The organism is Streptomyces sp. NPDC041191 (assembly GCF_055591945.1).
In genome coordinates, this window is record NZ_JBVIZC010000006.1 from 1 (window position 1) to 54646 (window position 54646).

At 73.0% G+C, this 54646-nt stretch carries 57 protein-coding genes (1 of these 57 cut by a window edge); 26 read left to right on the forward strand and 31 right to left on the reverse strand.

The window, feature by feature from the left end; all coding sequences use genetic code 11:
- Positions 1–535 precede the first annotated feature (535 nt).
- A complete protein-coding gene (locus ACZ6AQ_RS13365; RefSeq protein WP_468759843.1) occupies positions 536–1690 on the forward strand; it encodes an adenosine deaminase in 1155 nt (384 codons plus the stop codon).
- Positions 1691–1878: 188 nt separating this feature from the next.
- Entirely contained in the window at positions 1879–2256 is a 378-nt protein-coding gene (locus ACZ6AQ_RS13370) for a hypothetical protein (protein ID WP_388697578.1), read from the forward strand.
- A 112-nt stretch (positions 2257–2368) separates the two neighbouring features.
- Here the strand turns inward: ACZ6AQ_RS13370 and ACZ6AQ_RS13375 are convergent, their stop codons facing one another.
- The 5 genes from ACZ6AQ_RS13375 to afsQ1 form a co-directional block, all read right to left on the reverse strand.
- On the reverse strand, positions 2369–2569 hold the full coding sequence (locus ACZ6AQ_RS13375) for a PspC domain-containing protein (RefSeq protein ID WP_388697577.1): 201 nt from the start codon (positions 2567–2569) through the stop codon (positions 2369–2371).
- Positions 2570–2658: 89 nt separating this feature from the next.
- Complete coding sequence (locus ACZ6AQ_RS13380) at positions 2659–3243, reverse strand: VanZ family protein (RefSeq protein ID WP_468759844.1); 585 nt, start codon at positions 3241–3243, stop codon at positions 2659–2661.
- A 61-nt stretch (positions 3244–3304) separates the two neighbouring features.
- Positions 3305–3958, reverse strand: coding sequence for a hypothetical protein (locus ACZ6AQ_RS13385; RefSeq protein ID WP_468759845.1), 654 nt, complete (start codon positions 3956–3958; stop codon positions 3305–3307).
- Complete coding sequence (locus ACZ6AQ_RS13390) at positions 3955–5481, reverse strand: ATP-binding protein (protein ID WP_468759846.1); 1527 nt, start codon at positions 5479–5481, stop codon at positions 3955–3957. The genes ACZ6AQ_RS13385 and ACZ6AQ_RS13390 overlap by 4 nt, the downstream gene beginning before the upstream one ends.
- The gene (gene afsQ1, locus ACZ6AQ_RS13395) at positions 5478–6155 is read right to left on the reverse strand and encodes a two-component system response regulator AfsQ1 (RefSeq protein WP_017239746.1); all 678 of its coding nucleotides are present in this window, start codon (positions 6153–6155) and stop codon (positions 5478–5480) included. Before afsQ1 ends, ACZ6AQ_RS13390 begins: the two co-directional genes overlap by 4 nt.
- Positions 6156–6326: 171 nt before the next feature.
- Between afsQ1 and ACZ6AQ_RS13400 the strand changes: the two genes are divergently transcribed.
- On the forward strand, positions 6327–7073 hold the full coding sequence (locus tag ACZ6AQ_RS13400) for a SigE family RNA polymerase sigma factor (protein ID WP_468759847.1): 747 nt from the start codon (positions 6327–6329) through the stop codon (positions 7071–7073).
- A 174-nt stretch (positions 7074–7247) separates the two neighbouring features.
- On the opposite strand, the gene ACZ6AQ_RS13405 is transcribed toward ACZ6AQ_RS13400, so the two are convergent.
- Positions 7248–7880 carry a uridine kinase family protein gene (locus tag ACZ6AQ_RS13405; protein ID WP_468759849.1) on the reverse strand — a complete coding sequence of 211 codons (633 nt, stop codon included), beginning with the start codon at positions 7878–7880 and terminating at the stop codon, positions 7248–7250.
- A gap of 117 nt (positions 7881–7997) precedes the next feature.
- Between ACZ6AQ_RS13405 and ACZ6AQ_RS13410 the strand changes: the two genes are divergently transcribed.
- On the forward strand, positions 7998–8396 hold the full coding sequence (locus ACZ6AQ_RS13410; protein ID WP_468759851.1) for a hypothetical protein: 399 nt from the start codon (positions 7998–8000) through the stop codon (positions 8394–8396).
- 61 nt (positions 8397–8457) lie between these two features.
- Here ACZ6AQ_RS13410 and ACZ6AQ_RS13415 read toward each other — a convergent pair whose 3' ends face one another.
- From ACZ6AQ_RS13415 to deoC, 3 genes are read right to left on the reverse strand one after another with little or no spacing between them, the layout of a single operon-like run.
- A complete protein-coding gene (locus tag ACZ6AQ_RS13415) occupies positions 8458–9378 on the reverse strand; it encodes an aldehyde dehydrogenase family protein (protein WP_468759852.1) in 921 nt (306 codons plus the stop codon).
- Entirely contained in the window at positions 9371–10807 is a 1437-nt protein-coding gene (locus ACZ6AQ_RS13420) for an aldehyde dehydrogenase family protein (RefSeq protein ID WP_468759853.1), read from the reverse strand. The genes ACZ6AQ_RS13415 and ACZ6AQ_RS13420 overlap by 8 nt, the downstream gene beginning before the upstream one ends.
- A 5-nt stretch (positions 10808–10812) precedes the next feature.
- Complete coding sequence (gene deoC / locus ACZ6AQ_RS13425; RefSeq protein WP_388699766.1) at positions 10813–11772, reverse strand: deoxyribose-phosphate aldolase; 960 nt, start codon at positions 11770–11772, stop codon at positions 10813–10815.
- 207 nt (positions 11773–11979) lie between these two features.
- Between deoC and ACZ6AQ_RS13430 the strand changes: the two genes are divergently transcribed.
- Positions 11980–12651: a PH domain-containing protein gene (locus ACZ6AQ_RS13430; RefSeq protein ID WP_468759854.1), complete on the forward strand. Its 672-nt coding sequence runs from the start codon at positions 11980–11982 to the stop codon at positions 12649–12651.
- A gap of 77 nt (positions 12652–12728) precedes the next feature.
- Here the strand turns inward: ACZ6AQ_RS13430 and ACZ6AQ_RS13435 are convergent, their stop codons facing one another.
- The 3 genes from ACZ6AQ_RS13435 to ACZ6AQ_RS13445 all read right to left on the reverse strand — a co-directional run bounded on the left by ACZ6AQ_RS13435 (position 12729) and on the right by ACZ6AQ_RS13445 (position 16002).
- Positions 12729–14390, reverse strand: coding sequence for a phospho-sugar mutase (locus tag ACZ6AQ_RS13435; RefSeq protein WP_468759855.1), 1662 nt, complete (start codon positions 14388–14390; stop codon positions 12729–12731).
- A gap of 94 nt (positions 14391–14484) precedes the next feature.
- Positions 14485–15288 (reverse strand): purine-nucleoside phosphorylase, encoded by an 804-nt coding sequence (locus ACZ6AQ_RS13440; RefSeq protein WP_467386095.1) that lies wholly within the window; start codon positions 15286–15288, stop codon positions 14485–14487.
- Positions 15289–15564: 276 nt separating this feature from the next.
- A complete protein-coding gene (locus ACZ6AQ_RS13445) occupies positions 15565–16002 on the reverse strand; it encodes a gamma-glutamylcyclotransferase family protein (RefSeq protein WP_388699749.1) in 438 nt (145 codons plus the stop codon).
- Positions 16003–16199: 197 nt separating this feature from the next.
- Between ACZ6AQ_RS13445 and ACZ6AQ_RS13450 the strand changes: the two genes are divergently transcribed.
- Together ACZ6AQ_RS13450 and ACZ6AQ_RS13455 are read left to right on the forward strand one after the other, a co-directional pair.
- On the forward strand, positions 16200–17639 hold the full coding sequence (locus ACZ6AQ_RS13450; protein WP_468759856.1) for an NAD(P)H-quinone dehydrogenase: 1440 nt from the start codon (positions 16200–16202) through the stop codon (positions 17637–17639).
- Between the two features lie 223 nt (positions 17640–17862).
- Complete coding sequence (locus ACZ6AQ_RS13455; protein WP_468760229.1) at positions 17863–18786, forward strand: DeoR/GlpR family DNA-binding transcription regulator; 924 nt, start codon at positions 17863–17865, stop codon at positions 18784–18786.
- An 83-nt stretch (positions 18787–18869) separates the two neighbouring features.
- Here the strand turns inward: ACZ6AQ_RS13455 and ACZ6AQ_RS13460 are convergent, their stop codons facing one another.
- Both ACZ6AQ_RS13460 and ACZ6AQ_RS13465 read right to left on the reverse strand, forming a co-directional pair.
- Positions 18870–19415 carry a TetR/AcrR family transcriptional regulator gene (locus ACZ6AQ_RS13460; protein WP_468759858.1) on the reverse strand — a complete coding sequence of 182 codons (546 nt, stop codon included), beginning with the start codon at positions 19413–19415 and terminating at the stop codon, positions 18870–18872.
- 74 nt (positions 19416–19489) lie between these two features.
- Positions 19490–21244 (reverse strand): acetyl/propionyl/methylcrotonyl-CoA carboxylase subunit alpha, encoded by a 1755-nt coding sequence (locus ACZ6AQ_RS13465; RefSeq protein ID WP_468759859.1) that lies wholly within the window; start codon positions 21242–21244, stop codon positions 19490–19492.
- Positions 21245–21614: 370 nt separating this feature from the next.
- Between ACZ6AQ_RS13465 and ACZ6AQ_RS13470 the strand changes: the two genes are divergently transcribed.
- Positions 21615–22106 carry a hypothetical protein gene (locus tag ACZ6AQ_RS13470; RefSeq protein WP_468759861.1) on the forward strand — a complete coding sequence of 164 codons (492 nt, stop codon included), beginning with the start codon at positions 21615–21617 and terminating at the stop codon, positions 22104–22106.
- An 82-nt stretch (positions 22107–22188) separates the two neighbouring features.
- Here ACZ6AQ_RS13470 and ACZ6AQ_RS13475 read toward each other — a convergent pair whose 3' ends face one another.
- The 4 genes from ACZ6AQ_RS13475 to ACZ6AQ_RS13490 all read right to left on the reverse strand — a co-directional run bounded on the left by ACZ6AQ_RS13475 (position 22189) and on the right by ACZ6AQ_RS13490 (position 24988).
- Positions 22189–22794: a nucleoside triphosphate pyrophosphatase gene (locus ACZ6AQ_RS13475; RefSeq protein WP_468759863.1), complete on the reverse strand. Its 606-nt coding sequence runs from the start codon at positions 22792–22794 to the stop codon at positions 22189–22191.
- A 62-nt stretch (positions 22795–22856) separates the two neighbouring features.
- Positions 22857–22985, reverse strand: coding sequence for a morphogenic membrane protein MmpB (mmpB, locus tag ACZ6AQ_RS13480; protein ID WP_388699732.1), 129 nt, complete (start codon positions 22983–22985; stop codon positions 22857–22859).
- Positions 22986–23147: 162 nt separating this feature from the next.
- Positions 23148–23360, reverse strand: coding sequence for an acyl-CoA carboxylase subunit epsilon (locus tag ACZ6AQ_RS13485; RefSeq protein ID WP_388699724.1), 213 nt, complete (start codon positions 23358–23360; stop codon positions 23148–23150).
- Positions 23361–23386: 26 nt separating this feature from the next.
- Positions 23387–24988, reverse strand: a complete 1602-nt coding sequence (locus tag ACZ6AQ_RS13490; protein WP_468759865.1) for an acyl-CoA carboxylase subunit beta — start codon at positions 24986–24988, stop codon at positions 23387–23389.
- Positions 24989–25122: 134 nt separating this feature from the next.
- On the opposite strand from ACZ6AQ_RS13490, the gene ACZ6AQ_RS13495 reads away from it, so the two are divergent.
- The 5 genes from ACZ6AQ_RS13495 (at position 25123) to hutH (ending at position 31400) form a co-directional block, all read left to right on the forward strand.
- Complete coding sequence (locus tag ACZ6AQ_RS13495) at positions 25123–25977, forward strand: biotin--[acetyl-CoA-carboxylase] ligase (RefSeq protein ID WP_388699719.1); 855 nt, start codon at positions 25123–25125, stop codon at positions 25975–25977.
- A gap of 230 nt (positions 25978–26207) precedes the next feature.
- Complete coding sequence (locus ACZ6AQ_RS13500) at positions 26208–27350, forward strand: adenylate/guanylate cyclase domain-containing protein (RefSeq protein WP_388699716.1); 1143 nt, start codon at positions 26208–26210, stop codon at positions 27348–27350.
- A 68-nt stretch (positions 27351–27418) separates the two neighbouring features.
- Positions 27419–28207, forward strand: a complete 789-nt coding sequence (locus ACZ6AQ_RS13505) for an enoyl-CoA hydratase/isomerase family protein (protein WP_388699715.1) — start codon at positions 27419–27421, stop codon at positions 28205–28207.
- A gap of 92 nt (positions 28208–28299) precedes the next feature.
- Positions 28300–29499 carry a GGDEF domain-containing protein gene (locus ACZ6AQ_RS13510; RefSeq protein ID WP_468759866.1) on the forward strand — a complete coding sequence of 400 codons (1200 nt, stop codon included), beginning with the start codon at positions 28300–28302 and terminating at the stop codon, positions 29497–29499.
- Between the two features lie 359 nt (positions 29500–29858).
- Entirely contained in the window at positions 29859–31400 is a 1542-nt protein-coding gene (hutH, locus tag ACZ6AQ_RS13515) for a histidine ammonia-lyase (protein WP_388699780.1), read from the forward strand.
- Positions 31401–31550: 150 nt separating this feature from the next.
- On the opposite strand, the gene ACZ6AQ_RS13520 is transcribed toward hutH, so the two are convergent.
- A complete protein-coding gene (locus ACZ6AQ_RS13520; RefSeq protein ID WP_388699710.1) occupies positions 31551–31820 on the reverse strand; it encodes a hypothetical protein in 270 nt (89 codons plus the stop codon).
- Positions 31821–31931: 111 nt separating this feature from the next.
- Between ACZ6AQ_RS13520 and ACZ6AQ_RS13525 the strand changes: the two genes are divergently transcribed.
- Both ACZ6AQ_RS13525 and ACZ6AQ_RS13530 read left to right on the forward strand, forming a co-directional pair.
- Positions 31932–32273, forward strand: coding sequence for a hypothetical protein (locus ACZ6AQ_RS13525; protein WP_468759868.1), 342 nt, complete (start codon positions 31932–31934; stop codon positions 32271–32273).
- Between the two features lie 181 nt (positions 32274–32454).
- Entirely contained in the window at positions 32455–33723 is a 1269-nt protein-coding gene (locus tag ACZ6AQ_RS13530; protein WP_388699706.1) for a L,D-transpeptidase, read from the forward strand.
- A gap of 71 nt (positions 33724–33794) precedes the next feature.
- Here ACZ6AQ_RS13530 and ACZ6AQ_RS13535 read toward each other — a convergent pair whose 3' ends face one another.
- Positions 33795–34676, reverse strand: a complete 882-nt coding sequence (locus tag ACZ6AQ_RS13535) for a helix-turn-helix domain-containing protein (RefSeq protein WP_468759870.1) — start codon at positions 34674–34676, stop codon at positions 33795–33797.
- Between the two features lie 129 nt (positions 34677–34805).
- On the opposite strand from ACZ6AQ_RS13535, the gene ACZ6AQ_RS13540 reads away from it, so the two are divergent.
- Complete coding sequence (locus ACZ6AQ_RS13540) at positions 34806–35858, forward strand: NAD(P)-dependent alcohol dehydrogenase (RefSeq protein WP_468759871.1); 1053 nt, start codon at positions 34806–34808, stop codon at positions 35856–35858.
- Positions 35859–35995: 137 nt separating this feature from the next.
- Complete coding sequence (locus ACZ6AQ_RS13545) at positions 35996–36346, forward strand: DUF1330 domain-containing protein (RefSeq protein WP_468759872.1); 351 nt, start codon at positions 35996–35998, stop codon at positions 36344–36346.
- A 26-nt stretch (positions 36347–36372) separates the two neighbouring features.
- Here the strand turns inward: ACZ6AQ_RS13545 and ACZ6AQ_RS13550 are convergent, their stop codons facing one another.
- The 4 genes from ACZ6AQ_RS13550 to ACZ6AQ_RS13565 all read right to left on the reverse strand — a co-directional run bounded on the left by ACZ6AQ_RS13550 (position 36373) and on the right by ACZ6AQ_RS13565 (position 40821).
- Entirely contained in the window at positions 36373–37617 is a 1245-nt protein-coding gene (locus tag ACZ6AQ_RS13550; RefSeq protein WP_468759874.1) for an HNH endonuclease, read from the reverse strand.
- Between the two features lie 40 nt (positions 37618–37657).
- Positions 37658–38713, reverse strand: coding sequence for a Shedu anti-phage system protein SduA domain-containing protein (locus ACZ6AQ_RS13555; protein WP_468759875.1), 1056 nt, complete (start codon positions 38711–38713; stop codon positions 37658–37660).
- Positions 38714–38981: 268 nt separating this feature from the next.
- The gene (gene msrA / locus ACZ6AQ_RS13560; RefSeq protein WP_468759877.1) at positions 38982–39641 is read right to left on the reverse strand and encodes a peptide-methionine (S)-S-oxide reductase MsrA; all 660 of its coding nucleotides are present in this window, start codon (positions 39639–39641) and stop codon (positions 38982–38984) included.
- A 73-nt stretch (positions 39642–39714) separates the two neighbouring features.
- Positions 39715–40821, reverse strand: a complete 1107-nt coding sequence (locus ACZ6AQ_RS13565) for a hypothetical protein (RefSeq protein WP_468759878.1) — start codon at positions 40819–40821, stop codon at positions 39715–39717.
- A gap of 72 nt (positions 40822–40893) precedes the next feature.
- On the opposite strand from ACZ6AQ_RS13565, the gene ACZ6AQ_RS13570 reads away from it, so the two are divergent.
- Positions 40894–42048 (forward strand): cystathionine gamma-synthase, encoded by a 1155-nt coding sequence (locus ACZ6AQ_RS13570; protein WP_468759879.1) that lies wholly within the window; start codon positions 40894–40896, stop codon positions 42046–42048.
- A gap of 70 nt (positions 42049–42118) precedes the next feature.
- Here the strand turns inward: ACZ6AQ_RS13570 and ACZ6AQ_RS13575 are convergent, their stop codons facing one another.
- The 4 genes from ACZ6AQ_RS13575 to ACZ6AQ_RS13590 form a co-directional block, all read right to left on the reverse strand.
- Positions 42119–42310, reverse strand: coding sequence for a DUF1059 domain-containing protein (locus tag ACZ6AQ_RS13575; RefSeq protein WP_468759881.1), 192 nt, complete (start codon positions 42308–42310; stop codon positions 42119–42121).
- A 230-nt stretch (positions 42311–42540) separates the two neighbouring features.
- Positions 42541–42789, reverse strand: a complete 249-nt coding sequence (locus tag ACZ6AQ_RS13580; protein WP_468759882.1) for a hypothetical protein — start codon at positions 42787–42789, stop codon at positions 42541–42543.
- Between the two features lie 34 nt (positions 42790–42823).
- Positions 42824–43270 carry an RNA polymerase gene (locus ACZ6AQ_RS13585; protein WP_468759883.1) on the reverse strand — a complete coding sequence of 149 codons (447 nt, stop codon included), beginning with the start codon at positions 43268–43270 and terminating at the stop codon, positions 42824–42826.
- A 31-nt stretch (positions 43271–43301) separates the two neighbouring features.
- Positions 43302–43841, reverse strand: a complete 540-nt coding sequence (locus tag ACZ6AQ_RS13590) for a MarR family winged helix-turn-helix transcriptional regulator (protein WP_468759885.1) — start codon at positions 43839–43841, stop codon at positions 43302–43304.
- 262 nt (positions 43842–44103) lie between these two features.
- Here ACZ6AQ_RS13590 and ilvA point away from each other — a divergent pair, with 262 nt between their 5' ends.
- The 3 genes from ilvA (at position 44104) to ACZ6AQ_RS13605 (ending at position 47358) form a co-directional block, all read left to right on the forward strand.
- Positions 44104–45333, forward strand: a complete 1230-nt coding sequence (ilvA, locus tag ACZ6AQ_RS13595; RefSeq protein ID WP_388699679.1) for a threonine ammonia-lyase — start codon at positions 44104–44106, stop codon at positions 45331–45333.
- Between the two features lie 115 nt (positions 45334–45448).
- Complete coding sequence (locus ACZ6AQ_RS13600) at positions 45449–46504, forward strand: ATP-binding cassette domain-containing protein (RefSeq protein WP_468759886.1); 1056 nt, start codon at positions 45449–45451, stop codon at positions 46502–46504.
- Complete coding sequence (locus tag ACZ6AQ_RS13605) at positions 46501–47358, forward strand: ABC transporter permease (protein ID WP_468759888.1); 858 nt, start codon at positions 46501–46503, stop codon at positions 47356–47358. The genes ACZ6AQ_RS13600 and ACZ6AQ_RS13605 overlap by 4 nt, the downstream gene beginning before the upstream one ends.
- 163 nt (positions 47359–47521) lie before the next feature.
- On the opposite strand, the gene greA is transcribed toward ACZ6AQ_RS13605, so the two are convergent.
- Both greA and ACZ6AQ_RS13615 read right to left on the reverse strand, forming a co-directional pair.
- A complete protein-coding gene (gene greA / locus ACZ6AQ_RS13610) occupies positions 47522–48019 on the reverse strand; it encodes a transcription elongation factor GreA (protein ID WP_388699670.1) in 498 nt (165 codons plus the stop codon).
- Positions 48020–48209: 190 nt separating this feature from the next.
- A complete protein-coding gene (locus ACZ6AQ_RS13615; RefSeq protein ID WP_468759889.1) occupies positions 48210–48611 on the reverse strand; it encodes a DUF4307 domain-containing protein in 402 nt (133 codons plus the stop codon).
- A 107-nt stretch (positions 48612–48718) separates the two neighbouring features.
- Between ACZ6AQ_RS13615 and mca the strand changes: the two genes are divergently transcribed.
- Positions 48719–49600, forward strand: a complete 882-nt coding sequence (gene mca, locus ACZ6AQ_RS13620) for a mycothiol conjugate amidase Mca (protein ID WP_388699777.1) — start codon at positions 48719–48721, stop codon at positions 49598–49600.
- Positions 49593–49835: a hypothetical protein gene (locus ACZ6AQ_RS13625; protein ID WP_468759891.1), complete on the forward strand. Its 243-nt coding sequence runs from the start codon at positions 49593–49595 to the stop codon at positions 49833–49835. Before mca ends, ACZ6AQ_RS13625 begins: the two co-directional genes overlap by 8 nt.
- Positions 49836–50168: 333 nt before the next feature.
- Here the strand turns inward: ACZ6AQ_RS13625 and ACZ6AQ_RS13630 are convergent, their stop codons facing one another.
- Positions 50169–50735, reverse strand: a complete 567-nt coding sequence (locus ACZ6AQ_RS13630) for a Uma2 family endonuclease (RefSeq protein ID WP_468759893.1) — start codon at positions 50733–50735, stop codon at positions 50169–50171.
- Positions 50736–50931: 196 nt separating this feature from the next.
- Here ACZ6AQ_RS13630 and ACZ6AQ_RS13635 point away from each other — a divergent pair, with 196 nt between their 5' ends.
- The 3 genes from ACZ6AQ_RS13635 to ACZ6AQ_RS13645 form a co-directional block, all read left to right on the forward strand.
- Positions 50932–52959 carry a thioredoxin domain-containing protein gene (locus ACZ6AQ_RS13635; protein ID WP_468759895.1) on the forward strand — a complete coding sequence of 676 codons (2028 nt, stop codon included), beginning with the start codon at positions 50932–50934 and terminating at the stop codon, positions 52957–52959.
- A 748-nt stretch (positions 52960–53707) separates the two neighbouring features.
- A complete protein-coding gene (locus ACZ6AQ_RS13640) occupies positions 53708–53941 on the forward strand; it encodes a chaplin (RefSeq protein WP_388693241.1) in 234 nt (77 codons plus the stop codon).
- Positions 53942–54182: 241 nt separating this feature from the next.
- Positions 54183–54646, forward strand: the 5' end (the start) of a protein-coding gene (locus ACZ6AQ_RS13645) for a glycoside hydrolase family 26 protein (protein WP_468759897.1). 877 nt of this gene lie beyond the right edge of the window; 464 of the gene's 1341 nt are visible here — the first part of the coding sequence; it begins with the start codon at positions 54183–54185; the stop codon falls past the right edge of the window.

Consider the following 54646-nt stretch of genomic DNA (forward strand, 5'->3'; position numbering starts at 1 on the left):
CGCGATCTCGGTGCCGTCGGCCGAGACGACACGGCCCTCGACTCCGGCCGACTGCTCTCGCGCTGGTGCCATGTTTCTCTCTCCGGTTCACGTAGGGGCCGTACCGCTGTGGTGTGCGCTACTGCCCGTAGGACCCCCGCAGCGCAGAAAACTCATCGGTGCGCCGGGCGTTCGGTGCCGAGGCCCTCCCCCCTCGGAGAGGGCCGACCCCCTCACGCTCACGCAGGATCGGGGGCACGGGGCGGCAGCGGCAACTGGGACGATCCGGTTGTGACTGGTGCGATGACGGCGTCGCAGCCGTCCTGGACAGCCCCGTTCACGGACCGAGCCCGCGTTCCCGTCCGTCAGAGGTCATTCACGGAACGGCATTCAGGGCGTGCCGCGGCGGCGGCGTCGGCACGGGGTCGGCGCGGGGTCGGCGCGGGCCGGGACCGCGGGTCGGGGGCCGGCGCGGGCCGGGGCCCGCTGAGGGGAAACCGTCGCGGGCCCGGCGCCGCGAGGCGCTCTCTACGCGCGTAGGGGCTAGAGTGCCGCAATGACGAGCCAGAACCCCAACGTCCCCACCGCGGACCAGATCCGCCGTGCCCCGAAGGTGCTGCTCCACGACCACCTCGACGGCGGACTGCGCCCCGGCACGATCATCGAACTCGCCCGGGAGCAGGGCTACGAGCAGCTTCCGGAGACGGAACCGGACAAGCTCGGCGCCTGGTTCCGGGAAGCCGCCGACTCCGGCTCCCTGGAGCGGTACCTGGAGACCTTCGCGCACACCTGCGCCGTCATGCAGACCCGGGAGGCCCTCTTCCGCGTCGCCGCCGAGTGCGCCGTCGACCTCGCCGAGGACGGCGTGGTCTACGCGGAGGTGCGGTACGCCCCCGAGCAGCACCTGGAGGGCGGCCTCACCCTCGAAGAGGTCGTGGAGGCCGTCAACGACGGGTTCCGCGAGGGCGAGCGGCGGGCCAGGGCCGACGGGCACCGCATCCGGGTCGGCGCCCTGCTCACCGCCATGCGGCACGCCGCCCGCTCCCTGGAGATCGCCGAACTCGCCAACGCGCACCGGGACTCCGGCGTCGTCGGCTTCGACATCGCGGGCGCCGAGGCCGGCTACCCGCCCACCCGCCACCTCGACGCCTTCGAGTACCTCAAGCGGGAGAACAACCACTTCACGATCCACGCCGGGGAGGCGTTCGGGCTCCCCTCCATCTGGCAGGCGCTCCAGTGGTGCGGGGCCGACCGCCTGGGCCACGGCGTCCGGATCATCGACGACATCGAGGTCGCCGACGACGGCTCGGTGCGCCTCGGCCGCCTCGCCGCCTACGTCCGCGACAAGCGCGTCCCCCTGGAGATGTGCCCCTCCTCCAACCTCCAGACCGGTGCCGCCGCCTCGATCGCGGAGCACCCCATCGGCCTGCTCCGCACCCTGCACTTCCGCGCCACGGTCAACACCGACAACCGCCTCATGAGCGGGACCAGCATGAGCCGCGAATTCGAGCTGCTGACCGAGGCGTTCGATTACACGCTCGACGACATGCAATGGTTTTCCGTCAACGCGATGAAGTCGGCGTTCATTCCTTTCGATGAAAGACTCGCCATGATCAACGAGGTCATCAAGCCCGGCTATGCCGAGCTGAAGTCCGAATGGCTGTTCCAGGGGTCCACTCCGACCAGCGGTTCTTCCCGTACGGGAGGCTGAACGGGGCTCCGTGGAGGGGGCGGGAGCGGCCGGGTCGGCACGGCACCCGGCCGCTTTCCGGTGTTTGCGGGGGTGTCGCGCGGTGGTTAGGTTGCTAAGCCGCTCTGCATTCCCGATTCCCCGGATTTCCCCTCCCGGCTTTTCCGGCCCGCCCGGAAGCCCCCGGATTCCCCAAGGAAGTTTTACAGATGAAGCAGTCCGCCAAGAAGCTCGGTGTCGTCGCCCTCGGTGCCGCTTTCGCCGCTGCCGCCGCCGGCACGGCCTCCGCCGCCCCGGTCGCGCCCGCCGTTCCCGACGCGCTCGGCCTGGTCACCCAGTCCGTTCCGCTGGGAGACGGCCTCACCGAGCTCCCCGACGGTGCCGCCGAGTCCCTCGGTGCCGGGCAGGGCGCCCTCGGCCAGGGCCTGGACCAGGGTGTGAAGACCCTCCCGGCCGCCGCCGGCCAGGCCACCGGGAACCTCCCGCTCGACACCGCCGCCGGCGGCCTCGGCGCCACCCCCCTCGGGGGGCTCCTCGGCGGCCTCCCGCTCGCCGGTCTCCCGCTGAACGGCCTGCCCCTCGGCTGACCCGGCCCGTAGGGGTACCCGTACGAGCCCGTACGGGACCCCTGCGGCACGGAAGAGGGGCGCGCACCCGGGTTCCGCCCCGGGTGCGCGCCCCTTCGCGCGTGCGCGCCGCCTACCAGGCGGTGCTCGGCGTCTTCTCCCCCGGCAGCAGCACCCACAGCGCCAGGTACAGCAGGAACTGCGGGCCCGGCAGCAGGCACGAGACCAGGAAGATCACGCGCATCGTCGTCGCGGAGGTGCCGAAGCGCCGTGCCAGCGCCGCGCACACACCGCCGATCACGCGTCCGTCACGGGGGCGGATCAGTGCGGCCATGGTGGGCTCCTTCGAAGTCGGTCCGGAAACCGCTCCTGCGGCTCCCGACCCCTCCATACTGCCGCCGGAAAAGGGGACGAAGCGTCCGTCTACCGGGCGATCGGGACCCTGGTAATCGTCGGGGTCGCACCCTGAGAACCCTCGTCCCGGAGCAGGGCGGACCCCCGGCCCCGCACGGTCCCTCCGGAGGAGCCCCTACGGCCCGCCTCCTCCGCCCTGCGGCGCAGCCGGGACCGTCCGGCCGGGACCAGCAGGAGGTGCGCCAGCGCCACCCCGGCCGTGTTCAGGAGCACCGAGTCCACGTCCACGACCTGGCCCGGCACCGCCGTCTGCAACAGCTCCACCGCGAGCGACACCAGCGCCCCGGCGGCGGTCGTCCGCGCCAGCGAGGCCCAGCCGGAGACGCGGAGCCGTCCGTCGGCCATCGGGAGCAGCACCCCGAGCGGGGCGAGGAGCACCAGGCCCTCCCCGATCAGCCGGGCCGCCTCGGCGCCGCCGAGCGCGAGATCGGCCCGCAGGCCGTCCAGCGGGACCGTGTTCGGCGGGGTCACCCAGGCCACGTCGCGCGGCCGCAGGGCGACCCAGGCGACGAGCAGCAGATGCGCGAGGAGGAGGACGGACCCCACCACGCGGACGACCACGGCGGCACTGCCGCCCGAACCTTGACGCTGCACGCACCCCAAGACGTGTCCGCGAGCGGAATCGGTTCCGCCGGACGGCGCCCCGGCTCCCGGCTCAGCCCGTCCCGGGCGCCGTCCCCGCGGCCGAGGTGGGCTCCGTGGCCGCCGGGGCCGGGACCGGAGCCGTCGGCGGGGCGGACTCGGGGCGCTCGCGCAGCCCCGTCGTGCAGCGGTAGCGCTTCGGGGCGTACGGGCCCGGACCGCCGAGCAGGACCGTGTGGCCGCCCGCGCCCGCCGAGCTCTCCCCGAAGGAGCAGACGAGCTGCGACAGCGCGGTCGGCGCCAGGTCCTCCGGCTGCCGGCTCAGCCGCAGCGTGCCCGCCGGGTCGCCCAGCCGTCCGCCGCCCACCGTCAGCGGGCCGCGCACCGCGGTCGTGAAGCCGGCCCGCCGCTCGCCCTCCGAGGGCTCCGCGAGCGACTGCGCCAGCAGCTCGCGGGCCGTCCGCACCGGATCGGCGTCCGTCTTCTCCTCGGGCAGCGACGACCGGCGCTCCACCGCCTCCAGTTGCGAGCCGCACACCAGGAACACCCGGACCGGCACGCCCCGCGCCGGGACGTCCGCGGCCGGACTGCACGGCACCCGGGACGGGGCCGGGCCCGCCTCCACCGGGACCGACGTCGTCCTGATCCCGCAGCCGGCGACGAGCACGGCGAGCACGGCCGCCAGGGCACCCGCACCGGCCGTACGCCCCAAGGCACGGCGCCTCACGCTTCCTCCTCGCCCTGACCACTGCGGGTCCGTACCTCGCGGGTGATCCCCGAGGCGTCCAGCGGCAGCCGCAGCTCGAACACCGCGCCGTCGACCGTCCCGTCCTCCCCGGCCGAGTTCGAGGCCGTGATCGAGCCGCCGTGGATCAGCGCGTTCTCCATGGCGATCGACAGGCCGAGCCCGCTGCCGTCGGACCGGGGCCGGGACGCGCTCGCCTTGTAGAAGCGGTCGAAGACGTGCGGCAGCACCTCCTCGGGGATGCCGGGACCGTGATCGCGCACCGCGATGACCAGCTCCTCGTCCTCCGTGCGCACCGAGACCCGCACCGGCGAACCGCCGTGCTTCAGCGCGTTCCCGATCAGGTTCGCCAGGATCACGTCGAGCCGGCGCGGATCGAGCGGCACCACGATCCCGCGCTCCGCGTCCAGGTCCACCGCGTCCAGCCACGCCCGCGCGTCGATGCACGCGGTGATCTGGTCCGCGATGTCCACGTCGTCCAGGACGAGCCGGGCGGTGCCCGCGTCGAAGCGGGTCACCTCCATCAGGTTCTCCACCAGGTCGTTGAGGCGCCGGGTCTCGCTGACGACCAGCGCCACCGCCGGGGCGATCATCGGGTCCAGGGAGTCCTGCTCGTCCTCCAGGACCTCCGTGACGGCCGTCAGCGCGGTCAGCGGGGTGCGCAGCTCGTGCGACATGTCGGCCACGAAGCGCCGGCTGGACTCCTCCCGCGCGCTCATGTCCGCGACCTTCTTCTGGAGGGACTCGGCCGCGCTGTTGAACGTACGGGACAGGTCGGCCAGTTCGTCCGTCCCGGAGACCTGCAGCCGGGTGTCCAGCTTGCCCTCCCCGAGCTGCCGGGCCGCCACGCCGAGCCGGTGCACCGGCCGCAGCACGGTCGTCGCCGCGACCTGCGCGAGCAGCACCGAACCGGCCACCGCGAGCGCGGTGGCGATCCCGAGCGACCAGGCCAGCGAGTTCAGGTCGGCCTTCTCCGCCGCCAGCGACTTGAACACGTAGCCGGTGGGCCCGCCGCCGTCGATCCGCGCCCCGCCGACGAGGTACGGCGTCCCGTTCCGCTCCGTGCGCTGCCAGAACAGGTGGTACGGGTACCGGTTGGCGTCCGTCACCGGCCGCCGGGTGTCCACGGCCTCCCGCAGCGGACGCGGCACGTCGGCCAGGGTGAAGTCGTCCGGGTCCGAGGCGCCCACGATCGGCTTGCCCTCGTCCCGCTCGCCGAGCAGCAGCACCTGGTAGCCGGCGCTGCCGCCCGCCATCTGCTCCGCGGCCCGCCGCAGTTCGTCCGGCGAGGGCCGCAGGGGCATCGCCGCCACCCGGTTCTGCATCTCCTGCCGGAAGTCGTTGAGCGCCCCGTCCTGGGTGCGGGTGAGCACCGCCTCGCGGTTGAGCCAGTACGCGATCCCGGAGGCGGCGACGGCCGCGGTGAGCGCGACGAGGGCGAAGACGACGACGAGCCGCAGCCGCAGGCTGGAGAGGCGCAGCCGCGCGAGCACCCCCCTGCTCACGCAGGGACGTCCAGCCGGTAGCCGACACCGCGCACGGTACGGATCAGGGTCGGCGAGGACGGCACGTCCTCCACCTTGGCGCGCAGCCGCTGCACACAGGCGTCGACGAGCCGCGAGTCGCCCAGGTAGTCGTGCTCCCACACGAGCCGCAGCAACTGCTGCCGGGAGAGCGCCTGTCCGGGCCGGCGGCTCAGCTCCAGGAGCAGCCGCAGCTCGGTCGGGGTGAGCTGGAGGTCCTCGCCGTTCTTGGTGACCGTCATCGCGGACCGGTCGATGACGAGCGAGCCGTACGTCGCGGAGTCCGTCGACTCCCGCTCGCCGCGCCGCAGCACGGCCCGGATGCGGGCGTCCAGGACCCGGCCCTGCACGGGCTTCACCACGTAGTCGTCGGCCCCCGACTCCAGGCCCACGACCACGTCGATGTCGTCGCTGCGCGCGGTCAGCAGGATGATCGGCAGCTGGTCGGTCCTGCGGATGCGCCGGCACACCTCGAATCCGTCGATGCCGGGCAGCATGACGTCGAGCACGACCAGGTCCGGCCGCTGCTCGCGCAGCAGCTGGAGGCCGTCCTCGCCCGTGGCGGCGGTGGCCACCCGGTGTCCCTGCCGGGACAGGGACAGTTCGAGGGCCGTGCGGATGGCGTCGTCGTCCTCGATCAGCAACAGAAAAGGCACGGGCAGCATTCTGTCTCATTCGGCCGTCCGAGTTCGACCGGCCGGAGGCGCGCCCCCGCCGCGGGGGCCTGTGACACGGCTGTGACAGTCGGCGGACAGCGCCATGAAGTCCCGGCGGCAAGCTTCTTGGCACACGGACCGAAACACACTCCAGCCGACGGGGGGCGCGAGATGAACGCACTGCACAGCACCACCTCCAGCGCAGTTGTCACGCGTCTCCACGACGTCGTACGGAGTACGGAGAAGTCCGGCGCGAACACCGGGGGCACCTCCCCGCTCGGGGGAGGACGGGGGTGCGTCCGCGGCGTCGGACGTCAGCGCAAGGCGCCGTACATGGTGGCCGTCGCTGACGGGGGAGCGGTGTACGGGGAGGCCACAGGGGAGCGCTCCGGGTGCGCGGAGGCCGAGTTCACGGCCTACGTCCAGGAGCGCCGGGCCTCCCTGTACGCCACCGCCTACCACCTCACCGGTGACCGTTTCGAGGCCGAGGACCTGCTCCAGAGCGCGCTGTTCTCCACGTACCGCGCCTGGGACCGGATCAGCGACAAGGCCGCGGTCGGCGGGTACCTCCGCCGCACCATGACCAATCTGCACATCAGCGCCTGGCGCCGGCGCAAGCTCAGCGAGTACCCCACCGAGGAGCTGCCGGAGACGGCCGGCGAGACGGACGCGATGCGGGGCACGGAGCTGCGCGCGGTCCTGTGGCAGGCGCTGGTCCGGCTGCCGGAGCTCCAGCGCACGATGCTGGTGCTGCGGTACTACGAGGGCCGGACCGATCCGGAGATCGCGGAGATCCTGGACATCAGTGTCGGCACGGTGAAGTCGAGCATCTGGCGCTCGCTGCGGCGACTGCGCGAGGACGAGGTGCTGAGCTTCGGCCGTGACGAGGAGGAGTCCTTCGGCGAGCTGGTGGCCTGAAGGCGGGGGGAAACGGGGGAAGGACCCGCGGGGGCCCACGGGGGAAACGGGGCTCACGGGGGAGCACGGGGGGACCGTACGGGGGTACGGGGAAAGGAAGCGGGTCGTACGGGCCGGGGGGCCCGCACGACCCGCTTCCGTCGTGTCCGGGGGTCGTGTCCGGGGTCCGGCCCGCTACGGGCGGGCGGCCGGGGCGCGGTGGCGGCCCGCCGCCGCGGCGGCCAGCCGGCCCAGGGCCTCCGGTTTGGCGCAGGGGTGGGCGCCCAGCTCCGTCTGGCGGGCCACGATCGCCCGCTCGGCCCGCATCAGGCGCCAGCCGCGGCGCAGCAGGAACGGCACCGACTTGCGGCCCTCCCTGAGGTCCCGGGCGAGACGGCGGCGGAACGTCGTCGAGGGGCGGCCGCGCAGGCAGATGGCGTCGGCCAGGACGCCGAGGTCGCGGCAGCGGGCCACGATCTCGGCCGCGAAGATCCCCTCCGCCACGAACAGCGGCGTCCGCCCGATGTCCAGGCCCTCCCGGCCCGTCCGGGAGCTGGTGGCGATGTCGTACACGGGGACGTCGGTCCGCCCCGTGCGGCACAGTTCGACGACGGAGGCGACGGCGGCGTCCGCGTCCCAGGACTGCGGCGAGTCCCAGTCGATGTCCGTACTGCCGTCGACGAGCGGGAGCGACGGGTCGTCGTGCTCCTTGTAGAAGTCGTCGAGGCGCAGGACCGGGAGGCCGGTGGCGGCGGCGAGGGACGACTTGCCGGAGCCGGAGGGGCCCGCGAGCAGGACGACCCGTATCGGGATCGGTTGGGAACTCACGGAACACCAGTGTGAGGCATTCCCCCGTGCAGGGGACCCCGGGGAGGAGCGTTGGTATCGGGCATCACACCTCCACTACTGTCGGTAGCCGCCCGAACACCCCGTGGAAGGAACGTCATGGCGCGTCACGCAGCACCCCGCACCTCCCGTCGCAGCGCTCTGCTCAAGGCCGGACTCACCGTCACGGCGGCGGGTGCCGCGCTGGCCGGCGCGGGGGTCGGGGCCCAGGCCGCCGCCCCCCTGCCGCTGCCCGTCGACTCGCTGACCAGGACGGACGCGGGCGCGGCCGGGGCGGGCGCGCTCTCCGGCGTCGGCCACGGCGTCGGCCCGCTGACCCGGCTCCAGCTCGACCCGCTGGCCAACACGGGCGTCGACCCGCTCGACAACGGAGTCGGCACCCAGGTCGCCGACTTCAAGCCGGTCGGCACGAACCTGGTCACCGACCACCTCACGAGGGGCGGGGCCGTGGCGGACCTGCCGGTGGTCGGCGGCCTGACGCAGGGACTGCTCCCGTAGCGGGGGCGCGGACGCGCGAAGGGCCCCCGGGAACCGTCCCGGGGGCCCTTCGCCGCGCGGTCTAGTACGAGGAGCCGGAGGCGCCCAGGCTGCCCGTCGGGTGCCAGACCGTCTTCGTCTCCAGGAAGGCGGTCATGCGGTCCGTGCCCGGGGACTCCGTGAAGTCCTCGGTGCGGCGGCGCAGGACGCGCTTCAGGTTGTCCGCCGCCGCGATCTCCAGCTCGCGGGCCAGGCCGTCGTCGGCCGCGCCCGTCAGGTCGATGGCGTTGACGTCCTGGTGGGCCGCCAGGTGCGGGCCCATCTCGGACGCCCTGCCGGAGAGGATGTTGACCACGCCGCCGGGCAGGTCGGAGGTGGCCAGGACCTCGCCCAGCGAGAGCGCCGGGAGCGGGGCCCTCTCGCTGGCGACGACGACGGCCGTGTTGCCCGTCGCGATCACCGGGGCGATCACCGAGACCAGGCCCAGGAAGGACGAGTCCTGCGGGGCGAGGACCGTGACGACGCCGGTCGGCTCGGGGGTGGAGAGGTTGAAGTACGGACCCGCGACCGGGTTGGCGCCGCCCGTGACCTGGGCGATCTTGTCGGTCCAGCCCGCGTACCAGACCCAGCGGTCGATCGCGGCCTCGACGACCTCGGCCGCCTTGTTCTTGGACAGGCCCTCCGCGTGCGCGACCTCGTGCACGAACTGGCCCTTGCGGCCCTCCAGCATCTCGGCGACGCGGTAGAGGATCTGGCCCCGGTTGTACGCGGTCGCGCCCGCCCAGCCGCCGAACGCCTTGCGGGCGGCGACGACCGCGTCACGGGCGTCCTTGCGGGAGGAGAGGGGCGCGTTCGCCAGCCACTTGCCCTTCGAGTCCGTCACCTCGTACACCCGGCCGCTCTCGGAACGCGGGAACTTGCCCCCGACGTACAGCTTGTAGGTCTTGAAGACGCTCAGACGCCCCGCGGCGGAGCCGCCGATCGAACCCTTGCCGTCAGACATCGAGGTAGGCCTCCAGACCGTGACGGCCGCCCTCGCGGCCGAAGCCCGACTCCTTGTAGCCGCCGAAGGGCGAGGTCGGGTCGAACTTGTTGAACGTGTTGGCCCAGACGACACCGGCGCGGAGCTTGTTCGCCACCGCGAGGATGCGGGAGCCCTTCTCCGTCCAGATGCCCGCCGACAGGCCGTACTGGCTGTTGTTGGCCTTCGCCACGGCCTCGTCGGGCGTGCGGAAGGTCAGCACCGACAGGACCGGGCCGAAGATCTCGTCGCGGGCGACGGTGTGCGCCTGGGTGACGTTCGTGAAGAGCGTCGGGGCGAACCAGTAGCCGGCGGACGGGAGGTCGCAGGCGGCGGTCCAGCGCTCGGCGCCCTCCGCCTCGCCCTGCTCGACCAGGGTGGTGATGCGGGCCAGCTGCTCGGCGGAGTTGATGGCGCCGATGTCGGTGTTCTTGTCCAGCGGGTCGCCGAGGCGGAGCGTGGACAGACGGCGCTTGAGCGCGTCGAGCACCTCGTCGTGGACCGACTCCTGGACCAGGAGGCGCGAGCCCGCGCAGCAGACCTGGCCCTGGTTGAAGAAGATGCCGTTGACGATGCCCTCGACGGCCTGGTCGACCGGGGCGTCGTCGAAGACGATGTTGGCGCCCTTGCCGCCCAGCTCCAGGGTCAGCTTCTTGTCCGTGCCCGCGACCGAGCGCGCGATGGCCTTGCCGACGGCGGTCGAACCGGTGAAGGCGACCTTGTTCACGTCCGGGTGCTCGACGAGCGCGGCGCCGGCGTCCCCGTACCCGGGGAGGATGTTGACGACGCCCCTGGGCAGTCCGGCCTGGCGGCAGACGTCCGCGAAGAACAGGGCGGAGAGCGGGGTCGTCTCGGCCGGCTTCAGGACGACCGTGTTGCCGGTCGCGAGCGCCGGGGCGATCTTCCACGCCAGCATGAGCAGCGGGAAGTTCCACGGGATGACCTGGCCGGCGACGCCCAGCGGGCGGGGGTTCGCGCCGTAGCCGGCGTGGTCGAGCTTGTCGGCCCAGCCCGCGTAGTAGAAGAAGTGCGCGGCGACCAGGGGGAGGTCCGCGTCGCGGGTCTCCCTGATCGGCTTGCCGTTGTCCAGGGTCTCCAGGACGGCCAGCTCGCGGCTGCGCTCCTGGATGATCCGGGCGATCCGGAAGAGGTACTTGGCGCGCTCGGAACCGGGCAGCTCCGACCACTTCCCGAAGGCCTTCCGGGCGGCCCTCACCGCGCGGTCCACGTCCTCGGTGCCCGCGCGGGCGACCTCGGACAGGACCTCCTCGGTGGAGGGGGAGACGGTCTTGAAGACCTTGCCGTCGGCCGCGTCGGTGAACTCGCCGTCGATGAACAGGCCGTAGGAGGGGGCGATGTCGACGACGGACCGGGACTCGGGCGCCGGCGCGTACTCGAATGCAGATGCCATGTTGATCAGTCCACCGTCACGTAATCGGGGCCGGAGTAGCGGCCGGTCGCCAGCTTCTGGCGCTGCATCAGCAGGTCGTTGAGCAGGCTGGAGGCGCCGAAGCGGAACCAGTGGTTGTCCAGCCAGTCCTCGCCCACGGTCTCGTTGACCAGCACCAGGAACTTGACGGCTTCCTTGGTGTTGCGGATGCCGCCGGCCGGCTTCACGCCCACCTGCACGCCGGTCTGCGCGCGGAAGTCGCGCACGGCCTCCAGCATGAGGAGCGTGTTCGCCGGGGTGGCGTTGACCGCGACCTTGCCGGTCGAGGTCTTGATGAAGTCCGCGCCGGCCATCATGCCGAGCCAGGAGGCGCGGCGGATGTTGTCGTACGTGGACAGCTCGCCGGTCTCGAAGATCACCTTGAGGCGGGCGCGGTCGCCGCACTCCGCCCTGATCGCGGCGATCTGCTCGAAGACCTCCAGGTAGCGGCCGGCGAGGAAGGCGCCGCGGTCGATGACCATGTCGATCTCGTCGGCCCCGGCGGCGATGGCGTCGGCCGTGTCGGCGAGCTTCACGGGGAGCGCGGCGCGGCCGGCCGGGAAGGCGGTGGCGACCGAGGCGACCTTGACGCCGGAGCCCGCGAGGGCGGCCTTGGCGGTGGCCACCATGTCGGGGTAGACGCAGACGGCGGCGGTCGTCGGGGCCGTGCGGTCGGTCGGGTCGGGGTGGACGGCCTTGGCGGCGAGCGCCCGGACCTTGCCCGGGGTGTCCGCGCCTTCGAGCGTCGTCAGGTCGATCATGGAGATGGCCAGGTCGATGGCGTACGCCTTGGCCGTGGTCTTGATCGAGCGGGTGCCGAGGGACGCGGCGCGCGCCTCCAGGCCGACGGCGTCGACGCCGGGCAGCCCGTGGAGGAAGCGGCGCAGCGCACTGTCGGACGCGGTCACGTCGGCGAATGCGAGAGCTGCGGGTGCAGTGGTGGGCATGGTCACCAGTCGAGCATATCTACGCGCGTAGCGGCCTGTACAGGGGACCCGGGCCACAGAGCCCGAGGTCACATGGGGACGGGGCCGGCGCACGCCGCCGCCCGGGGCCGCCCTCCCGGCCGCCGGGGCGCACGGCGGCGCCCGCCGACCGCGCGGCCGCGCGGGCCGCCCGCGTCCCGGCAGGTCCCCTGAGGCACAATCGGCGGCATGACGACCCCCGAGCCGACCCCCGAGCCCCGCCCCGAGCCGAGCCCCGGGTCGACCCCCGCGCAGCCGTCCCCCGACCGGGTCTTCCGGTCGCCCCTCGGAATCGCGAGCGGGGTGTTCCTGCTGGTGCTCGCGGTCGTGTTCGCCGGGGACGCCGTGCTGCGCGGCGAGGGCCGGGCCCCCTGGCTCGCGCTCGCGGGACTCGTCCTGGCCGCGCCGCTGATCGTCGCCTTCACGATCCGGCCCGCCGTGTACGCGAACGACCGGAGGCTCCGGGTCCGCAACCCGTTCCGGTCGATCACGCTGCCCTGGGCCTCCGTCGCCGACGTCCGCGCCGGCTACTCCAGCGAGGTCTTCACCCAGGAGGGCGCGAAGTACCAGCTCTGGGCCGTCCCCGTCTCGCTGCGCCAGCGGAAGAGGGCGTCCCGGCAGGCCGTCCGCGCCGCCCAGGACGACCCGCACGGCCGTACCTCCGTCACCGCCGACGTCCGGCGGAGCGCCTCCCGCACCGCGCCCACCGACCAGACCGTCGCCGATCTGCGCGAACTCGCCGAGCGCCACGCCGGGAGCCCGGACGCGCAGGGCGAGCCGCGGGTGCGCTGGGCGTACGAGATCGTCGTCCCCGCCGTCGTGGGGCTGCTGCTCCTCGTGGTCCTGGTGGCCACGGGCTGAGCCGCGCCCCGGCACGGGAGAGGGCCGGTACGGAGGACCACCGCCTCCGCACCGGCCCTCCGGCGTCCGTACCGTCCCTACAGGCCCGCGGCCGCCGCCAGGTCCCGCTTGAGCGCGCCGAGCAGGTCCGCAGCCGTGGCGCGGGCCGCCGGCAGGCCGTCCGCGCCGGCGACCGGCACCACGACCTCCAGGTAGCACTTGAGCTTGGGCTCGGTGCCGCTGGGACGCACGATCACCCGGGCCCGGTGGTCGCCCTCCAGGTGGTAGCGCAGCCCGTCCGTGGGCGGCAGCGTCTCCGTGCCCTTCGTCAGGTCCTCCGCCGAGACCACCGTCAGGCCGGCGAGGGAGACCGGCGGGCGCTCGCGCAGCGCGGCCATCGCGTTCGCGATGATCCCCAGGTCCTCGACCCGCACCGACAGCTGGTCCGTGGCGTGCAGCCCGTGCTCCACGGCCAGGTCGTCCAGGAGGTCGGTCAGGGTCCGGCCCTCCTCCTTGAGGACCGAGGCCAGCTCGGTGACGAGCAGCGCGGCCGTGACGCCGTCCTTGTCGCGGACGCCCTCCGGGTCGACGCAGTAGCCCAGCGCCTCCTCGTAGCCGTACCGCAGGCCCTCGACGCGGGCGATCCACTTGAAGCCGGTCAGCGTCTCCTCGTACCCGAGGCCCGCCGCCTCCGCGATCCGCCCGAGCAGCGAGGACGAGACGATCGACTCGGCGAAGACGCCCGTGACGCCCCGGCGCACCAGGTGCGCGGCGAGCAGCGCGCCCACCTCGTCGCCCCGGAGCATCCGCCAGCCGCCCACGGCGGACGCGTCCGGCACGGCCACCGCGCAGCGGTCGGCGTCCGGGTCGTTGGCGATCACCAGGTCCGGGGCCACGGCGCGGGCCGCCTCGAAGGCGAGGTCCATCGCGCCCGGCTCCTCCGGGTTGGGGAAGGCGACCGTCGGGAAGTCCGGGTCCGGGTCGGCCTGCTCGGCGACGAGCGCGGGCGGCGGGAAGCCGGCGCGCGCGAAGGCGGCCGTCAGGACGTCCCTGCCGACGCCGTGCATGGCCGTGTAGACGGTCCGCGCGGTGCGGGGCGAGCCGGGGGTCAGGACGGCGTCCGTGCGCTCCAGGTAGGCGTCCAGCACCTCGTCGCCCAGGACCTCCCAGCCGTCCTCCGGACGCGGCACGTCGCGCAGCGAGCGGACGGCGGCGATCTCGGCGGCGATCTCCGCGTCGGCGGGCGGCACGATCTGCGAGCCGTCGCCCAGGTAGACCTTGTAGCCGTTGTCGCGCGGCGGGTTGTGACTGGCGGTCACCTCGACGCCGGCGACGGCGCCCAGGTGCCTTATGGCGTACGCGAGGACGGGCGTGGGCAGCGGGCGGGGGAGCAGCGCGGCGCGCAGCCCGGCGCCGGTCATCACGGCGGCGGTGTCGCGGGCGAAGTCGGCGGACTTGTGGCGGGCGTCGTAGCCGATGACGACGAGCCCGCCCTCCCGGCCCTCCGCCTTCAGGTACGCGGCGAGGCCGGCGGCGGCGCGGATGACCACCGAGCGGTTCATCCGCAGGGGCCCGGCGCCCAGCTCGCCCCGGAGTCCGGCCGTGCCGAACTGGAGCGTGCCGGCGAACCGGGCGGCGAGCTCGTCCGCCGTACCGGCCTCGGCGGCCTCGATGAGCCGCGCGAGCTCCTCGCGGGTCTCCTGGTCGGGGTCCTCGTCGAGCCATGCCTGGGCCCGGGTGAGGAGGTCGTCCTGCGTCACGGTGTGCCTTTCGGGGGAGCGGGCGGGTGCGGGCGGGGGTGGGCGTGCCGCCGCGCGGAGCCCTTCCCCGCTCCGCGCGGCGGTACGCCGTCCGTCAGATCCGGTCGAGGACCCGGGTCAGCAGTTCACCCATCCGCGCGGCCGAGTCCCGCCCCGCCTGGAGGACCTCCTCGTGGTTCAGCGGCTCGCCCGAGAGCCCGGCCGCCAGGTTGGTGACGAGCGAGATGCCCAGCACCTCGGCGCCGGCCTCGCGGGCCGCGATGGCCTCCAGGACGGTGGACATGCCGACGAGGTCGCCGCCCAGGACGCGGACCATGTTGATCTCGGCCGGGGTCTCGTAGTGCGGGCCGGGGAACTGCACGTAGACGCCCTCTTCGAGGGTCTCGTCGATCTCCTTGCACAGCGCGCGCAGACGCGGCGAGTACAGGTCGGTGAGGTCCACGAAGTTCGCGCCGACGATCGGGGAGGCGGCCGTCAGGTTGATGTGGTCGCTGATCAGGACCGGCTGGCCGGGGCGCATGCCGTCGCGCAGGCCGCCGCAGCCGTTGGTGAGGACGACGGTCCCGCAGCCGGCGGCGACGGCGGTGCGGACGCCGTGGGCGACGGAGGCGACGCCCCGGCCCTCGTAGAAGTGGGTGCGGCCGAGGAAGACGAGGGCGCGCTTCTCGCCGATCCGGTACGAGCGGATCGTGCCGCCGTGGCCCTCGACGACCGGCGGCGGGAAGCCGGGCAGCTCGGTCACCGGGAACTCGGCCTCGGGGGAGCCGAGGGCGTCGACGGCGGGCGCCCAGCCCGAACCCATGACCAGGGCGACGTCGTGCTTCTCGACTCCGGTCAGCTCGCGGAGACGTGCGGCGGCGGCCTCGGCGGCCTCGTACGGGGTGGCAGTTGCGTTCACTGGGTCTCTCGCCTCGGGGAGGGGTCCGGAGGCGGGCCCCGGACGGATTTGATACGCGCAGCAGCGTAACCGGAGAATCCCTACGCGCGTAGATGACGGCGCTGACGGACATGCGATCGTTGTCTTGTCGTTTCCGACGAAAGCGGGCCCCCGCGGGAACGGACCCCGTGGAGAGCCGGCCCCCGGCGGGGGCCGGGCCGCCGGAACGGACCGGACCGGACCGCCGGACCGGACCGGACCGACGGGGCCGGCCGGGCCCCGGGAACGGCCCGCCGCTCAGCACGGGCGTTTGCGCAACTCCATCACGTAGTCGTGCGGCGCGCCCGCCGACTCGGCCGCGTCCGCGACCTCGCCCAGGTAGCGGGCGGACGGCAGCCCGCCCTCGTACCCGTCGAGCACGTACGTCCAGGCGGACTCCTCGCCGTCCAGGGTGTGCACCCGCACCCGCGCGCGCCGGTACACCCCGAGTCCCACGCCCTCCCAGCGGTCCATGGAGTCCTCGTCCATCGGGGCGATGTCGTAGAGCGCCACGAAGACCTGGGAGCCGGGGTCCTCCACGATGGTGGCCAGCGCGCCCTCCCACCCCATCTGCTCACCGCCGAAGGTGAGCCGCCAGCCGTTCAGCCAGCCGGTGCCGCGCAGCGGGGAGTGCGGTGCGCGGCGGCTCATCAGCCGTGCGTCGAGGTTGCCGGCGAAAGCGGCGTAGAGCGACATGGGACCGAGGGTACGGGAGGGGCGGGAAGCCCGCCGGTCGCCTGGCCGCCCCGCCCCTCCGGAGGCCCCGGCGCGAGGCCGCGCCGGACGTGCGGGACAATGGGGTACGCACCCGAGGCGTGCGGGACAATGGCGTACGCACTGCATCCCAGCGGGGGGACCCCCCGGCAGAACGAGAGCGCGAGGCGTAGATCCCAGTGACCCGGATCGTGATCATCGGCGGCGGACCCGGCGGATACGAGGCGGCCCTGGTGGGCGCCCAACTCGGCGCGGAGGTGACCGTCGTCGACGCCGACGGCCTCGGCGGCGCGTCCGTCCTGACCGACTGCGTCCCCTCCAAGACCCTGATCGCCACGGCCGAGGTGATGACCACCTTCGACTCCTCGTACGAGGAGCTGGGCATCATCGTCGCGGACGACACCCCGCACATCGACCAGGCCGCCCGGGTCGTGGGCGTCGACCTCGGCAAGGTCAACCGGCGGGTGAAGCGCCTCGCGCTCGCCCAGTCGCACGACATCACCGCCTCCGTCACCCGGGCCGGGGCCCGCGTGCTGCGCGGCCGGGGCCGGCTCTCCGGCCGGCAGGCCGTGGACGGCTCCCGCCAGGTGGTGGTCACCGCCGCCGACGGCACCGAGGAGACGCTGACCGCCGACGCCGTGCTGATCGCGACCGGCGGCCACCCGCGCGAGCTGCCCGACGCCAGGCCGGACGGCGAGCGCATCCTGAACTGGACCCAGGTCTACGACCTCAAGGAGCTCCCCGAGGAGCTGATCGTGGTCGGTTCCGGCGTCACCGGCGCCGAGTTCGCCGGCGCCTACCAGGCGCTGGGCTCCAGGGTCACCCTGGTCTCCTCCCGCGACCGGGTGCTCCCGGGCGAGGACCCGGACGCGGCGGCCGTCCTGGAGGACGTCTTCCGCCGCCGGGGCATGAACGTCATGGCCCGCTCCCGCGCCGAGTCCGCCAAACGGGTGGGCGACCGGGTCGAGGTGGCCCTCGCGGACGGCCGGGTCATCACCGGCACCCACTGCCTGATGGCGGTCGGCGCGATCCCGAACTCGGCCGGCATGGGCCTGGAGGAGGCGGGCGTCCGCCTGAAGGACTCCGGCCACATCTGGACCGACCGGGTCTCCCGCACCTCCGCGCCCGGCGTCTACGCGGCCGGCGACGTCACGGGCGTCTTCGCGCTCGCCTCGGTCGCCGCCATGCAGGGCCGGATCGCGATGTACCACTTCCTCGGCGACGCGGTGACCCCGCTCAACCTGAAGACGGTCTCCTCCAACGTCTTCACCGACCCCGAGATCGCCACCGTCGGCTACACCCAGGCCGACGTGGACGCGGGCAGGATCGACGCCAAGGTCGTCAAGCTCCCGCTGCTGCGCAACCCGCGCGCCAAGATGCAGGGCATCCGGGACGGCTTCGTCAAGATCTTCTGCCGTCCGGGCACCGGCATCGTCGTCGGCGGATGCATCGTCGCCCCGAGGGCGAGCGAGCTGATCCACCCGATCTCGCTCGCGGTCGACAACAACCTGACGGTCGAGCAGATCGCGAACGCCTTCACCGTGTACCCCTCCCTGTCGGGTTCGATCGCGGAAGTGGCACGGCAGTTGCAGACCCGGAAGTCGGCGGGCGACGCGTAACGTCCGGTCCGGCTCGGCTCCCGCCTGCGGAAACGGTTCACCGATCCGGACAACCCCCGGCAAGCCGGGACACGGAACGACGACGGGCGGGGTCCCCATACCACTGGGAGGCCCCGCCCGTGCGCATCTTCTGCAATTCGGCGCATACTGCTGAAAACCCGCGCGCGGCCAGGTTACTGTCAGTTTCGTGTTCGCTGCAGAACGTCGTCAGTTGATCCTCGAAATGGTGCGAGCCAACGGGGCCGTGTCGCTCCGTGAGCTCGCCCGCGTCGTCCAGACCTCCGAGGTGACCGTACGGAGAGACGTACGGGCCCTCGAGGCAGAAGGACTCCTCGACCGCCGGCACGGCGGTGCGGTGTTGCCGGGTGGATTCACGCGAGAATCCGGCTTCCCGCAGAAATCCCATCTCGCCACCGCGGAGAAGACGGCCATCGCCGACCTCGCGGCGAGCCTCGTCGAAGAGGGCGAGGCCATCGTCGTCGGCGCCGGGACGACCACGCAGGAACTGGCCCGCCGGCTCGCCCGCGTGCCCGGACTGACCGTGGTCACCAACTCCCTGCTCGTCGCCCAGGCCCTCGCCCACGCCAACCGGGTGGAGGTCGTCATGACCGGCGGCACCCTGCGCGGCTCCAACTACGCCCTGGTGGGCAGCGGGGCCGAGCAGTCCCTCCAGGGGCTGAGGGTCTCCCGCGCCTTCCTCTCCGGCAGCGGTCTGACCGCCGAGCGGGGCCTGTCCACCTCCAACATGCTCTCCGCGAGCGTGGACCGGGCCCTGGTGCAGGCGGCGGCGGAGGTCGTGGTCCTCGCGGACCACACCAAGCTGGGCTCCGACACCATGTTCCAGACGGTGCCCACGGACGTGATCACCCGGCTGGTCACCGACGAGCCGCCCGCCCACGACGACCGGGCCGCCACCGAGCTCCAGGCCCTCGCCGACCAGGGCGTCCAGATCGCCGTCGCGGGCGCGGGCGCCGGTTCCGCGGGCGGTGACCACCAGGTCCCCCCGGGCGCCCGGCCCCGCCGTGACCTGCCGCTCCCGGTCCAGCGCGGCCGGATGGCGCCGGGGCAGTTCCGGGGGCCGGGCGGGCCGATGGCGGCGGAGACGCTGGAGCGCACGGCCCGGGTCGCTGATCTGCGCCGCCGCTGAGGGGGCGTCGCCGGGGAGCCACCGCCGGGGTCGTCGTCCGGGGACCCTCCCCCAGGGGTCCCGCGCGCACCGGCCCGGCCCGCTCAGCCCTCGATCCCCCGCAGCGTCAGCGCGAGCAGGCGGTCCGCCAGCTCCGGGTCCTCGGGGCACTGTTCCACTGCCAGCGCGATCGCGTTGGTCAGCTGCATCAGATCGCCCATCGACACGTCCGCGCGCACCTGGCCCGCCTCCCGGGCCCGTGCGAGCAGCCGTTCGCCCGCCGCGCGCAGCGGGTCGCTGCACCGGGAGAGGGCCGAACTCCGGTCGTACGAGGCGGACATCAGGGCGTGCGCGAGTCCCCGGTACTCGCCGGCGTGGGCGATCAGGGCCCGCAGCCACTCCACGAGCGCCCGGCAGGGCGCGTCGGAGCCGGACAACTCCTCGGAGAGCGCGAGGAGTTCGCCCAGGGCCTCCTGGAAGACCGCGTTCAGCAGCTCGGCCCGGGTGGGGAAGTGGCGGTAGAGGGTGCCGATGCCCACGCCCGCGCGGCGCGCGATCTCCTCCAGGGGAGCGCCGGAACCCTGCGCGGCGAAGGCGGTACGGGCTTCGGTGAGCAGCCGCTCGTGGTTGCGGCGCGCGTCGGCACGCATGAGAAGAGGGCCCCCTCGGCGAAGGGCCCGCGAACGGCTGTCCGCGGGCCCTTCGTACCGTACCGGGTGCGGCGTCAGTCCTTGATGTCGCAGATGGTGGCACCGGAGGTGACGGAGGCGCCGACCACGGCGTTCAGGCTCTTGACGGTGCCGGAACGGTGGGCGTTGAGGGGCTGCTCCATCTTCATGGCCTCCAGGACGACGATCAGGTCGCCCTCCTTGACCTCCTGACCCTCCTCGACCGCGACCTTCACGATCGTGCCCTGCATCGGGGAGGCGAGGGTGTCGCCCGAGGCGGCCGGTCCGGACTTCTTGGCCGCGCGGCGCTTCGGCCGGGCGCCCGCCGCCAGACCCGTACGGGCCAGGGACATGCCCAGCGAGGACGGCAGGGAGACCTCCAGGCGCTTGCCGCCGACCTCGACGACGATCGTCTCGCGGCCCGACTCGTCCTCCTCGGCCTCGCCGCCGGCCGGGGCGAAGGGCGGGATCTCGTTGACGAACTCGGTCTCGATCCACCGCGTGTGCACCCGGAACGGGTCGGCGGTGAAGTCGGGGTCGACCACGACGGCCCGGTGGAACGGAAGGGCCGTGGCCATGCCCTCGACCCGGAACTCCGCCAGGGCGCGCGCGGCGCGCTGGAGGGCCTGCTCGCGGGTCGCGCCGGTGACGACCAGCTTCGCCAGGAGCGAGTCCCAGGCCGGGCCGATGACCGAGCCGGACTCCACGCCCGCGTCCAGGCGGACACCCGGGCCGGACGGCGGCTGGAAGAGGGTGACGGTGCCGGGGGCCGGGAGGAAGTTGCGGCCCGGGTCCTCGCCGTTGATGCGGAACTCGAAGGAGTGACCGCGTACGGCCGGATCGCCGTACCCCAGCTCCTCGCCGTCCGCGATCCGGAACATCTCGCGCACCAGGTCGAGGCCGGTGACCTCCTCGGTCACCGGGTGCTCGACCTGGAGGCGGGTGTTGACCTCCAGGAAGGAGATCGTGCCGTCCACGCCGACGAGGAACTCGACCGTGCCGGCACCGACGTAGCCGGCCTCCTTCAGGATGGCCTTCGACGCGGAGTACAGCTGCGCGTTCTGCTCGTCCGTCAGGAACGGCGCGGGGGCCTCCTCCACCAGCTTCTGGTGGCGGCGCTGGAGCGAGCAGTCACGGGTGGAGACCACGACCACGTTGCCGTGCTGGTCGGCCAGGCACTGCGTCTCCACGTGGCGCGGCTTGTCCAGGTAGCGCTCCACGAAGCACTCGCCCCGGCCGAAGGCCGCGACGGCCTCGCGGACGGCGGAGTCGTACAGCTCCGGCACCTCTTCGAGGGTGCGGGCGACCTTCAGGCCGCGCCCGCCGCCGCCGAAGGCGGCCTTGATCGCGATCGGCAGGCCGTGCTCCTTCGCGAAGGCCACGACCTCGTCCGCGCCCGACACCGGGTCGGGCGTGCCGGCGACCAGCGGGGCACCGGCGCGCTGGGCGATGTGACGGGCCGCCACCTTGTCGCCCAGGTCCCGGATCGCCTGCGGCGGCGGACCGATCCAGATCAGGCCCGCGTCCAGGACCGCCTGCGCGAACTCGGCGTTCTCCGAGAGGAAGCCGTAGCCCGGGTGGACCGCGTCCGCGCCGGAGTCCTTCGCCGCCTGGAGGACCTTGGCGATGTCCAGGTAACTGGTGGCCGGAGTGTCACCGCCCAGGGCGAACGCCTCGTCGGCGGCCCGGACGTGCAGGGCGTCCCGGTCCGGCTCGGCGTACACGGCCACGCTGCCGATGCCGGCGTCCCGGCACGCCCGGGCCACACGGACAGCGATTTCGCCACGGTTGGCGATGAGCACCTTGCGCACGATGGCTCCCTCCTTGAAACAAGCTGAGTTTAGGGACTGCCGACACGGTCTTTCGACCCGTCCCCAGTGGTGAGCTTTCCCACACGGAGGGTGACCCCGGGCCTGCTCGGATCGTGATTTCCCTTGTCGCACCACGGTACGCAGGGTTCCTTTGCGGCACAGTAGATCCTCGGTGTGGCGCAGGTCTCTGTTCATGCGACCAGTCGCCGTTCGGGTTTCTTTGTCGGGTCCCTACGAACGCTCCGCCCATTCTTTGCCCGGTCCCCGGGCGTCGCCCGCCGTGCGCACTCCCTTGTCCAGGGGTTTACCGGCCAGTAGCCTGCCCGCTGTCGAACGTACTGCCGGTAACAGGAGAATCCAGGGGGGCGGAATGGTCCGCAGGGCGACGGCTCTCGTGACGGCGGTGGTGCTCCTCCTCGAAGCGCCCGGCATCGTCGCGGTCAACGCCGTGATGGCGCACTTCCTGGAGGCCCAGTCGATGTCCCTCGACGGCATGGACCCCGAAGCCATGGTGGCCGGCACCTGGGGACTCGGCATCGCCTCCGGCGCGGCCCTCGTCCTCTGCGCCCTCGTCGCCCTCGTCGCGGGCGTCCGCGACCGCCGCCCGGGACGGCTCGGCCGGGCCCTCCTGGTGGGCTGCGCGGTCGTGCACGGGATCCTCGGCGCGGTCGCCGTCGGCCTCCTCGGCTGGGGCGCCTTCGCCTTCCTGATGGCCGTGTTCGGCCTGGTCGTCCTCACCCTGGTGGCGTACGGGAAGGACGCCGGGCGGAAGGCCGGGAAGGGCGCCGGGGAGCCGGCCGGGGAACCCTCGGAGGACCCCGCCGGGAAGCCCCTCGCGGGAGAGGCCCCGGCACCCGCCTAGAGGGTCCGCCCGGAGCCCGGAGCCCGGAGCCCGGAGCCCGGCCGGAGCGGGCGGACCGGGCGGACCGGCCGGGCGGACGCGCTCAGGTCCAGAGGTCCGTGATCCGCACGTCCAGCTTCGCGAGGAGCCGGCGCAGCAGCGGCAGGGACAGGCCGATCACGTTGCCCGGGTCCCCGTCGATGCCGTCGACGAACGGCGCCGAGCGCCCGTCCAGGGTGAACGCGCCCGCCACGTGCAGCGGTTCGCCGCTCGCCACGTACGCCGCGACCTCCTCGTCCGTCGGCTCGCCGAACCGGACCACGGTCGAGGCGGTCGCGGACTCGAAGCGCTTGGCGGCCGTGTCGTACACGCAGTGGCCGGTCTGCAGGACGCCGACCCGGCCCCGCATCGCCTTCCAGCGGGCGGTGGCCTCCTCGGTGTCGGCCGGCTTGCCCAGCGCCTTCCCGTCCAGCTCCAGGACCGAGTCGCAGCCGATGACGAGCGCGCCGAACACCTCCGGCCGGGCGGCCACATGGGCCGCCTTCGCCTCGGCGAGGGCGAGCGCGAGTTCGGCCGGGGTCGGCGCGTGGACCCTGTCCTCGTCGACGCCGCTCACGATCACCTCGGGGACGATGCCGGCCTGCCGCAGCAGACCGAGCCGGGCGGGGGAGGCGGAGGCGAGCACGACACGGCGCGGATCAGCAGTCATGGGGGCAGCGTAGCCAGTGCGGCGGCCCCGGACCCACCGGACCGCCGGGCACGCGCGCACGGTCAGCGCACGCCGGCGGCGAACATCGCCACCACCATCGCCAGGGCCAGCAGCACGCCCGCGCGGCGGATCATCGCCTGCATGTCACGCATGAACTTCGGCGGCTGATTCTTCGGGTCCGACCACAACATGCCTTCGATCCTGAGGCCGTGACGGACGGGGCGCCTGAGTACGGATACTCAGGCGCCCCGCGCCGAAGGACTAGAAGGACTGGGACGGACGGTGCGCGGAGCCCCGGAGCACGCGCGGAGGGCCGGACCCCCCGCACACGGGGTCCGGCCCTCCGGCGGCGACTACACGGGCCAGTACGACCGCGCCCAGGCCCGCGGGCCGGGCCGGTGCCGTACGGCCCGCGCGATGCGGGAGGGGTCCGACCACCCCTCCGGCACCGCCGGGCCGCCGTCCCCGGCGGACGCCGCCGCCGTGGCCGCGGCCCGGGCCTGGACCACCGCCAGCGCGGCGGCCAGCTCCTCCGGGGTCGGGTTTCCTCGTACGACCTTGATCATGTCGGCTCCCTGAGGGTCCGGAGGGGTTAGAGCGGGATGTTGCCGTGCTTCTTCGGAGGAAGGGATTCCCGCTTGGTGCGGAGCTGACGCAGGCCCTTGACGATCTGCGGACGCGTGTCGGAGGGCACCACCACGCCGTCGATGTAGCCGCGCTCGGCCGCCGTGTACGGGTTGAGCAGGGTGTCCTCGTACTCCTGGATCAGCCGCGCCCGCACGGCCTCGGTCTCGTCGGCGTCCCCCGCTTCCGCGATCGTGCGGCGGTGCAGGATGTTGACCGCGCCCTGCGCGCCCATGACCGCGATCTGCGCCGTCGGCCACGCCAGGTTCAGGTCCGCGCCCAGGTGCTTGGAGCCCATCACGTCGTACGCGCCGCCGAACGCCTTGCGCGTGATGACCGTGATCAGCGGGACCGTGGCCTCCGCGTACGCGTAGATCAGCTTCGCGCCGCGCCGGATGATGCCGCCGTACTCCTGGTCCACGCCCGGCAGGAAGCCCGGCACGTCCACGAAGGTGAGGACCGGGATGTTGAAGGCGTCGCAGGTGCGCACGAAGCGGGCGGCCTTCTCGGAGGCGTCGATGTCCAGGCAGCCCGCGAACTGCATCGGCTGGTTGGCGACCACGCCGACCGGGAAGCCCTCGACCCGGCCGAAACCGGTCAGGATGTTCGGCGCGAACAGCGCCTGCGTCTCCAGGAACTCGCCGTCGTCGAGGACGTGCTCGATGACCTTGTGCATGTCGTACGGCTGGTTCGCCGAGTCCGGGATCAGCGTGTCCAGCTCGCGGTCCTCGTCCGTCACCCCGGTGTCCGCCGTCTCCGGGAAGGCCGGCGGCTCGGAGAGGTTGTTCGACGGCAGGTAGGAGAGGAGGGACTTCACGTACTCGACGGCGTCCTTCTCGTCGCCCGCCATGTGGTGCGCCACGCCCGAGGTCGCGTTGTGCGTCCGGGCGCCGCCCAGCTCCTCGAAGCCCACGTCCTCGCCGGTCACCGTCTTGATGACGTCGGGGCCCGTGATGAACATGTGCGAGGTCTGGTCCACCATCACCGTGAAGTCGGTGATGGCGGGGGAGTACACCGCGCCGCCCGCGCAGGGGCCGACGACCAGCGAGATCTGCGGGATCACACCGGAGGCGTGGGTGTTGCGGCGGAAGATCTCGCCGTACATGCCGAGCGCGCTCACGCCCTCCTGGATGCGGGCGCCGCCGGAGTCGTTGATGCCGATGACCGGGCAGCCGGTCTTCAGGGCGAAGTCCATCACCTTGATGATCTTCTGGCCGTACGTCTCGCCGAGCGCGCCGCCGAAGACCGTGAAGTCCTGCGAGAACACCGCCACCGGTCGGCCGTCGACCGTGCCGTAGCCGGTGACGACGCCGTCGCCGTACGGACGGTTCTTCTCCAGGCCGAAGCTGGTGGAGCGGTGCCGGGCCAGCTCGTCCAGTTCGACGAACGAACCCTCGTCGAGGAGGAGGGCGATCCGCTCGCGCGCCGTCAGCTTCCCCTTCGCGTGCTGCTTCTCCACCGCGCGCTCCGAGCCGGCGTGGGTGGCCTCGTCGATGCGGCGCCTGAGATCCGCGATCTTGCCCGCGGTCGTGTGAATGTCGATCTCGTACTGCTCTGCCGGCTCGGACATCGGGATGCGGCTCCCTGCCTGGTCACGGGGGGTTCGTTGACTACGAATGGGCTAGTGCTGGCCTACTGCCCCGTAGCGTATCGACGCCGATACGGTTCGGCACTGCGGTCTTTGCCACACCTAGTCTGGCTTGCATGACGTCCTCCCACGGCTCCGGCGGACGCTGGTCCGACCTCGACCGGCCCCCGCTGAACGCTTCCGCGCTGCGCCGCGCGCTCGTCCTGCCCGACGCCCTGTGGACCTCGCTCGACGTGGTCGACGCCACCGGGTCCACCAACACCGACCTCGCCGCCCGCGCCGGCGAACTCCCCGAGGGGGCGGTGCTCGTCGCCGAGGAGCAGACCGCGGGCCGGGGCCGCCTCGACCGGAGCTGGAGCGCGCCCGCCCGCTCCGGGCTCTTCTTCTCCGTCCTGCTCAAGCCGGACGTCCCCGCCCACCGCTGGGGCTGGCTCCCGCTGCTCGCCGGAGTGGCCGCCGCGACCGGCCTCGCGAAGGCGGCGGGAGTGGACACGTCCCTCAAATGGCCCAACGACCTCCTGGTTTCGGTCGCGGGCGAGGAGCGCAAGGCCGGCGGCATCCTCGCCGAGCGGGCCGGCACGGACGGCGTCGTCGTCGGCCTCGGCGTCAACGTCACCCTCCGCGAGGACGAACTCCCCGTCCCCACCGCCGGATCCCTCCTCCTCGCCGACGCGGTCTCCACCGACCGCGACACCCTCCTGCGGGCCGTCCTGCGCTCCCTCGACCGGTGGTACGGGGAGTGGACGCGGGCCGGCGGCGACCCCGCCGCCTCCGGGCTCCAGGAGGCGTACGCGGCCGGCTGCGCCACCCTCGGCCGCCGCGTCAGGGCCGAGCTGCCCGGCGAGCGGACCCTGGAGGGCGAGGCCCTCGCCCTCGACGGCGACGGCCGGCTCGTGGTCGCCACGGAGGGCGGCGGCACGGAGGCCGTGGGGGCGGGCGACATCGTCCACCTGCGGACACCGGGCGTCTGACACCGGCGCGGGCCCGTGCCCCGCGCGGCGGAACGGGAGGGCGCGCCCCGCGCCCTCCCGGCGCTCCGCCCCCGGTGACCCGCGCCCCCCGGGAGCCCGCCCGCCCCGATTCCGGGACACGGACACCGGCCGTCGGGGCGTGAGCCATTCCACACCTGCCGTATCGTGGAGCGCGATCCAGGCGACAGATCGGCAGGACACGTGGGCAGGGAACGGGCAGGAGGCGGCCGGTGACCGTCGACGACGCGAACGCGGGCGGCGGGGACGAGCAGCCCTCCGCGTACCCCACCCCCCACCACGAGGTCGACCACACGGCCGAACCGACCGACGACCCCCTCGCCATCCGCCTCGAACAGCTCATCCTCGGCGCGGACCGCCGCTACACCCCGTTCCAGGCCGCCCGCACGGCGGGCGTCTCCATGGAGCTGGCCTCCCGCTTCTGGCGCGCCATGGGCTTCGCCGACATCGGGCAGGCCAAGGCGCTCACCGAGGCCGACGTCCTGGCGCTGCGGCGGCTCGCGGGCCTGGTCGAGGCCGGACTGCTGAGCGAGCCGATGGCCGTGCAGGTCGCCCGTTCCACCGGGCAGACCACCGCCCGGCTCGCCGAGTGGCAGATCGACTCCTTCCTGGAGGGCCTCACCGAGCCGCCCGAGCCCGGCATGACCCGCACCGAGGTCACGTACCCCCTGGTCGAGCTGCTCCTCCCCGAGCTGGAGGAGTTCCTGATCTACGTGTGGCGCCGGCAGCTCGCCGCCGCCACCGGGCGGGTCGTGCAGGCCGCCGACGACGAGGAGATGGTCGACCGGCGGCTCGCCGTCGGCTTCGCGGACCTCGTCGGCTTCACCCGGCTCACCCGCCGCCTGGAGGAGGAGGAGCTGGGCGAGCTGGTCGAGGCGTTCGAGACGACCTGCGCCGACCTCGTCGCCGCGCACGGCGGCCGGCTCATCAAGACCCTCGGCGACGAGGTGCTGTACGCGGCGGACGACCCCGGCACGGCCTCCGAGATCGCGCTCCGCCTGATCGAGACCCTCGGCCACGACGAGACGATGCCCGCGCTGCGCGTCGGCATCGCCTTCGGCACCGTGACGACCCGGATGGGCGACGTCTTCGGCACCACCGTGAACCTCGCCAGCCGGCTCACCTCGATAGCCCCCAAGGACGCCGTCCTGGTCGACGGGGCGTTCGCGGCGGAGCTGATCAGGAACGGCGAGGCGCCCGGCTCGGAGGCGGAGGCGGCCGAGGAGGCGGCCCGCGCCGAGAAGGAGGGCCGCCCGCCGGCCGCGTACCGCTTCGCGCTCCAGCCGATGTGGCAGCGCCCGGTGCGCGGCCTCGGCGTCGTCGAGCCCTGGCTCCTGGGCCGCCGTCCGTCCTAGGATCTCCCGCGAACCCCCGTTAACAGCCGTTAACGGGAGGGCGTCCGGTGTCGGGAGGGTGTGCGCTCATGTCCGAGCAGCGTTTCGGTGAGTTCGTGGTGGTCCGGCGGGAGGGACACGTCGCGGAGCTGGTCCTCGACCGGCCGAAGGCGATGAACGCCGTCTCCACGGAGATGGCCCGCTCCCTGGCGGCGGCCTGCGACGCGCTCGCCGCCGACCGCTCGGCCCGCGTCACCGTCCTCACCTCGTCGAACGACCGCGCCTTCTGCGTCGGCGCCGACCTCAAGGAGCGCAACTCCCTCACCGACGCCGAGCTGGTCCGCCAGCGCCCGACCGCCCGCGCCGCCTACACCGGCGTCCTCGAACTGCCGATGCCGACCGTCGCGGCCGTGCACGGCTTCGCCCTCGGCGGCGGTTTCGAGCTGGCCCTCGCCTGCGACGTGATCGTGGCCGACGCGACCGCCGTCGTCGGCCTCCCCGAGGTCTCCGTGGGCGTCATCCCCGGTGGTGGCGGCACGCAGCTCCTGCCGCGCCGGGTGGGCGCGGCGCGCGCCGCCGAACTGGTCTTCACGGCCCGCCGGGTCGAGGCGGCCGAAGCCCGTGAGCTGGGACTCGTGGACCTCCTGGCGGAGGACGCGCGGACGGGCGCCCTGGAGCTGGCCGGACGGATCGCGGCCCACTCGCCGGTCGGACTGCGCGCCGCGAAGAAGGCCATGCGGCTGGGCCAGGGCCTGGACCTGCGGGCCGGTCTGGAGGTCGAGGACGCGGCCTGGCGCTCGGTGGCCTTCTCGGGCGACCGGGCCGAGGGGGTGGCGGCCTTCAACGAGAAGCGGCGGCCGGAGTGGCCAGGGGAGTGATCCGCCGCACAACTCCTTCCGAATTGTCCTTTATGTAACTTTCCGTGACGTCCTGGAGGGGAAAACTGATCAAACCTCCCTAAGCTGGAGGAATGGGTGAGGACGGGCGGCTGCGGGCCGTAGTGGCGCTGGCGCAGAGGATGGCGGCGGCGCACACGCCACGGGAGTTCTGGCGGGCGGCGGCGCTCGGGGCCCGCGACGGGCTCGACGGGAGTTTCGCCGCGCTGTCCGTCTGGGAGCGGGACCACGGCCGCCTCAAGGTCCTGGTGAACGCCGGGGAGCGGGCCGAGGGCGAGGAGGAGTTCCCGGACGCGGAGACGTACCCGGTGCACCAGTACCCCGAGATCACCGAGTTCCTGCACGACCAGTGGGCGGGCGGGGGCGAGCCCGACGCCTGGGTGGAGACCGCCGGCGACCCGGTCCCGACCGGCCGGGTGGCCGGTCTGCGGCGGCGCGGGCGGGGCTGCTGCGTGGTCGCCCCGATCGTGCTGCACGGACGGGCCTGGGGTGAGCTGTACGTGGCCCGTTCGCTCCAGCAGAAACCTTTCACCAGGGCGGACGCCGGTTTCGCGACCGTCCTCGCGGCGGTCGTCGCGTCCGGCATCGCCCAGGCCGAGCGCCTGGAGGAGGTCCGCAAGCTCGCCTTCACCGATCCGCTGACCGGCCTCGCCAACCGGCGGGCCGTCGACACCCGCCTCGACGAGGCGATCGAGCGCCACCACGCGGACGGCTCCGTGGTGAGCCTGCTGGTCTGCGACCTCAACGGCCTCAAGCGGGTCAACGACACCCACGGCCACGCGGTCGGCGACCGCCTCCTCGAACGCTTCGGCTCCGTCCTCTCCCGCTGCGGCGCCAAGCTCCCCGGCGCCCTCGCGGCCCGCCTCGGCGGCGACGAGTTCTGCCTCCTGACGGTCGGCCCGACGGCGGACGAGGTGGTCGCGGTCGCGGAGGAGCTGTGCGTACGGGCGGCCGAGCTGGAGCTGGGCGAGGGCGTGGCCTGCGGGGTGGCGTCCACCGGCGACCCGATCGGGCCGCTCGGGTCGGCCCGCCGCCTCTTCCGGCTCGCGGACGCCGCCCAGTACCGGGCCAAGGCCGGCCGCTCCGCGAAACCGGTCGTGGCGGGCCGCGACGGCACGGTCGTCCGGCTCGCCGACGCCCCGCCGGGCAGCCGTGACCGCCGCCGCTTCAGGGACGCGCCGGTGGCGGAGCCGCCGGACGGCGGGGGGCCGGGGGGCCGGGAGCGTTCGCCGGGTCCGGGGCCCGGGCCGGAGCCGGGCGCTCCGGGGGAGTGAGTCCGTACGCTCCGGGGCGGCGGCGCCATCGGCGCCGGGAGGGCGACGGGGGCGAAGGCGGGGCCGGGCGGGGCGGCGGCGAGGGCGGGGCCGGGCGGGGTGGAGGCGGTGAGGGGTGCGGCGGCCGGGGCGACGGTGGCGGACGCGGTGGCCGGGTGGCGACGGTGGCGGACGCGGCAGCGACGGTGGCGGACGCGGCGGCCGGGCGGCGACGGTGGCGGACGCGGCAGCGACGGTGGCGGACGCGGCGGCCGGGCGGCGGCGGAAGCCCGAAGGTAAGGGGCCGTCCCCCGCCGGGCCAGTGACGAAATCGCCTAGTGACAGGTCGGTCTTCAATCCGTAGGGTGCTGAATATGGATATGCAGACAGTCGTCCTCGGCACGTCCGGCACGACCCCGCAGGACGTCATCGACGTCGCCCGGCACGGCGCCCGCGTCGAGCTGTCGACCGAGGCCGTGCGCGCCCTCGCCGCCGCCCGGGAGGTCGTCGACGCCCTCGCCGCCAAGCCCGAGCCCGTCTACGGGGTCTCCACCGGATTCGGCGCCCTCGCCACCCGGCACATCGGCCAGGAGCTGCGCGCCCGGCTCCAGCGCAACATCGTCCGTTCGCACGCCGCCGGCATGGGCCCCCGCGTCGAGCGCGAGGTCGTGCGCGCCCTGATGTTCCTGCGCCTGAAGACCGTCGCCTCCGGCCACACCGGCGTCCGCCCCGAGGTCGCCCGGACCATGGCCGACGTCCTCAACGCCGGCATCACCCCGGTCGTGCACGAGTACGGCTCCCTCGGCTGCTCCGGCGACCTCGCCCCGCTCTCCCACTGCGCCCTGGCCCTCATGGGCGAGGGCGACGCCGAGGGCCCGGACGGCGAGGTCCGCCCCGCCGGCGACCTGCTCGCCGCCGCCGGCATCGCGCCCGTCGAGCTGAGGGAGAAGGAGGGCCTCGCCCTCCTCAACGGCACCGACGGCATGCTCGGCATGCTGATCATGGCCCTCGCCGACCTCGACACCCTCTACAAGACGGCCGACGTCACCGCCGCGCTCTCCCTCGAAGCCCTCCTCGGCACCGAGAAGGTCCTCGAACCCGAACTGCACGCCATCCGCCCCCACCCCGGCCAGGCCGCCTCCGCCGCCAACATGCTGGCCGTGCTCAAGGACTCCGGCCTCACCGGTCACTTCCAGGCGGGCGAGGCCCCCCGCGTCCAGGACGCCTACTCGGTGCGCTGCGCCCCCCAGGTCGCCGGCGCCGGCCGCGACACCCTGGCCCACGCCCGTCTCGTCGCCGAGCGCGAGCTGGCCGCCGCCGTCGACAACCCGGTGGTCCTGGCCGACGGACAGGTGCGCTCCAACGGCAACTTCCACGGCGCCCCGGTCGCGTACGTCCTCGACTTCCTCGCCATCGCCGCCGCCGACCTCGGCTCCATCGCGGAGCGCCGCACCGACCGGCTCCTCGACAAGAACCGCTCGCACGGCCTGCCGCCCTTCCTCGCCGAGGACGCCGGCGTCGACTCGGGCCTGATGATCGCCCAGTACACGCAGGCCGCCCTGGTCAGCGAGATGAAGCGGCTCGCCGTCCCGGCCTCCGCCGACTCCATCCCGTCCTCCGCGATGCAGGAGGACCACGTCTCCATGGGCTGGTCCGCCGCCCGCAAGCTGCGCACCGCGATCGGCAACCTCAACCGGATCATCGCGGTCGAGCTGTACGCCGCGACCCGGGGCATCGAGCTGCGCGAGGGCCTGACCCCCGCCCCCGCCTCGCGGGCCGTCATCGCGGCCCTGCGCGCGGCCGGTGTCGAGGGACCCGGCCCGGACCGGTTCCTCGCCCCCGACCTGGCCGCCGCCGACGCCTTCGTACGGGAGGGGAAGGTGGTCGCCGCCGTGGAGCCGGTCACCGGACCGCTGGCCTAGGGACCTTCCGGCGGGGGCGGGCCCGTCTCCCCCGGAGGAGACGGGTCCCGCCCGTCCGCGCACCCGGCCCGGCGTCAGGAAGCCCGTCCGGGGCGGCGGTTCGGGAAGCCCGCCCGGCGCGGCGGTACGGGGCCCGCCCGGCGCGGCGGTTCAGGAAGCCCGGCCCCGGCGGCGCATCGCGAGCGCCACGAACCCCGCGCCCACGCCCAGGAACCCGGTCCCGCCGAGCACGTACGCCGTCGTGTCCGGTCTGCCGGTCTCCGCCAGGCGGCCGTCGTCCGCGGCGGGACCGCTCCGGGTCACCCCGGCCGGATCTCCGCCGCTCGGGCCGGTGGCGCTCGCGGACGGCACGAACCACAGGGCGCACAGCAGCGTTCCGGCGACGGCGGCGGTCAGCGGGAGACGGCGGGCGGTGGGCACGGAAATGTCGATCCTCCTTGCGGGGCCCCCGAATTGGTCGGTGTGCCGATGCTAGTGAACACAGCGGGTCGCGGGAAAGCCGAGGTGTCCCGGACGCCTAGGCTCCGGACCATGAGCACTTCTGACACCGCACGCTATGTACGCCTTCGCGTCGACGTGGTCCTGGAGATCGACGGGCCGACCGAGCTGGTCGAGGCCGCCGAGGCCCGGATCGACGCCGACGAGTTCATGCCGGAGGAGGAGCGGGCGCACGCCCGCGCCGCCGTGCGCGAGGACGACGCCGAAGCCCTCGCCCACCTCGTCGAGCCCTTCGACCTGATCCGCGACGTCCCCGGGATCGAGATGGTCCAGGCGTCCTGGAGCAGCGAGGAGATCGAGTACGACCCCGATGCGCTGGAGTGGGACCTCGGAGAGGAAGATGGGGCGGAGGACGACGAGGACGACCGCCCGTAAGGCCGGTATCCACCCTGTTCGCGGGCCCCGGGACGCCGTCCCGGGGCCCTCCCGCGACACCGGGAACCGGAGACCCCGCCGACGCGTGTCGATCAGTGTTGTTCCCCACAAACCGTACGGTTACGGAACCGAACGAGTTGTCATGGGTATGGAAGCAAGCGTTCACAGGGAACCGGCGACGATGGAGATGCGTGTGATGACGGACGGCAAGCGCCGCAGGAGCCTGGCCACCGCGGCCGTCGTGCTGAGCGGCGTACTGGTGCTCTCGGCGTGCGACGACGGCGACAAGGGCGGCAAGGCCACCGGCACCGCGACCCCCCAGTCCCAGGCGCAGGTCGACGAGGCGGCCGCGCAGAAGACCTCCAAGGCGCAGATCACCATCGCGCCGAAGAACGGCGCGCAGAACGCCTCCATCAACAACGACGCCAAGGTCACGGTCGCCCAGGGCAAGCTCACCGAGGTCGTCATGACCTCCGCCGAGGGCACCCGGGTGAAGGGCGAGATAGCGACCGACGGCCTGAGCTGGAAGCCGAGCGGCCCCCTCAAGCGGGCGACGCTCTACAAGATCGCCGCCACCGCCACCGACGCGGAGGGCCTGGAGGCCCACGAGAACTCCTCGTTCACCACCGTCTCGCAGGCCAACAGCTTCATCGGCAGCTTCACGCCCGAGGACGGCTCGACCGTCGGCGTCGGCATGCCGGTCTCGATCACCTTCAACAAGGCGATCACCCACAAGAAGGCCGTCCAGAGCGGCATCACCGTCACCTCCAGCTCCGGCCAGGAGGTCGTCGGGCACTGGTTCAGCTCCCAGCGCATCGACTTCCGGCCCGACGAGTACTGGACCGAGGGCTCGACCGTCACCCTGAAGCTGAACCTCGACGGCGTCGAGGGCGCCGACGGCGTCTTCGGCGTCCAGCAGAAGACCGTCACCTTCAAGATCGGCCGCAACCAGGTCTCCACCGTCGACGTCGCCACCAAGACCATGACGGTCACGCAGGACGGCAAGACGGTCAAGACCATCCCGATCTCCGCCGGCTCCCCGGAGAACCCGACCTACAACGGTCAGATGGTGATCTCCGAGAAGTTCAAGGAGACCCGGATGAACGGCGCCACCGTCGGCTTCACCGACGACGACGGCAAGGGCGAGTACGACATCAAGGACGTGCCGCACGCGATGCGCCTGTCCAACTCGGGCACCTTCATCCACGGCAACTACTGGGGCCCGGACTCGATCTTCGGCTCCGTGAACACCAGCCACGGCTGCGTGGGCCTCAACGACGTCAAGGGCGCCGGCGACCCCAAGCAGTCCGCCGCCTGGTTCTACGACCACTCCCTCATCGGTGACGTCGTGATCGTCAAGAACTCCAAGGACAAGACGATCGCCCCCGACAACGGCCTCAACGGCTGGAACCTGAGCTGGTCGCAGTGGAAGGCCAAGTCGGCCCTCTGACCCGCCGCACGCGCGGAAGGGCCCCTCCGCCCGGAGGGGCCCTTCCGCGTTCCCGTCCGCTCCCGTACGTCCTACTCCCGTACGTCCTGCTCCCGTACGTCCACGGGCTCGTCCACGCCCCACTGCGCGAGCAGCCGCAGCGCGTCCGCCGAGGGCGTGCCCGGCTCCGCCTGGTACGTCACGAGCACCAGGTCCGGGTCGGCGCCGGACACCTTCAGCGTCTCGTACGACAGCGTCATCTCGCCCACCAGCGGGTGGCGCATCCGCTTCGCGCCGTGCCCCTTGTCCGCCACCGTGTGCGCCGCCCACAGCGAGCGGAACTCCTCACTCCGTACCGACAGCTCGCCCACCAGCGCGAGCAGCAGCGGATCGTCCGGCCAGCACCCCGCGTACAGCCGCAGCACGCTCACCACCTCGGTCGCCTTGTACTCCCAGTCGAGGTAGAGGGAGCGCGCGTTCGGGTCGAGGAAGACCATCCGGGCCATGTTCCGCTCGTGCGGCTCCCAGGTGGTGAAGTCGCCGAGCAGCGCCCGCGCCATCCTGTTCCAGGCGAGCAGGTCGAGCCGGCGGCCCAGGACGACGGCGGGCACCCCGTCCATCGAGTCGAGCAGGTGCAGGAGCCCCGGCCGCACCTGCTGGGGACGGGAGAACGCCGCCCGCTGCCGTTTCTTCACCGTCGGCTTCGCCAGGTGCGTCAGATGCGCCCGCTCGGTGTCGCTCAGGCGCAGCGCCCGCGCGATCGAGTCCAGGACCTCCAGGGACACGTTCCGGCCGTTGCCCTGTTCGAGCCGGGTGTAGTACGCCACCGAGACCCCGGCCAGCTGCGCCAGCTCCTCCCGGCGCAGCCCCGGCACCCGCCGGTACCGCCCGAACTCGGGCAGCCCCACGTCCTCCGGCTTCAGCCGGGCTCTGCGGGAGCGCAGGAATTCACTGAGTTCGGCACTGGGGTCCATATGGCCCCATTATCGCCGCCGGACCGGACCCGCGGACGTACGATCCTGACCCTGCCAGTGGTAGGCACACCGGTCGTAGGCAGAACAGGTGTCTGGGTGGAACCGGCGTTTCCGGGCAGGCTCGGAGCCATGACCACGAACGTGACCACCGTCCCCGCCTACGCAGCCCCCGCCGCCAACGCCCCGCTGGAGCGCACCACCGTGCCGCGCCGCCCGGTCGGCGAGCACGACGTCCTCATCGAGATCAAGTACGCCGGCATCTGCCACTCCGACATCCACCAGGCGCGCGACGGCTGGGGCGAGGGCATCTACCCGATGGTCCCCGGCCACGAGATCGCCGGGATCGTCGCCGAGACCGGCCCCGGCGTGACGAAGTTCCAGGTGGGCGACCGGGTCGGCGTCGGCTGCTTCGTGGACTCCTGCCGGGAGTGCGCGTACTGCCGCCAGGGACTGGAGCAGTACTGCGCCCAGGGCGGCACGAGCACGTACAACGCCCTCGACAAGAACGGCGAGCCGACCTACGGCGGCTACTCCACCCACATCGTCGTGGACGAGAACTACACCCTGCGCATCCCCGAGGGCATCGGCCTGGACGAGGCCGCGCCGCTGCTCTGCGCGGGCATCACCCTGTACTCGCCGCTCGCCCACTGGCAGGCCGGGCCCGGCAAGAAGGTCGCGATCGTCGGCCTCGGCGGCCTCGGCCACATGGGCGTCAAGATCGCCCACGCGCTCGGCGCCGAGGTGACCGTCCTCAGCCAGTCCCTGAAGAAGCGGGAGGACGCCCTGAAGCTGGGCGCCGACCACTACCACGCGACGAGCGACCCGGAGACCTTCACCACCCTGGCCGGCACCTTCGACCTGGTGATCTCCACCGTCTCGGCGCCGCTGGACTTCGACGCCTACCTGGGCCTGGTGCGGACGGACGGCGCCCTGGTGAACGTGGGCGCGCCCGAGGAGCCGGTCAAGGTCGGCCTGTTCTCCCTGATCGGCGGCCGCAAGACGCTCGCCGGCTCGATGATCGGCTCCATCGCCGAGACGCAGGAGATGCTCGACTTCTGCGCGGAGCACGGCCTGGGCGCGGAGATCGAGGTGATCGCGGCGGACCGGATCAACGAGGCGTACGAGCGGGTCGTCGCGAGCGACGTCCGCTACCGCTTCGTGATCGACACATCGACGATCTGACGATCCGGCGGTCTGGCGCCCGCCGGGGCCGGGCGCGGCCCGGGACGGTGACGCCCGGGGCACCACGCCGGAACCGGGGCCGGGGCATGACGTCCGGGGTAATCGACCCGTGCGCCGTGCCCCGGCACGCTGTCCCCATGACCGCATACGCCCTCGGAAACCTGCACCCGAAGCCCGTCCTCGACGAGGAGGTCCTCACCTACATGGAGCGCGTCCAGGCCACCCTGGACCCCTACGGCGGCCGCTTCCTCGTCCACGGCGCCCCCGCCCGCGAGGTCCCGGAGGGCACCTGGCCCGGCGCCCTCGTGATCATCGCCTTCCCGACGTACGAGAACGCCCGCGCCTGGTACGCCTCCGAGCCCTACCGGGCCCTGATCCCCCTCCGCACCCGGCACATGGCGGGCGACGTCCTCCTGATCGACGGGGTCCCGGACGGCTACGACCCGGCGGACACGGCGGCGGCCCTGCGGGCGGCGCGGACGGGGTGACCGCACGAGCGTGCCGCCCGGGACGGTTACGGCCGGAGCAGGTACCGCCGGTGCCGTTCGAGGGCGACCTCCCGCAGGACCTCGCGCAGCCGCTCACGGCTCCGGCCACGCGTCTTCACCGCATGGCAGTTCGGACACAGGGCGACCATCCGGCTCGGATGGTCCCGGCCGCCCGCCGCCAGCTCCACCACGTGGTCGACCTCCAGGAGGGGCTTCTTCCGGTCGGTCAGATCGTCCGGCTGCCCCTGGCACCCCGGGTTCTCGCACCGGCCCCGGCAGCGTTCGAGAACGGCCTCGCGAGCCGCGGCAGACCGGTAGGGGTCCCGTACGGTCCGCTCGCGGTACCGCGCCCCGCCTTTCTCCTCGCGCCGCTCGACCATCGCGCACCACTTCTCGTACCGCGCGGCGGAGGCCACCGGGTCCACGGGAGCGACGGCGTCTTCGACCACCGGGTCAACGGGAACGTCACCGCCCCCGGCGGCCGGATCGTCACCGACCGAATCGTCGTAGAGCCCGACCTCTTTCAGGAGCGGGACCTCGTCCAGGCCGTCGAAGAACCGGTCGACGATCGCCTCCACCACGGTGATCCGCGCCCGTCCCGACCCGGCCATGAGTGCGTGGACCGGCTCGGCCGGCCCGCTCCTGGGCCGTTCTTCGAGGAACCACCGGCGGAGGGAGGCGTCGCCGTGCGCGACCGGGACCTCGCCCGTGTGTCCCTCCAGGGACCACAGCCCGGCGCGGTGGAGTGCGAGGACGGGATAGTCCGGGCGCGGGCGCTCACCGCGGAGTCCGTGGCGCGTGAGCAGTCCCTCCAGGGCCCTGGCCGTCTCGTCCCAGGAGACCAGCCGGGGCTCACCGCGCCGGGCGCGTCCGACGGCCCACAGCAGGACGATCGGTTGGTGGAGGCGCGGCCCGTCGGCCGTCGTGGCCACCCGCAGCTTCCCGACCGCCTCGACGAGCCGGTCGGCGGACGTCCCGGCGGCCGGGGCGTCCGGCGCGTACACCACGTGGAAACCCAGGTCCGCCAGCAGCCGCACCGCGTGGTCACGACCGCCGGAGAACTCCGCGGGCCTCAGCGGCCGCCGTCCCGGAAGGTGCCCGTGGGCCGCTCCCACGATCGCCTTCGAGTCGTAGGACCGGCCCTCGATCACCAGGCGGTACGTCCGCGACGGCCCGAATCCGTACCGCTCCAGAAAAGCCCGGCGCCCGAGGCGGTCGAACTCCTCGACGGCCCGCATCACCTGCGCGACGCCTATGTCAGTCAGAGTCATGGCCCGGACGGTAGCCGAGGGATGCGCCCGCGCGGCTCTCCTACCAGCCGCTCAGCGCACGCTCCGCGTTGTCGACCAGCTCCTTGTAGGTCATCACCTCGACACGGGTCATGTGCGTGTTCAGGGTGCGCAGGGCCTCATGGATGTCCTCCTCGGCCACGTCCGGCTGGACGGCCGGATGCCCGACCAGCACGAGAGCACTAGCGCGACGGGTCTCGATGCCCAGCTCGTTCCGGATGCGGAGCCGGTGCTCGTCCAGGCCGACGAGGTAGTTCACCGCCTGACCGACCGCGTCGTGCACCTCCGCCGTCGGCACCCAGCACCCCCGGTGCCTTTTGACGAGAGAACCGCGCAAGCTCATGGAACGCTTCAGCTCGACGACGTGCAGGACGCCGTCCCCCCGTATCAGCGGGATGTCGACCTCGTCCCCGGGAACGAGCCTGCGCCGCACCGCCTGACTCGCGAACTGCCCTCCGAAGATCCAGTACTGGCCGTCCAGCGCGCGTTGCAGGTCCCTTTCACTCGCCTCGGGGTCCTCCACCGCCCCGCGCAGCGCCTTGAGGCCCTCACGGCGCCGCTGGACCTCTGCGGCCCGCAGAAGCAGCCGGCCTTCCTCGTCGGCTGCCAGGAGCGCCAGGGAATCGGGCGACATCACGATGCGGCGGGCCGTCCGCTCCGGGTCCTCGACGTCGACCCGCTCCTGGAAGACCTGCTCCATCCACGCGGCCACCTCGGCGCTGCCGCGCAGGATGCGATAGCGTCCGGGCCGCTCCTGCGACTGCTGCATGTACCGCGCGTCCCGGCCGACCGTCTCCACATGGGCGAGCATCTCACTCGGTCCCGCCCCGGGATGCCGCTCCAGGTAGTCACGGCCGAGTTGCGCGAAGAACCCCAGACTCGCGGACAGCGTCCGTGCCAGGTAGTCCTGGTGAGAGCTCAACGGCTCCGTCGACCGCTGGAACAGCCGGTAACGCTCCTCGAACTCGGGCCGCAGGATTCGCCCCTCGGCATAGTCCAGCGAGTCCTGGACGAGTCGCACGACCGCCCACTCATCCGCCGTCGCCGCTGTGGCACGCACCTCTTCCAACAGGGTCACGAGCGTCCTTCCGCCCCTGCGGTTACGGCCCCGGCCGCCGTTCATGTGTCTGGCCACCGCTCCGAGCGCGGCCTTGACCCGGGGGTCTACCGCCCGCTCGGCGACATGCTCCAGCTGCAACTGCAGCGCGAAATCAGATCTCACATCCACGGGCACGAGTGTGCCGCCCGGCACCGACACGGGAGCCGGGCCCGCGTGCGGAGGGCTCCGCCGACCGGACCGGAGCCGGTCGGCGGAGCCCTCCGTCGTCCTGGGTGCCGCGGGGACGCTACTCCGCCCGCGCCACCCCGATCGGGCACGAGACGCCCGTCCCGCCGATGCCGCAGTAGCCCGCCGGGTTCTTGTCCAGGTACTGCTGGTGGTAGGCCTCCGCCGGGTAGAACGGACGGTCCTCCGCCGGCAGGACATGGGTGGTGATCTCGCCGTAGCCCGAGCGCGTCAGGACCTTCTGGTAGGCGTCGCGGGACGCCTCGGCCGTCGCCGTCTGGGCCGGGGAGTGGGTGTAGAGCGCCGAGCGGTACTGGGTGCCCACGTCGTTGCCCTGGCGGAAGCCCTGCGTCGGGTCGTGGGACTCCCAGAACAGCTTCAGGAGCGTCTCGTACGAGACCACCTCCGGGTCGAAGACCACCCGGACGACCTCCGCGTGGCCCGTCAGGCCCGAGCACACCTCCTCGTAGGAGGGGTTCCGCGTGGAGCCGCCCTGGTAGCCGACGAGCGTCGTCCAGACGCCCTCGGTCTGCCAGAACTTCCGCTCGGCGCCCCAGAAGCAGCCCAGGGCGAAGTCGGCGACCTCCAGGCCCTCCGGGTACGGGCCGAGGAGCGGGTTGCCGAGGACGGTGTGGCGCTCCGGCACGGAGAACTCCGGCTCGGCGCGGCCGGGCAGCGCCTGCTCGGGGGTGGGGAGGACGGGGGTGCGGGACAGGAACATGCTGCATCTCTCCTCGACGGTCGGCAGTCCGCACAACAAGGAAGGGGACGCCGGGATTCCCCCGCCCGCCGGATCAGCGCGGCAGCGTCAGCGGGCTGCCGCCGTTCGCCTCGTACCCCGCCACCGCCAGGTTCCGGAAGACCGTGTACTCCGCCGCCGGGTCCGCGCCCAGCGTCCACGGCACCGCGCCCACGTGCCCGTCCACCTTCATCAGCTGGTGCATGGCCTCCGCCCAGCGCTCGCCCCGCACCAGGAACCAGACGAGCAGGTGGCGGACGTGCGCCTGCATCGGGTCGTCGGCGCGGGCCGAGTGCACCGCGTACAGCGCGCCCTCCACCGCCTTCGACACCACCGCCGTACGGAAGAAGTCCTGCACGAGCACCACGTCCGGCACGTGCTCGTGCACCGCGAACAGCGGCAGCGCGGCGAGCAGCGAACCGTGCGGGGCGCGCGCCGCGGCCGTCGTCGCGAAGTGGTCGGCCTCCTCGCGCGAACCGTGCCACTTCTCGCACCAGTAGTGCAGCGCCGCCAGGTGCGCCCCCATGTGCTGCGGCGCGCGGTCGATCACCTTCGCCCACACCTGGTCGAACTGCTCGTGGCCGTAGCCGAGTCCGCGCGCCACGGCCAGCCGCGTGATGTACGGGACCGGGTCGCCCGGAGCGAGCAGCGCCGCCTCCTCGGTGACCTTCAGCGCCTCCTCCAGGATGATCCGGAAGTCGTCGGTCCCGGCCGCCGACGAGCGCCACGCCTGCTGCACCAGGAACTCGGCGTGCACGGCCGCCCCGCCCGGGTCCTTCGGCGCGTCCGCCCGCCAGGACCGCAGCCACGCCCCGCCGGCGCCCGGCCGCTCCCGCAGCTCCAGGGAGGCCGCGCCCGCGAACGCCTGCACGCGCTGCCAGCGCAGTTCGCCGTCCGCGCCGGTGTCGGCGAGGAGCCGCGAGGCCGCCCGCCAGTCCTGGGTGGCCTGCACGACGTTCAGCACGTCGAGCAGGTCCTCGTCGGCCCCCGGCAGCCGTACGTCCTGGTCCTCCTGCGGCACGAACCCGTACGCCAGCGGGTCCGCCGCGTCCGGGGCCCCCGGCGCGGCCAGCCTGATGCCACCGCCCCTGCGGCGCAGCACGTAGGGGCCGAGGACGCCGAACAACAGCCCCATCGCGATGAGGAACCAGAGAATGTCCATGTGTCCATTGTCCAGGACAGGCCGTGAGACGAACACGGCGGCGGGCACCCCGCGGCACTACGCTCCTGACCCATGAGCGACCAGCACATCCACCAGAGCTTCGAGACCCGCGCGATCCACGCGGGCAACACCGCCGACCCGCTGACCGGCGCGGTCGTCCCGCCCATCTACCAGGTGTCCACGTACAAGCAGGACGGCGTGGGCGGGCTGCGCGGCGGTTACGAGTACAGCCGCAGCGCCAACCCGACCCGCACCGCCCTGGAGGAGAACCTGGCGGCCCTGGAGGGCGGCCGGCGCGGTCTCGCCTTCGCCTCCGGGCTCGCCGCCGAGGACTGCCTGCTGCGCGCCCTGCTGGTCCCCGGCGACCACGTCGTCATCCCGAACGACGCCTACGGCGGCACCTTCCGGCTCTTCGCCAAGGTCGTGCAGCGCTGGGGCGTGGACTTCTCGGTCGCGGACACCTCCGACGTCGACGCCGTGCGCGCCGCCGTCAACGACCGCACGAAGCTGATCTGGGTCGAGACCCCCTCGAACCCGCTCCTGGGCATCACCGACATCGAGGCCGTCGCGGGCGTCGCCCGCCAGGCCGGCGTGAGGCTCGTCGTCGACAACACCTTCGCCTCGCCCTACCTCCAGCAGCCGCTGGCGCTCGGCGCGGACGTGGTCGTGCACTCGCTCACCAAGTACATGGGCGGCCACTCGGACGTCGTCGGCGGCGCCCTGGTGACGGCCGACGCGGCCCTCGGCGAGGAACTCGCCTACCACCAGAACGCGATGGGCGCGGTCGCCGGACCCTTCGACTCGTGGATCGTGCTGCGCGGCATCAAGACCCTCGCCGTCCGCATGGACCGCCACGGCGAGAACGCGGAGAAGGTCGCCGAGATGCTGACCCAGCACCCGAAGGTGACCCAGGTCCTCTACCCGGGGCTCCCCGAGCACCCGGGCCACGAGATCGCCGCCAAGCAGATGCGGTCCTTCGGCGGCATGATCTCCTTCCGCGTGGAGGGCGGCGAGGAGGCGGCCGTCGAGGTCTGCAACCGCACGGAACTCTTCACCCTGGGCGAGTCCCTGGGCGGCGTCGAGTCCCTCATCGAGCACCCGGGCCGGATGACCCACGCGAGCGTCGCGGGCTCCGCCCTGGAGGTCCCGGCCGACCTCGTGCGCCTCTCCGTGGGCATCGAGAACGCCGACGACCTGCTGGCGGACCTGCGCGGGGCGCTGGGCTAGGGACGGCGTGCGACGGCCGGGCGGGACTCCGAAGGGTCCCGCCCGGCCGTTCCCGTGCGTTCCCGTGCGCTCAGGCCGGGGCCTTCTCGTCCTCCAGCTCCGCGCGGACCGCCGCCCGCAGTGCGGGGGTGTCCTCGTGGCCGTGGACGGAGGCCGCGTGCTCGGCGGCGGCCCGCACCACTTCCTCCTCCTCACCGGTGAGGGTGAGGGTGCAGTTCATGACGCTCGGCGTCTTGCGGCAGTCGGCGACTTTCCTGGTCATGACAGCCTCCTCGGCACCCGTGTGTGCCGTCTCCTTCCAGCCCAGGGCGTGTGTCGGAAGTCCCGTCTGCCCGGCGGCGCCCGGCACGCACGCTCGCGGCGTTGTCGGGATCACCCCGATACATCCAGTATCGGGGCGACCCTCCGCCTTGCGATCGCACGCACCGGACACCGCCGGGCCCGCCCTCCGGGCGGACGACGCCACTTTCGACACACGCCCCAGGCCCCTCCTCACCACGCCTCGACCTGCGGGGTCGTCGCCGGCGGGGCCTCCCACGGGCGGGCCGCCGACGCCCACACCAGGAACGCGAGCGCGGCGGCCGTGCCCAGGACCCACAGCAGGCGCCGTACCGCGCGGGCCCGGCGCAGCCGCCGGGCGCCCAGGGCCGAGGCCCGCGGCGCGAGGTCGCGGGGGACCGGCGGGTGCGGGGTGTCGAGCAGCCGCCGGACCGCCGCCTCCCTGTCCTCGTACCGGCTCATGCCGCCGCCCTCGGCGCGGCGTCCTCGTACCGGCTCACGCCGCCGCCCTCAGCACGGCGACCGAGCGGGCGCAGACGGCGCGCACCCGGGCCTCGGGAAGGCCGAGCAGGGCCGCGAGCTGTTCCTCGGCGACCCCCTCGTGCAGCCGCAGGACGACGACGAGCCGTTCCCCCGGGCCCAGCGCGGAGAGCACCCCGCCGCGCCCGCGGCGGTGACGGCGGGCGGTGCGCGCGAAGCGGACGGCCAGCTCGCGGCGCGCGTACGCGTACGGGTCGTCGTCGCGCAGCCGGTCCCACCCCGCATACGTCTGCGCGAGGGCGTCGGTCAGCAGGGCCCGCGCGTGCGGGTTGCGGGTCCGGGTCTCGGCCGTGAGCAGGGTCGCGACGTGCAGCAGCCGCCCCGCCGCCCCGGCCACGAACGCGTCGAACTCCCGGGAACGGGAGGCGATCCGGGCTTCCCGTACGCTCTGTCGCTCTCGCACCTCCTCATCTGAGGACAGCGCGGGAGCGGGGTCAAGACTCCGGTGCGGACTCGCTTCCCGACGGGGCTCCGGACTCGGCGGGGGGCTGGCCGGCGTGCGCCGACTGGCGCGCGGACAGGGCGGTGTTGAAGCGCGTGAGCAGGGAGCAGAAGGACTCGCGCTCCTCCCGCGTCCACCCCTCCGTGACCTCGGCCATCAGCCGGCGGCGCGAGGTGCGGACCTCCTCCAGGCGCGCGAGGCCGCGCGGGGAGAGCTGGAGGACGACCGCCCGCCCGTCCTCCGGGTGCGACGTGCGCTTCACCAGGCCGGCGTCCACGAGCGGGGCGACCTGACGGGTGACCGTGGAGGAGTCGATGCCCATGCCCGCCGCGAGCGCCTTGACGCCCGTCGGGCCCTCCTGGTCGAGGCGGTTGAGGAGGAGGTACGCGGCCCGGTCCATGGAGTTGCGGAGCTGGCCGGTGCCGCCGAGGCGGGTCTGCTCGGCCCGGCGGGCGAAGACGGCCACCTGGTGCTGGAGGGCGTCGAGGAGACCGGGGTCGAACGCGGTCGTCATGTCCTGAGATGTGGGCATGGCCGTGGGTCTCTCTCGTGCGGGAGCGGTCGGTCGGTGGGGGACAGAGTACGCGGCCCCGCCGAGGTCCGTACCTGGCCCGACCAAACCCGTTCGCCGGTCCGTCACCCGCCCGCCGCCGCCCCGCCGACCGGGTCCGTCACCCGGCCCGCCCCGAACCGTTTGCCGCCCCGCCGACCGGTCCGTCCCGAACCGCCCGCCGCCCGCCCGACCGCCCGTCCTCCGACGGCCACCGGAGCCGTGAGCTGCGAGACTTGCCGTCATGAGCTTCCGTACGCCCCGCCCCCCGCACCGGCTGATGCTCGACGACGTGCGGGGGGCGCAGAAGATGCTGTCCGGGGTGGCCCGGACGACGGCGATGGAGGGCAGCCGCCATCTGACCTCGCTGGTGGGGGCGCCGGTCCACCTCAAGTGCGAGAACCTCCAGCGGACCGGCTCCTTCAAACTGCGCGGCGCGTACGTACGGATCGCCGGGCTGCGGCCCGAGGAGAAGGCCGCCGGGGTCGTCGCCGCCTCCGCCGGGAACCACGCCCAGGGCGTCGCGCTCGCCTCCCGGCTGCTCGGCGTGCGCGCCACCGTCTTCATGCCGGCCGGCGCCCCGCTGCCGAAGGTCGCCGCGACCCGGGAGTACGGCGCCGAGGTCCGCCTCCGGGGCCAGGTCGTGGACGAGACCCTCGCGGCGGCGGAGGAGTACTCCCGGGAGACCGGGGCCGTCCTCATCCACCCCTTCGACCACCCCGACGTCATCGCGGGACAGGGCACGGTCGGCCTGGAGATCCTGGAGCAGTGCCCGGAGGTCCGCACGATCGTGGTCGGCGTCGGCGGCGGCGGGCTCGCGGCCGGCATCGGACTCGCGGTGAAGTCGGTCCGCCCGGACGTGAAGGTCGTCGGCGTCCAGGCGGAGGGCGCCGCCGCCTACCCGCCCTCGCTCGCCGCCGGACACCCGGTGTCCGTCGAGGCACCCGTCACGATGGCCGACGGCATCAGGGTGGGCCGCCCCGGCGACGTGCCGTTCGCCCTGATCCGGGAGTACGTGGACGAGGTCCGCACGGTCTCCGAGGACGCGCTCTCCTCCGCCCTGCTGCTCTGCCTGGAGCGCGCCAAACTGGTCGTGGAACCGGCGGGCGCCAGCCCGGTCGCGGCCCTGCTCAGCGATCCCGGGGCCTTCCGCGGCCCGGTGGTCGCGGTCCTCTCCGGCGGGAACGTCGACCCGCTCCTCCTCCAGCGCGTGCTGCGGCACGGCATGGCCGCCGGGGGCCGCTACCTGAGCCTGCGGCTGCGGCTGACGGACCGCCCGGGGGTGCTCGCGTCGCTCCTCGCGGCCCTGACGGTGGTCGACGCCAACGTCCTGGACATCAGCCACGTACGGACCGACCCGAGGCTCGGCCTGACCGAGGCGGAGGTCGAGCTGCACCTGGAGACGAAGGGGCCGGAGCACTGCCGGGAGGTCACGGAGGCGCTGCGGGAGGCGGGGTACACGGTCCTGGACTGACCCGCGCACGCCCTTGACCTCGGCCTGTGGCGCGGGTCACTTATTCGGTGGGCGCGGGCCGCCCCCGAAACCTAGGATCGGTGGGAAAAAGCCCCGATCCCTTGGGAGTACCCACATGCCAGGCGCGATCCACGCCGAGGGTCTGGTGAAGACCTTCGGCGACGTACGAGCCCTGGACGGGGTGGACCTCGACGTGCCGGAGGGCACCGTCCTGGGCCTGCTCGGTCCGAACGGCGCGGGGAAGACCACCACCGTGCGCGTCCTGACGACCCTCCTCAGGCCCGACAGCGGACGGGCCGTCGTCGCCGGGATCGACGTCCTGGAGCACCCCAACGAGGTGCGCCGTTCGATCGGGCTCTCCGGCCAGTTCGCGGCCGTCGACGAGTACCTCACCGGCCGCGAGAACCTCCGGATGGTCGGACAGCTCTACCAGATGAAGGGGAAGGCCGCGAAGGCGCGGGCGGACGAACTCCTCGAACGGTTCCACCTCGCCGAAGCGGCCGACCGGCCCGCCAAGACGTACTCGGGAGGCATGCGCCGCCGCCTCGACCTCGCGGCCGCCCTCGTCGTCTCCCCGCCCGTCATGTTCATGGACGAGCCCACCACCGGCCTCGACCCGCGCAACCGGCAGGAACTCTGGGAGGTCATCAGGGAACTCGTCGCCGGCGGTACGACCCTGCTCCTCACCACCCAGTACCTGGAGGAGGCCGACCACCTCGCCCACGACATCTGCGTGGTCGACCACGGCCGGGTCATCGCCCGGGGCACCTCCGACCAGCTCAAGGCCCGGACCGGCGGCGAGCGCGTCGAGGTCGTCGTCCGCGAACGGTCCATGCTCACCGGCGCGCGGGACGTCCTGGCCCGTTACGGCGCCGGGGGCACCGCCGCCGGAACCGCGGACGCCGGCCGGGGCGAGGTCTCCGTCGAGGAGCACACCCGCCGGCTCACCGTCCCCGTCACCGGCGGCGCCAAGCTGCTCGCCGAGGTCATCCGCGACCTGGACGCCGCCGGCGTCGGCATCGACGACATCGGACTGCGCCGCCCCACCCTCGACGACGTCTTCATCTCCCTCACCGGCCATGCCGCCGAACAGGAGAACGAGGAGGAGGACGGCGCGCCGGACCGTCCGGGCGGCCGGAAGCACACACGGACGAAGGAGCGGACGAAGTGAGCACCACGACCGCGACCCCCCGCGCCCCCCAGCCGCGCGGCGGCATCGCCCAGTCCCTCAGGGACTCCCTCGTCGTCGCCCGGCGCAACCTGATCCGGATGACCCGGATCCCCGAGATGATCCTCTTCGGGGTCATCCAGCCGGTGATGTTCGTGGTCCTCTTCACGTACGTCTTCGGCGGCTCCATGACGATCGGCGGCACCACCGACCCGGACGTCTACAAGGACTTCCTCATGGCGGGCATCTTCGCCCAGACCGTCACCTTCGCCACGGCGGGATCGGCCGCCGGCATCGCGGACGACATGCAGAAGGGGATCATCGACCGCTTCCGCTCCCTGCCGATGGCGCGGGGCGCCGTCCTCACCGGCCGCACCGTCGCGGACCTCGTGCAGACGTCCATCACGCTGCTCGTCCTCGCGGTCGTCGCCCTGCTCGTGGGCTGGCGCACCGGCTCCGCCGCGCCGACCAACGCCGGAAGGGTCCTGGCCGCCTTCGGCCTGCTGCTCCTCCTCGGGTACGCCTTCACCTGGATCGGGGCGCTGATCGGGCTCTCCGTCCGCACCCCGGAGGCGGCCACCTCGGGCGGGATCATCTGGCTCTTCCCGGTCACGTTCGTCTCGAACGCGTTCGTCGACTCGGACCGGATGACGCCCTGGCTGCGCCACATCGCCGAGTGGAACCCCTTCAGCGCCACCGTCCAGGCGTGCCGGGAGCTGTTCGGCAACCCCGGCGTCTCGACGTCGGACGCCTGGCCGATGCAGCACCCGGTCTGGGCGTCCGTCATCTGGTCGGTGCTGATCGTCGCGGTCTTCCGGACCCTGGCCGTCCGCAAGTACCGCTCGGCGGCCGTGTGACCCCGGTCCCGTACGGCGAGGGCCGGACGGGACCCGGGAGACGACCCCGGTCCCGCGCCCGGCGTCACGCCGCCGGGCACGGGACCGGAACCGCCGCGCCCGCGCACACGCGGAAGGGCCGGACCCCGCCGGGTCCGGCCCTCCTCGGGAGAAAGCGGGCGTCTCAGCCGGTGTACGGCTTCGCGCTGAGGATCTTCACCTTGGCCTTCTTGCCGTTCGGCAGCTCGTACTCGGCGCTGTCGCCGGCCTTCTTTCCGTTGAGCCCGATGCCCAGCGGCGACTGCGGCGAGTAGGTCTCGATGTCACCGCTCGCGTACTCGCGGGAGGCGAGGAGGAAGGTCAGGGTGTCGTCCTCGTCGCCGTCGAACGCGATCGTGACGACCATGCCGGGCTCGACGATGCCGTCGTCCGCCGGGGCCTCGCCCACCTTGGCGTGCTGGAGCAGCTGGGTGAGCTGACGGACCCGGAGCTCCTGCTTGCCCTGCTCCTCCTTGGCCGCGTGGTACCCGCCGTTCTCGCGCAGGTCGCCCTCTTCGCGCGCCGCGGCGATCTTCGCGGCGATCTCGGTACGCGCGGGACCAGACAGGTACTCAAGCTCGTCCTTGAGCTTGTTGTACGCCTCCTGGGTGAGCCAGGTGACGTTGTCGCTGGTCTGGGTCACAGGTGCTCCTCGTAGGTACTGGGAATACAAAGCATCGCCCTACACGGGAATGCTGTGCTGTCCCGGGTGGGCGAAACCACGAGCCTAACAATGAGTGGCGGAAAGCGGGAGGACATAAACCATCGGGATGGCGTCACCCCAGGTCACCGCAGTGACCCACCAGGACTCGTCGCTCGTTCCCTACCCACCGCTACCGGGTCGTACACCCGATCAGTTCGGCACTCGTCGCGCGGGCGGTGGTGCGGAGGGAGAAGACCTGGTCGACCCGGGCGGCGGGGTCGTCGACCCGGACGTCCTTGCGGGCCACCTCCGCCCCGTCCTCGGCGCGCGAGCGCAGGGTGCAGACGCCCCGGACGCCCTCGTCCTTGCGGATCTCCAGGTGCACCTGGACCTCGGAGGCGCTCACCACGTCGAACTTGATCAGCTCGGCGCTGATCCGGTTCTCGACGACGTAGTGCCAGCCGAACCAGCCCATCACGCCGAGGAAGAGGACCCCGAGCACCGCTCCGGCGACCTTGAGCCTGTGGTCGGCCCGCTCGTCCGCGGAGCGGCCGTAACGCCCCTCGGGGAGCCGCTCTCGCACCGCGCTCATGATCGATCCTCTCGAAGCAGGGGGTGGCGGAATTTTCGACCCCCCGATTCCGTCACTATAGAGACCTCCCTCCGCGACGAATCACCGAGGACCGACTCTTGACTGTCTTGACCGAGCAGCTCCGCCTGATGGCCGTGCACGCCCACCCCGACGACGAGTCGAGCAAGGGTGCGGCCACGATGGCCAAGTACGTGTCCGAGGGGGTGGACGTCCTGGTCGTGACGTGCACGGGTGGCGAGCGCGGCTCGGTCCTCAACCCCCAGCTCCAGGGCAGGCCCGAGATCGAGGAGAACATCCACGAGGTACGGCGCAAGGAGATGGACCGGGCCCGCGAGATCCTGGGCGTCTCCCAGGAGTGGCTGGGCTTCGTGGACTCCGGCCTGCCCGAGGGCGACCCGCTGCCCCCGCTGCCCCAGGGCTGCTTCGCCCTGGAGGACGTCGACACGGCGGCCGGCGAGCTGGTCCGCAGGATCCGCTCCTTCCGTCCCCAGGTCATCACGACCTACGACGAGAACGGCGGCTACCCGCACCCCGACCACATCATGACCCACAAGATCTCCATGGTGGCCTTCGACGGCGCGAACGACGCCGTGAAGTACCCGGAGGACGAGTTCGGCCCGCTCTGGCAGCCCCTGAAGCTCTACTACAACCAGGGCTTCAACCGTCCCCGCACCGAAGCCCTGCACCAGGCGCTCCTGGACCAGGGCCTGGAGTCCCCCTACGGGGAGTGGCTGGAGCGCTGGAAGGAGTTCGAGCGCAAGGAGCGCACGCTGACCACCTTCGTGCCCTGCGCCGACTTCTTCGAGACCCGCGACCGGGCGCTGATCGCCCACGCCACCCAGATCGACCCCGACGGCGGATGGTTCCGGGTCCCGATGGAGATCCAGAAGAAGGTCTGGCCGACGGAGGAGTACGAGCTCAGCAAGTCGCTGGTGCCGACCTCCCTCCCCGAGGAAGATCTCTTCGCGGGCATCCGCGACAATGCCTGACATGAGCGCACACCTGGCACTGACCCAGCTTGTCCCCTTCGCCGCCGAAGAGCTGGACAAGAACAAGGTGACCCCCGGCGTCCTCGGCTTCGTCGTCTTCGCCGCCCTGGCCGTGGCGGTCTGGCTGCTGATGAAGTCGATGAACCGCCACATGGGCAAGGTCTCCTTCGAGGAGGCACCGGACCCGGCGTCCGCCCCGGACGCCCCGGCGACGGCCGGCACCGCCAAGAAGTAGCCCCGGAAGCGACCGCCGGAGGGAGTTCCCCCGGAGGGAACCTCCGCCCCCGGCCCGTACGCGGACGGCGTACGGGCCGGGGCGCTTCCGCGCGCCTGCCGGTCGTACAGGGGGCGCGGGGGCTGGACCGCGCGAACCGGTCGGCTTCCGTCCGGCGCGTCGCGCGTCCGCCGGAGCCGGCAGGCCGACGGGGGATCACGTTCCCGCGATGGGTGCGGCACCCATGGGAGGCGCACCCGGCCCGGAGGCGGAGGACACCCCGACCGGTTCGCGAACGACCATGGTGCGGGCGCTACCGGCCGGGCGTCGGCAGCGGGTCGGCTTCTCGGTTCCTCACACGGTCCCGAGATCGACCGTGACGGAGAAGGGTGCGGTGGCCTTCACCGTGCCGGTGAACACCTCGCCGTCCCAATAGGCCCTGGTGGCGGGGTCGAGGACGTAGGTGTAGACGATCGGGACCCCGGTGGCGGCTTGCTCGACCCGCCAGTAGAAGGGGATGCCGGCCTTGGCGTACTGGTCGACCTTCACGATCCGGTCCGTGGTCTCCGAACCGGGCGACACGACCTCGGCGACCAGGAGTACGTGCTCGGGGCGGGTGGGCGTGAGGTCGATGGTCTCCGCCCGGTAGACGATGACGTCCGGACGGCGGTTGGTGAGGGGAACGTCCTGCAGGCGGACGTCGAAGTCCGTGTCGGCGTTCCAGTCCGGGCCTGCGGCGGCGTCCAGGGCATTGGCCAGGAGCCGAGCCAGCCGGTTGTGCCGCTTGGAGGCGTTCGGGCTCACGACGACCATCCCGTCCACGATCTCGATGCCGGCGCACTGCTCCTCGGACCAGGAGTCGTACTGCTCCGCGCTGATCTGCGTGTGCATCCACGCGGGCGCCACCATCTCGGCGGACATGGTGTACCTCCTTCGAGGAGCCTCGGCGGGTCCGGCGTCGCTGCGCCCAGCCTACTGTTCCGAGGGGCCGGGCCACCCGGTCCGGAGTGGGCGGGCACGTCCGCCACGTGATGGCTCACCGGTGCGATTCGGTTGAGCGGGGCGGGCCCGTGAGGGTTCCGCCGGTCGTGCCGGACGCTGTGAGAGGCTGGATCGCATGAACCGGTTGGCCGGCACGACCTCGCCCTATCTGCTCCAGCACGCCGACAACCCGGTCGACTGGTGGCCGTGGGGACCGGAGGCGTTCGAGGAGGCGGAACGGCGCGACGTGCCCGTCCTCCTGAGCGTCGGCTACAGCGCGTGCCACTGGTGCCACGTCATGGCGCACGAGTCCTTCGAGGACGACGACACCGCCGCGTACCTGAACGAGCACTTTGTGTCCGTCAAGGTGGACCGCGAGGAGCGGCCCGACGTGGACGCCGTCTACATGGAGGCCGTGCAGGCCGCCACGGGGCAGGGCGGCTGGCCCATGACCGTCTTCATGACGCCGGAGGGGAAGCCGTTCTACTTCGGCACGTACTTCCCGCCCGAGCCCCGCCACGGGATGCCGTCCTTCCGGCAGGTGCTCGAAGGCGTGCACCGGGCGTGGACGACCCGGCGCGGCGAGGTGGGCGAGGTCGCCGCGAAGATCACCGCGGACCTCGCGGAGCGGGAGCTGGGCGTCGGTGCCGAGGGGCCGCCCACCGAGGAGACCCAGGCCCTCGCGCTCCTCCGGCTGACCCGGGACGTCGATCCCGCGAGCGGCTGGTTCAAGGGGGACACCAAGTTCCCGCCGTCGATGGTGATCGAGTTCCTGCTGCGCCACCACGAGCGGGCCGGTTCCGTGGCGGCCCTCGAGATGGCGGAGGGCCTGTGCGACGCGATGGCCCGTTCGAGCCTGTACGACCAGGTGGGCGGCGGCTTCCACCGGTACGTGCTCACGCCGGGGACCGGTGGGCCCCTGGTGCCCCACTTCGAGAAGATGCTGTACGACAACGCCCTGCTCTGCCGGGTGTACGCCCACCTGTGGAGGGCGACCGGCAGTGACCGGGCCCGCCGGGTCGCCCTGGAGACCGCCGACTTCCTGGTCCGCGAACTGCGCACCCCCGAGGGCGGTTTCGCCTCCGCGCTCGACGCGGACTCCGACGACGGCACCGGGAGGCACGTCGAGGGCGCCTTCTACGTGTGGACCCCCGAGCAGCTGACCGGGGTCCTCGGCCCGGAGGACGCCGCCCTCGCCGCCGCCCACTACGGCGTCACCGAGGAGGGCACCTTCGAGGAGGGCGCCTCGGTCCTCCGGCTCCCGCAGGACGCGGGCGTGGCCGACGCCGAGCGGATCGCGTCGATCGCAGCCCGGCTCCTCGCGGCCCGCGAGGAGCGCGAGCGCCCCGGCCGGGACGACAAGGTCGTCGCCGCCTGGAACGGCCTCGCCGTCGCCGCGCTCGCCGAGACCGGAGCCCTCTTCGACCGCCCCGACCTGATCGAGCGCGCGACCGAGGCCGCCGACCTGCTCGTCCGGGTCCACCTGGACGAGGGCGCCCGGCTCGCCCGTACCTCCCGGGACGGCCGGGCCGGTGCCAACGCCGGGGTCCTGGAGGACTACGGCGACGTCGCCGAGGGCTTCCTCGCCCTCGCCGCCGTCACCGGGGAGGGAGCCTGGCTGGAGTTCGCCGGCTTCCTCCTGGACGTCGTCCTCGACCGCTTCACCGCCGGGGGCGGCGCGTTGTACGACACGGCCGACGACGCCGAATCCCTCATCCGGCGCCCCCAGGACCCCACCGACAACGCCGCCCCGTCCGGCTGGACCGCCGCCGCCGGAGCGCTGCTCTCGTACGCGGCCCACACCGGTTCCGAACCCCACCGGGCCGCCGCCGAGGGGGCCCTCGGTGTCGTCGGGGCCCTCGGACCGCGCGCGCCCCGGTTCATCGGCTGGGGCCTGGCCGTCGCCGAGGCCCTCCTCGACGGGCCCCGGGAGATCGCCGTCGTGGGCGCCCCCGGCGACGAGGCGTTCCGGGAGCTGCGCCGTACCGCCCTCCTGGCCACCGCCCCCGGCGCGGTCCTCGCCGCCGGGGACCCCGGGAGCGAGGAGTTCCCGCTCCTGAGGGACCGGCCGCTGGTGGACGGGAGGGCCACCGCGTACGTCTGCCGGCGCTTCGCCTGCGACGCGCCGGTCACCGATCCGGCCGGGCTGCGCCGGCGGCTCTGACCCCGGCGCGGAACGGGTACGGCCCCGCCGCCCCTCCCCGGAGGGGCGGCGGGGCCGCGTCGTGACCGGGACCGCCCGGCTGCCGCCGTCGGAGGTTCCGATGAATTCATCGGGCGGGCGACGATCGGGTGATCGAGAAACCTTTGTTCGTATCGCTCTTCGATCCGCTCGCGCAGGGGTGCGCGACGCGTGGAACCGGAGTTGAACGCCCTGCCGGAACCCTTGTGTCATGATGCGGGAATCGCAGCGGAAGGAGCGAAAATGGCGCCCGATCCCGGGAAATGGGAACGGATGGCCTTCATTCCGAAGAGCCGGTACACGAGCGACCCGCCCGCCGCCGACCGCTCCCCGTCTTCGGCGTCCCCGGCGTCTCCGGCGTCTCCGGCGTCTCCGGTCTATTCCGCCCTGGTGGCCCAGTGGACGCGGGCGGGCCGGGCGGTGCCGGGGCTGCCGGACCGGGAGTGGGAGCGCCTGACGGCGGCGCCGGTCTGGCCGCGCTGAGAACGGGCGGGCGGACGAACGGACGGGTGCGGACGAACGGACGGGCGCGGACGGCTCCGCGCCGATGGCGCCGTGCGGGCGGTTCCGTGCGGGCAATGGAGTGAAAGAACCCGCGCCGTCGTTATTCGGGTTTCCTTTGTGCGGAATGTTCGTTGTGTTGTGTACAGCGGAGGCCGGGAGAACTTCCTTCTCCCGGGCATCACGAGATCCGTGAGAATTCCTCCGCCGAGGAAAGGATCCAGACGAAATGAACTGTAAGAAGGCTGCGGCCGTCGTCGCCGGTATCGTCCTGGCCATGGGTGTGTCGTCGCCCGCCTTCGCGGACGCCGGCGCGGAGGGTGCGGCCGTCGGCTCGCCCGGCGTCCTGTCCGGCAACGTCATCCAGGTTCCCATTCACATCCCGGTCAACCTGTGCGGCAACAGCGTGAACGTCATTGGCCTGCTGAACCCGGCGGCCGGCAACATCTGCGTCAACGACTGATCCGAGGCGGTACGCGGACAGGCGTGGGGCCGGCCCCGGAGAGCACCCGCTCTCCGGGGCCGGCCCTTGTCGCGTCACGGGCCGCGCGGCCCGTCCGGCGCGGCTCCCCCAATGGGGCGATCAAATCCACCAATGGGCCAGTGATCAGAGGGAAGCAAGGTCCTCGGACGGCTCATAAGGAATATTTTCGGAGAAACATACTGACGAACTCCCATTTCACACTCGACATGGAGGAGCGGCCGTGGCAGTCGTACACCGGAGAACACCGAGAACATGGCTGGGGGTGTTCACGGCCGCTCTCCTCGCCGCGGGTCCGTCCGTCCTGTCGTCCCCCGCCCACGCCTCCGTGTCCGATTCCGGGCCCGAGCCCGTGACCGCACCCGTGGCGGGGGAACCCGGACCGTCCTCGCTCGCCGGTGCCATGGGCGCCTTCCTCTCCTCCGGAGCGCACGGGGTCGCCCGCATCGCCGAACTCGAACGCTGGCTCGGCGGCCGTGAACTCCGCGTCGGCCACACCTACCTGCCCGGCGACCGCTGGAAGAACATCGAGGGCCCTCCCGGTTTCCTCGACGCCTGGGCGGACTGGCGCAAGGAGAAGGCCGACCGCCTCTTCGTCCTCAACGTCCCCATGCTGGAGCGCAACGAGGCCCGCCTCCCCGACGCCGAGGTCCGACGGCAGCTCGGCCGCGGCGCGTCCGGCCGCTA

Bases quoted from the DNA above. Each gene is read 5' to 3' on its own strand.
- ACZ6AQ_RS13365 (WP_468759843.1), top strand. From the start codon at position 536: ATGACGAGCCAGAACCCCAACGTCCCCACCGCGGACCAGATCCGCCGT.
- ACZ6AQ_RS13370 (WP_388697578.1), top strand. From the start codon at position 1,879: ATGAAGCAGTCCGCCAAGAAGCTCGGTGTCGTCGCCCTCGGTGCCGCT.
- ACZ6AQ_RS13375 (WP_388697577.1), bottom strand. From the start codon at position 2,569: ATGGCCGCACTGATCCGCCCCCGTGACGGACGCGTGATCGGCGGTGTG.
- ACZ6AQ_RS13400 (WP_468759847.1), top strand. From the start codon at position 6,327: ATGAACGCACTGCACAGCACCACCTCCAGCGCAGTTGTCACGCGTCTC.
- ACZ6AQ_RS13410 (WP_468759851.1), top strand. From the start codon at position 7,998: ATGGCGCGTCACGCAGCACCCCGCACCTCCCGTCGCAGCGCTCTGCTC.
- ACZ6AQ_RS13415 (WP_468759852.1), bottom strand. From the start codon at position 9,378: ATGTCTGACGGCAAGGGTTCGATCGGCGGCTCCGCCGCGGGGCGTCTG.
- ACZ6AQ_RS13420 (WP_468759853.1), bottom strand. From the start codon at position 10,807: ATGGCATCTGCATTCGAGTACGCGCCGGCGCCCGAGTCCCGGTCCGTC.
- deoC (WP_388699766.1), bottom strand. From the start codon at position 11,772: ATGCCCACCACTGCACCCGCAGCTCTCGCATTCGCCGACGTGACCGCG.
- ACZ6AQ_RS13430 (WP_468759854.1), top strand. From the start codon at position 11,980: ATGACGACCCCCGAGCCGACCCCCGAGCCCCGCCCCGAGCCGAGCCCC.
- ACZ6AQ_RS13445 (WP_388699749.1), bottom strand. From the start codon at position 16,002: ATGTCGCTCTACGCCGCTTTCGCCGGCAACCTCGACGCACGGCTGATG.
- ACZ6AQ_RS13455 (WP_468760229.1), top strand. From the start codon at position 17,863: ATGGTGCGAGCCAACGGGGCCGTGTCGCTCCGTGAGCTCGCCCGCGTC.
- ACZ6AQ_RS13460 (WP_468759858.1), bottom strand. From the start codon at position 19,415: ATGCGTGCCGACGCGCGCCGCAACCACGAGCGGCTGCTCACCGAAGCC.
- ACZ6AQ_RS13470 (WP_468759861.1), top strand. From the start codon at position 21,615: ATGGTCCGCAGGGCGACGGCTCTCGTGACGGCGGTGGTGCTCCTCCTC.
- ACZ6AQ_RS13475 (WP_468759863.1), bottom strand. From the start codon at position 22,794: ATGACTGCTGATCCGCGCCGTGTCGTGCTCGCCTCCGCCTCCCCCGCC.
- mmpB (WP_388699732.1), bottom strand. From the start codon at position 22,985: ATGTTGTGGTCGGACCCGAAGAATCAGCCGCCGAAGTTCATGCGTGAC.
- ACZ6AQ_RS13485 (WP_388699724.1), bottom strand. From the start codon at position 23,360: ATGATCAAGGTCGTACGAGGAAACCCGACCCCGGAGGAGCTGGCCGCC.
- ACZ6AQ_RS13490 (WP_468759865.1), bottom strand. From the start codon at position 24,988: ATGTCCGAGCCGGCAGAGCAGTACGAGATCGACATTCACACGACCGCG.
- ACZ6AQ_RS13495 (WP_388699719.1), top strand. From the start codon at position 25,123: ATGACGTCCTCCCACGGCTCCGGCGGACGCTGGTCCGACCTCGACCGG.
- ACZ6AQ_RS13505 (WP_388699715.1), top strand. From the start codon at position 27,419: ATGTCCGAGCAGCGTTTCGGTGAGTTCGTGGTGGTCCGGCGGGAGGGA.
- ACZ6AQ_RS13510 (WP_468759866.1), top strand. From the start codon at position 28,300: ATGGGTGAGGACGGGCGGCTGCGGGCCGTAGTGGCGCTGGCGCAGAGG.
- hutH (WP_388699780.1), top strand. From the start codon at position 29,859: ATGCAGACAGTCGTCCTCGGCACGTCCGGCACGACCCCGCAGGACGTC.
- ACZ6AQ_RS13525 (WP_468759868.1), top strand. From the start codon at position 31,932: ATGAGCACTTCTGACACCGCACGCTATGTACGCCTTCGCGTCGACGTG.
- ACZ6AQ_RS13530 (WP_388699706.1), top strand. From the start codon at position 32,455: ATGGAGATGCGTGTGATGACGGACGGCAAGCGCCGCAGGAGCCTGGCC.
- ACZ6AQ_RS13535 (WP_468759870.1), bottom strand. From the start codon at position 34,676: ATGGACCCCAGTGCCGAACTCAGTGAATTCCTGCGCTCCCGCAGAGCC.
- ACZ6AQ_RS13540 (WP_468759871.1), top strand. From the start codon at position 34,806: ATGACCACGAACGTGACCACCGTCCCCGCCTACGCAGCCCCCGCCGCC.
- ACZ6AQ_RS13545 (WP_468759872.1), top strand. From the start codon at position 35,996: ATGACCGCATACGCCCTCGGAAACCTGCACCCGAAGCCCGTCCTCGAC.
- ACZ6AQ_RS13550 (WP_468759874.1), bottom strand. From the start codon at position 37,617: ATGACTCTGACTGACATAGGCGTCGCGCAGGTGATGCGGGCCGTCGAG.
- msrA (WP_468759877.1), bottom strand. From the start codon at position 39,641: ATGTTCCTGTCCCGCACCCCCGTCCTCCCCACCCCCGAGCAGGCGCTG.
- ACZ6AQ_RS13565 (WP_468759878.1), bottom strand. From the start codon at position 40,821: ATGGACATTCTCTGGTTCCTCATCGCGATGGGGCTGTTGTTCGGCGTC.
- ACZ6AQ_RS13570 (WP_468759879.1), top strand. From the start codon at position 40,894: ATGAGCGACCAGCACATCCACCAGAGCTTCGAGACCCGCGCGATCCAC.
- ACZ6AQ_RS13575 (WP_468759881.1), bottom strand. From the start codon at position 42,310: ATGACCAGGAAAGTCGCCGACTGCCGCAAGACGCCGAGCGTCATGAAC.
- ACZ6AQ_RS13580 (WP_468759882.1), bottom strand. From the start codon at position 42,789: ATGAGCCGGTACGAGGACAGGGAGGCGGCGGTCCGGCGGCTGCTCGAC.
- ACZ6AQ_RS13590 (WP_468759885.1), bottom strand. From the start codon at position 43,841: ATGCCCACATCTCAGGACATGACGACCGCGTTCGACCCCGGTCTCCTC.
- ilvA (WP_388699679.1), top strand. From the start codon at position 44,104: ATGAGCTTCCGTACGCCCCGCCCCCCGCACCGGCTGATGCTCGACGAC.
- ACZ6AQ_RS13600 (WP_468759886.1), top strand. From the start codon at position 45,449: ATGCCAGGCGCGATCCACGCCGAGGGTCTGGTGAAGACCTTCGGCGAC.
- ACZ6AQ_RS13615 (WP_468759889.1), bottom strand. From the start codon at position 48,611: ATGAGCGCGGTGCGAGAGCGGCTCCCCGAGGGGCGTTACGGCCGCTCC.
- ACZ6AQ_RS13625 (WP_468759891.1), top strand. From the start codon at position 49,593: ATGCCTGACATGAGCGCACACCTGGCACTGACCCAGCTTGTCCCCTTC.
- ACZ6AQ_RS13630 (WP_468759893.1), bottom strand. From the start codon at position 50,735: ATGTCCGCCGAGATGGTGGCGCCCGCGTGGATGCACACGCAGATCAGC.
- ACZ6AQ_RS13635 (WP_468759895.1), top strand. From the start codon at position 50,932: ATGAACCGGTTGGCCGGCACGACCTCGCCCTATCTGCTCCAGCACGCC.
- ACZ6AQ_RS13640 (WP_388693241.1), top strand. From the start codon at position 53,708: ATGAACTGTAAGAAGGCTGCGGCCGTCGTCGCCGGTATCGTCCTGGCC.